The following is a 57,671-nucleotide window of genomic DNA, read 5'->3' on the forward strand; positions in this document are numbered from 1 at the left end:
TGTGATGTCCGGCCAGGTTGTCCAACCGGGTGATGGGTGGTTGGCCGCCGAGTGCTGAGTGGGGCCGATGGTGGTTGTACTGGTGGATCCATCCTGCCAGGGCCGCTCGGCGGGCGTTCTCGGATGTGTAGAGCTTCTTGTAGGCCCAGCCGTCGGCCATGGTGCGGTGGAGTCTCTCGATCTTCCCGTTGGTCTGCGGGCGACGGGGTCGAGTTCTCTTGTGTTTGATCTCGAGCTCTTGGCAGGTGTCGCGCCACAGGTGTGAGATGTAGGCCGAGCCGTTGTCCGACATGACCCGCTCTACGTTGACGCCTCGTTCGGCGAACCACGCGATCGCTCGGTAGAGGACTCCGACCGCGGTGACGGCCTTCTCGTCGTCGTGGCACTCGGCGTAGGCCAGGCGGGTGTAGTCGTCGATGACGGTGTGCACGAAGCAGGTCCCCATCGACACGTCGTAGCGGTGGGTCTTCTTCCCGGTCCGGTTCCGGGTCGAGCGACGGTTCACGTTGCCCCGGTTCACCCCGACGAAGCGCCAGCCGCCACCATCGGGGATGTTGCCGAACTTCGTGGTGTCGACATGGAGCAGCTCCCCGGGCCGGGACCGCTCGTAGCGTCGCGCTGGTTCACCGGTGGTCCGGTCGATGTAGGTGAGCCGGTTGAGCCGGCAGCGGACCAGGACCGCGTGCACGGTCGAGGCTGGCATGCCGAGCTTCGCGCCGATCTGGACCGGTCCGAGGCGTTGCTTCCACCGCAGGTGCACGATCTTGCGCACCACCGGCGGCGGTGTCTTGGCGTGCTGGGTGTGGCGGGCCGAGGACCGGTCGTTCATCCCGGCGATGCCCTCGTCACGGTAGCGGCTCGCCCACTTGTCCGCGGTGCGCCACGAGACGTTGAAGAACTCAGCCGCACGAGACGGTGGCCAACCGTCCTCAACGATCAACCTGGCCAGCCGCAGGCGGTGTCTGGGAGTCAGAGCAGCATTAACGTGGGACACGAAGGCCTCCTGGGTGGGAGCGGTTCCTAGATAGCTCCACTCCACACCGGGAGGCCTTCACCCATCTACGGGTTCGCCGTACCCGATCGCACAACGTGCCTGGGCATCACAACTAACCGGTCAGGCCGATCATCGAGACGCACGTTCATGCCGCGCGGACAGTGCGCTTCAGAAGTGCCGATGACCGGTCGACTCGAGCAGGATGACGCCGTTGCCCCCTACGGCGATGGCGTGTGATGTTCGAGCCCCGTCCCGCGCCATCGGCGACTTCGCGTTCGACCGCTATTGCGGTGGCGGCGGTAGACCTTGACATACGTCAGATGTACGTGCGGCACACGAGTGCGTCTCAAAGGGCACGAATAGTTTGGACTGCGACTTGCCCACGGTGTACTGGATGACGAAACCTGACGACTTCGTATCCTTATTGCCCGCCGCAATGTCTAGGACAAGCTCGTAGAAGCGACCGGTTCGGTTGCACGGCGTCGTGAGTTCGATACCGGGACTTGCAGTGAGACCGTTCTCCGAGAGGTCGCCCTGCGCGTCGCCGATCATGATTCCACCGGTTCGTTCTGGGTTCTCGCGGACAGCGAAAGCTGCGACATCGAGGTCGCCGTCCGTCGCGCTGACGTCGTCGACGACGACCGGGGTCGCGTCCGCTGGGCAGATAGGAATGGATCCTAAGAGCCAATGTGACCGCGGCGCGACACTGATAGCTTCCTCGAGCCCCGCCGAGAGCGGCCCGCCGGGAAGGACCAAGCCGGCTTTCGTAGAGCCAGTCGACTCGCTCGCTTCCGGATCAGAGCCGTTGAGCAGGGTTGCGGCCACAGCAAGGCCGAGCAGAGAAATTTGTGCCCTAACTGCTCGGTCGCGCCGGCCTTTCACTTCGTTCGCCGTGCGTCTACGCGGGACGACTGCAGAGGGGTCTCTCTACGCTTCTTGCGACCCAAGGGATTCTTCCCACTCTCCGAGTTGCTGAAGCCGAGATCGTTGCATATTCCCGACCGCAGGGACGTCGATTCAGACATCAGTGAAACGCACGCATCTGCCGCCGTAGCTTCGGCTCGAAGGACGCACCCTCAAACCGCTGATGGTGCGCGGTCATGCCGATGACAGGGCGCATCAGTCATCCTGGCGATGTGGACCTTTCGAAGTACTACCAGCGTCTGGTGCGAGACCTCGACGGATGGTCCTCGGCGTCACAACTGGCGCCGGGGCGTATTCGAGTGTCGGTCCCGCAAGCCGGTGGTGGGCGCCGAACGGTGGTGATCGTGATGACGCCAGCTGAATGGGAGAGCATGTTCAGCGTCGCGCACGGAAGTGTCGACTCGGCCTTCGACCGGGTGAAGCAGACCTTGCTTTCGATGAAGCCTCACGAGGGCTTTGCGGTCTACGCCGACTACGGCCTGGAGCCATCCACGACCGAGACTCTGCCGGAGCCTGACCTGCCCGAACCTGGAAGCGGGAAGTGGGTGGCATACGGCCGACACGGGGACGAGGCACGCGACAATGGCGACCGCTGACAGAGGTCATGCGAGCCGTGGCGTCTGGTGTCACAGAGACGTGCGCTCAAGCCGATGACCGGTGGTTCAGTCAAAGTGCAGCGACGTGGTTCCGCACCACAGCGCGCATCTCCCGCTCGACGGCATCGCGGTCGTCGGGCGTGGTCAGATGATCGCGCTGATCCAGCATGGTGACGAGGGCACGGTCGAGGGGACCTTGGTCGTCCCACGCGGGAATCCGAGCGTAGAACGGCCCCTCGAAGAAGTGGATTGCGAGGTTCCAGTAGCCGGACGCGCGCAGCAGGACCCGGTACTCCGAGTCTTCGTCTTGGGTGACCGGCACGTCGATGCGGTGTTCAGAGAGCATCGCCCGTACGAGCGGCTCAGAGTCGTTGCCCAGACTGTCGCGGCTCAAGGCTGCAACCTTCACCGTCGCCTCGCCCGTGAACCCCGACTCCACGAGGTCCTCTGCGACCGCTACTGGTTCGTCAACCCGAAGGCCAGTGGGAAGGATGAAGTCGACTGCCACGCGATGTAGGCGAGCATCGAGGTCGGGTCGAAGGGTCTCAGTCACCTGCCGGATCCGCTCACCAGAATCGCACTCATCTGCCGCTCTGGCGCGGTCAGTTGGCGGCTGCGTCCCCGCGAACGAATAGCACCCCGGCAGCGACAGCGAGCAACACGGCACCCGCGCCGCTCGCGACCCCCCACTTGAAGCGGGTCTCACCCGCATCGATGCACGCAGCCTCGACCTGGTCCGCATCCGGGGGCGGCTCGCCACCAGGCACATTGTCTGGTTCGTTGAGTGCAGTGTCGTAAGGCGCAGTGCACGTGTACATGCCCATGCTCACGCTTTTGACGCTGGGGTTGTGCAGCAGCAACCACATACCCGCGACGGCGAAGACCGCCGACAGGGCCCCAAGCAGGGCGAGAAGAAGGCGACGCGTCCGGTGCACCCGCGAACCCTATCGGCGACGTTCGGAGACGCACGCTCATGCCCAGATAGCGCGCGCTGCGGCCCTCCGGACATCCCGCGCGGCGTGCGCTCGAAGACGCACGCTTCTGCCGCTGACTGGTTCGATCGGACCTGCCGATGAGAAGTTGGTCCATGAGCCGGAGCCTCAGGTTTGAGCCCGCTGGCGCAGAATGGTCTCTACATTGACGGCGTGGCTCTTGACCCCTCCGCCGAGTACGAGCGCGTCAGTGAAAAGTATGCGTCTGTGCGAGCGTCGGATCTTGTTCTCTACATGGCCGCAGCCGCCGTCCTGAGCGGTGTCAGCCTCGTCCGCGAGGTCAGTTGGGTCTTCTTCGCGGGCATCGTGGCGGCGATCATCGCGTGGGAATCGACCAAGTTCAGGCTCCGTCGAAACGCGCGCTACTTCGCAGACAGCGGACGGTGAGCGCAGCCGTTCAGGACTGCGCCCAACGTCCGTGGCGTGAGCTCGGAGACGTACGCATCTGCCGCGTTCCGCTTCGTCGTGCCGAAGGATCCGGATCCTTCTCAGTCCAGCCATGTCCACCAATTTGAGCTCTGCTCGCGCCCTACGGGCAGTAGACGAGTCCAGGGTTGGATCCCAGTTCCCGCCTGATTCGACGCACAAGACGCGCGGCCTGTGCGTCGTGGGCAGGTTCCCCCGATTCGATCGGCCACGCACGAGCCCACGCCACGATGTCCGAGATCAGGTCAGGGCTTAGAAGTAGACCGAGCCCCTGCTCGAACTGCTCACGATTGCTGAACATGAGTCCATGCTCATCCCACAGAGGGACGTCCACTGAGTCCTCGCCCATGAATCGGATCATGGGTCCAGATTGCCCGATCCGGCAGCGCTGCCACGGACGCGGGCGAGCCGGCCGTGCTCCAGGTCGAAGCCCCGGTAGCGTCCTGGGGTGGCCAGTCCTCGTCGATCCGGTGCGCGTGGACGCCGCCAGACCCCGCGCCGCAGCGGGACCCGTCAGCCGCCGCGGCCCTTGCCCGTCGCCGGGCCGGGCGAGCGGCTGTGGGTGCTCGACGTCCCGTACGCGACGCAGGTCGACGGCGCCACCTGGCATCCGGCCGTCAGGACCCACCTGTACGTCGGGCGCGCGCTGCCCGAGCACCTCGTGCCCTACGCGCCGGGGCCGTACACACTAGGGCGGTTCATCGAGAGCACCCTCAACCCCGGACATCCGACGCCCAACCCCGAGCCGACCGACGAGCTCGAGCCCCGCAGGATCCAGTTCGAAGCGGCTGATGCGATAGCGGCACGCGCCGCGGCGGGCGGACGGCAGTTCCTGCTGGCCGACGAGCCCGGCGTCGGCAAGACGATCGCCGCGGTGCTCGGAGCGACGGCGGTGGGCGACCTGCGCGAGGCGCGGCGAGTGCTCGTCATCGCAGACCGGCCCGCCGCGATCACGATCGGCCACTGGTGCCGCACCATCGCGGCGCTGGGCGACGGCGGTCTCGAATGGGTCGTGATCACCTGGGACCGGCTGGAGAAGGTCAAGGACCACACGTGGGACGTGATCATCGCCGACGAGGCCCACGCCCTGCGACGTACGACGACGAAGCGCTGGAAGCACTGGGTGCGAATCTCGGGTCACGGACGGCCGCACGACAAGGCGCCGTTCGTCATCGCGACGACCGCGACCCCCGGCCACACACCGCTGGAGCTGCCCTACCTCGCCCCGGCCTATGCCCAGGTGCTCGGCGAGCCGATGCAGGAGTGGACCTCTGCGACGCAGCCCGGGGGCGCGTTCGCCACGGCCCTCGAGCGCCACGGCGTCGGGGTGGAGCAGGGACGCTACGGCGCGACGTGGACCGCCGATCCGGCTCGGCGGGCCGCGGACCTCAAGCTGGTCCGCGGCTGGCTCGACGAGGAGAGGCCGCCGGCCATGCTGCACCGCGCTGCCCCGTGGGGCCCGGTGCCGATCTCCGGCATGCCCGTGGCACTCACGCCGGCCGAGCGCACGGCGTACGAAGCGGAGTGGGGCGAGTTCTGCCGTGAGATGGACCTCGCCCGACGCGGCCGCAACATCGCGAAGGGCCGAGCCGCGCTGCTGCGCTTCCGGCAGAAGGCCGGTCTCATCCGCGTCGACTCGACGGTCGACTGGATTGCCCAGCAGGTCCAGGCGGAGCGGCAGGTGGCGTGCTCGGTCGAGTTCGTCGCGACCGCCGCCGACCCCATCGCCGATCGGCTGCGTGACTCCGGCATCGACGTGGCCACGATCTACGGCCGCGACCGGTTCGACCCCGAGGCTGAGCGGCTCCGGTTCCAGACCGGGCAGGCGAAGGTCTGCGTCTTCACCACGGTCGCCTCGATCAGCCTGCACGCCGGCGAGACCCTCACCGACGGCCGCCGCGCGAGCTCCGAACCTCGGGTCGGCGTCTTCCACCAGGCCCGCTTCTCCGGCATCGCCGGCCGGCAGGTGACCGGCCGCACCCACCGCGACCACCAGGTCTCGCCGTGGCACATCGCGTACGCCGAGGGCACCGTCGAGGAGCAGGTCGGCAGGGTCATGGTGGAGCGCATCGCCGCCGCATCCGACACGGTCGGATCCGACACCACCGGCCTCACCGCCCTCGCCGAGCTCCTCGGGGCCGACTGGCTGCCCGCCACGACCTTGACCGAGGACGTCGTCTGACCGCTCGGCTCGAGCGAGGCACACCGGCCACGTGAAGCAACCTGCGCAGCGGGCAGCTGCGCGGGTCCGACGGACGCCGGCCTACCTCGCTGCCGCCTCGCGCCCGACGACCTTGGCCAGCCGCTGGTCCAGTGCCTCGGCAGCGTCGAGTGACACGAGCAGCTTCGAGGCCCACTCGGGCGGCGGGTCCGGGATCGGGTGCCTGACCACGACCTTCTCGATCGCCCGGTAGCGCTCGAGCAGCTCCTTGATGATGTCGGCGAGGGTGGGTGCCTTGGTCAGGTAGATCGAGGCCCCACACCCGGTCGGCGAGTCGCCGTACTGCGGGTCGTCGTAGGAGTTCGGGTAGAAGTACGCGTCGGAGTAGTTGAACGCCTCGCGGGCGCTGACGCGCCCGTTGCCGTTGGCGTCCGGCTGGTGGGCGAGGCTCGCGCCGTACGCCGTCGAGCCGTGGACGGCCTCGAACCAGGTCTGAGCCCACTGGTCGAAGTGGGCGGCCCCGGCGCTCACCTTGTCGGCGGGTACGGCGCTCGCGAAGGAGGTGCGCGCGGCGCGGCTGTGGTCGAGCGTGGGCTGCAGGAAGGCGCCCGAGTAGCACTGCTCCATCGTCACCACGAGGGTGCCGAAGGCATCCATCCCGTCCAGCATCGTCGACCACTCCGACGGCGTGACGACGCCCGAGTTGTCGATGCACAGACCGCTCGTGGAGCCGTGGTTGTTGGTGTGCACGAAGAGCAGGCTGTCGTCGTCCATGCGGGCGTTGATCTCGGCGAGCGTCGACTCGAGGTTGGCCTGGGTGGCCGCGGCGTGGACCTGCATCTCGTACGCCGTGCCGTCGCCGACCCAGGTCGCCATGTCGGCGCCGGAGTAGTCCGTCGAGCCGATCGTCCCGTCGTAGCAGAGCACGTAGATGTTCGACGCCTTGAAGCCGAACCTGTGGCGCAGGATCCGGTAGGCGAACTCGGTGTCCTCGACGTGGCGGCGGTTGCTGATCTGGCTGGTCCACAGCAGCGCGAAGCGGTTGTCGTCCACGAGCCACGGGAAGTGGTGCAGCGATCCCCAGTCGATCCGGCCGTACACCGACGGCAGGGTGTCGGACTGCCGGAGCGGCTCGTGGAAGTAGTCGGGACGCAGCACCCGGTCGGAGACCTCGGGCGGGAACTCGGCGTGCGCCGTGCCGATCAGGGAGCCGTCCTCGGGCGAGTGGAAGAGGTAGCGGCACGGGTGGCCGAAGTTGGCGCCCGGCATCTGGTCCTCGAACACGACGATCGAGTCGTGCGGCACCACGATCTCCCGGTCGACCAGCCGGAGCACGTGACCGCGGGGCAGGGCGCGCGGCACCACTCCGAGGTGGTGCGCGGCGGCCCGCTCGGGCGTGATCGCGGCGAACGCCTCGGCGCGGGCGCGCTCGAAGACCCGCTTGTTGGGCTTCCTCAGGTACGTGGCCATGATCTGCTCCTAGGTGGGTTGGTGCGGTGCGAGGTCGGCGATCCCGTCGGGGTCGGCAGCCACCACCCAGGTGTCCGGCAGCCGGCCGAAGGCCGGCGGACGATCACTGGGGACGGTGCGCAGCAGCTCGCCCGAGTCGAGGTCGACCAGGGCGTAGGTGCACGGGTGCATCCAGTTCGCCCCGGGCATCTCGTCGCGGAAGACGAGCAGCGACGGACCGGTGACCCGGTGCGACTCAGCGCCGAGCGCGACCACTCCGGCCTCGCGAACGGCCCGGTCGACGTACACGACGGCGCCCCGACGTACGCCGAGCGCCTGCAGGGCTGCGGCCACGGCGGCGTCGCTGTCGACGAGCGTCATGGGCGTCGCCCCTGGATCCCGGTCTCCATGGTGGGAGGAGTCCGGGGACGTCGCTGTGGATACCGGTGGGCGTGCCCGGTCAGGGAGCCACGTAGGCGAGGTCGAGCGTGTCGGAGCTGTCGCCCCACCGCAGCGTCAGGTGCCAGCAGCCCGGCTCCGGCAGGTCGATGATCGAGGGGCCGGGACCGCCCTGGACCACCCGGGTGGCGCTCGCCGTACCGTCCCCCAGCGTCGCGCTGATGCGCAGCGACGAGGCCTGGTCGACGCGGGAGACCCACAGGATCTTGTTGCCCTGGCCGGGAGACGGCGGCGACGTCAGCGGTGCGGCGAAGAGGATCGCGGCGATGTGGCCGTCGTCGCCGAGCACGTACGGCATCCGTGGGCGCGGGTCGGAGAAGCCGGTGCGGGCCCAGCTCGGCAGCACGCGGGTGGGCACCGGATCGACGCACGAGGCTCCCGGCGCGGTCGTGGGCGAGCCCACCGGCGGGTCGGTGCGGTCCGGCCGCTCGGAGGTCAGGACCACCGGCACGGCCACCGCGACGGCGGCCACGGCCGTTGCCGTCGCCAGGCTCGTCGCGACCCAGCGGCGACGGCGCCGCCGGCCGCCGGCGGCGGCCAGCTCGCGTGCCGGCGCCGCTGGTACGCCGATGTCGTCGGTCGCTGCACGCAGCAGCTGGGCAACCTCACGTTCGTCGATCATCACTTCTCCTCGTGCGTGCGGGTGATGAGGTCACTGAGCGACGTGTCCTCCGACAGCGCGGCGATGGCGCGCGCGGCTCTGCTCTTGACCGTCCCGGGAGCAATCCCGAGGACGGAGGCGATCTGGGTCTCGGTGAGGTCGGCGAAGTAGCGGAGCACCAGCACCTGGCGCTGGTCGTGGCCCAGCCGCCCGAGCGAGGCCCGGATGCTCTGGCTCAGCGAGACCTCGGTGGCCGGATCGTCCGTGGGCGGTGGCTCGGGAAGGTCCTGGTACGGGATCTCTCCGCGCCACCGGCGGCGTCGGCTGCGCGAGATGCCGTTGACCAGCACCCGGTAGACGTAGGCGTCGCGGTCGTCCGCCGCGGAGACCCGGCCCCACGCGCCGTAGCAGCGCACGAGCGCCTCCTGGACCGCGTCCTCGGCGTCGTGCTCACCGCAGCCGAAGAGGACGGCCGCCCGGACCAGACGGGCGTAGCGCGCGTCCACGAACGCCCGGTAGTCGTCCTCGTCTGGCTTCACGATGATCCTTCGCTCGGTGGCCCTCTACCTATACGAGCACCTGGGGCACCGGGTCGGTTCCCGCACCGGTGCCGTACGGCGTGCACGCGGGCGGCTGAGCACGCTGCGTCGTCCGTTCGGCCAGCCTTTCGCAGTTCCCCGGCGCCGTCCGGCGGGGACGGGGTCTACTGCCGCCGGCACCCTCGTGCAGCACCCACTCGAGCAGGAGACGCGAACTCGTGACGAATCCACCGACCCCGGGCTGGTTCACGGACCCTCAGAGCCCGATGCAGCAGCGCTACTGGGACGGCTCCGTCTGGACCCAGCACACGCTGCCGCTCGGACGGCCGATCAGCCCCGGCGGCGTACCACCCACCGCGAGCGGAGCCACTACGTCGCTCGTCCTCGGCATCCTGTCGCTGCTCCTCTGCGGCCTCTTCACGGGCATCCCGGCGATCATCACCGCGCGACGGGCCACCCGTGAGATCGACAGGTCGCAGGGCCGGCTCGGGGGCCGCGGCCTGGCCACGGCCGGCTTCGTCACCGGGCTGATCGGCTCCCTCTGGTCGGGCTGCGCCGGCGGCGTGGTGGCCATCGTCTTCCTCATGGGTGGGGCGACGCAGGGCACGTTCGACACCACGGTCTGCGACAACGTCAGCCCGGACATGCCGAGTCAGTCCGACTGCCCCTAGTGAACACCGTCGCGTGTCGATGGATGTCGGTGCCGTGACATAGGTTGATCAGGTGATCGAACGATGAGCAAGACCGACGAGCTGCGCGCGATGCGCGAGGCCAAGTACGCACGATCGGCGGCCGCGCGCGCCGGTCAGCCCCAGGCCCGGCCCAAGCCCGAGACCTCCTCGGCGAGCAAGCCTGCGGCCAAGCCGGCCAAGCCGGCGAAGTCTGTGCCCGTGGAGTCGGCGGCCGAGGCGGAGACGGACGGCCTGTGCGGCCACCGCTCCATGAACGGGCGCACCTGCACCCGCGAGGCCGGCCACGCGGCCAAGAGCCACCGCTACTCCTGAGCGACGACGAGGCGCAGGATCCGGTCGAGCTCGGCCCGGTCGGAGTCGCTGAGCACCGACAGCCGCCGCTCGGTCGCCGTACGACGGGCCTCGTCCAGCAGCTCACGCAGCCGGGTGCCGGCCTCCGTCTGGACGACGCTGGTCGCGCGCCGGTCCGCCGGGTCGGGCTGGCGCGCCACGAGCGACCGCTCCTCGAGCGCGTCGACCACCTCGGTCGCCGAGCGGGCGGCGATCCGCAGACGCTCGGCCAGCACCGAGAGCCGCACCGGCTCCAGCTCGGCGACGACCCGGAGGGCGCGCGCCTGGCTGGGGGTCACGTCGTACTCGGCCATCACCTCGCCGAAGGAGCGCCGCATCGACCGGGCGGCCTGCATCAGCAGGTCGCTGGTCGAGTCACCGGGGGTCTGGTCCTGGTTCACGGGAACATCCTAGCCAATGCCGACGTTCCCTCATCATGAGGTAACCTCAGCATATGACCTCATCCCCATCCTGAGAGAGGTGAGCGCATGGCGGAGCCCATGAGCCGCGGCCGCGGAGGCCGCCCCGGAGCCAGCAGCAACCCCGAGACCCGAGCGGCCGACAGGGCCCAGCTCGCCGACGCCCCCGTGTCCCTGCGCCGGATCGGTCGCCTCTTCGCGCCGCACCGTGCGCGCCTGGCGCTCGTCGTCGTGCTGATCGTCGCCAGCTCGCTGATCGGCCTGGCCCAGCCCTTCCTGATCAAGCGCGTCATCGACGACGCGATCCCCCAGCAGGACGTCCCCCTGCTCCTGACCTGCGTGCTGCTCATGGTCGGCATCGCCGTCGCGTCGTCCACGATCGGCGTCGTCCAGACCTGGCAGTCCACCACCGTCGGCCAGCGCGTCATGCACCGACTGCGCTCCGACCTCTTCGGCCACCTGCAGCGCCAGTCCGTCGGCTTCTTCACCCGCACCCGTGGCGGCGAGATCCAGTCGCGCGTGGTCAACGACATCGGCAGCATGCAGTCAGTCGTCACGTCGACCGCCACGTCGATCGCCGCCAACCTGACCACCGTGGTCGGCACCGTGGTCGCGATGCTGCTGCTCAGCTGGCAGCTCGCGCTGGTGACCCTCGTCGTGCTCCCCCCGGCCATCATCCTGACCCGCCAGGTCGCCAAGATGCGCTACGCCGTGACGGCGGCCCGCCAGGCCAAGCTCGCCGACCTGCACGTGCAGGTCGAGGAGGGCCTGTCGATCAGCGGCATCCAGCTCACCAAGACCCTCGGCGCCGCGCCCACGCTGGCCCGCCGCTTCGAGCGGACCTCGGCCGAGCTCGTGGACCTCGAGGTCCGCTCGCAGCTCGCTGGCCGCTGGCGGATGGCGACCATGAACATCGTCTTCGCCGCCGTCCCCGCCGTCCTCTACCTGGCCGCCGGCCTGCCGGCGACGTCAGGCGGGATGACCATCGGCACCCTGGTCGCCTTCGTCGCCCTGCAGAGCGCGCTCTTCCGTCCGCTGATGGGCCTGCTCGGCGTCCAGGCCGACGTCACCGCGTCGCTGGCCCTCTTCAGCCGGATCTTCGAGTACCAGGACCTCCCGGTCGAGATCGACGACCCGGCCCACCCGGTGCGGCTCGGCCAGGTCCGCGGCGAGGTCCGCTTCGACCACGTCGACTTCGGGTACGGCGACGCGACCGTGCTCCACGACATCGACCTCGCCGTGCCGGCCGGCGGCTCGCTCGCCCTGGTGGGCGAGACCGGCAGCGGCAAGACCACGCTCGCGTCCCTCGTCGCGCGGCTGCACGACCCGAGCACCGGTGCGGTGCGCATCGACGGCGTCGACGTGCGCGACCTGACGCTCGACGACCTCGCCGCCACCGTCGGCGTCGTCACCCAGGAGACCTACCTGCTGCACGCCACGGTCAAGGACAACCTGCTCCATGCGAAGCCTGACGCCACCGACGCCGAGATCGAGGCCGCCGCCCGGGCCGCCCGCATCCACGACGTCATCACGGCACTCCCCCAGGGCTACGACACCATGGTCGGCTCCCGGGGCCACCGGTTCTCCGGTGGTGAGAAGCAGCGGCTGGCCATCGCCCGCACCCTGCTGCGCAACCCGCGGATCCTGGTGCTCGACGAGGCGACCAGCGCCCTGGACAACGAGACCGAGCGTGAGGTCCAGGCGGCGCTCGACGAGATGGCCGAGGGCCGGACGACGATCACCATCGCCCACCGGCTCTCCACCGTCCGCAACGCCGACCAGATCGCGGTGCTCTCGGCCGGCCACGTGGTCGAGCTCGGCACCCACGAGGAGCTGCTGCTGCGTGGCGGGCGCTACGCCGACCTGGTGCGCACCGGGCTCTCGACCGTCGCCGCCTGAGCCAGGGCCGGGGCGAGGCTCGGGTCGGCGTTGACGGCCGTGGCCCGGCACACCTCGTCCCACGGGGTCGGCGTCAGGCCGAGCTCGCGCTCGATCGCCGTGGAGTCCAGGACGTAGGGCCGCTCGAACTGGTAGGCGGTCTCCCGCATCTCGCGCAGGGCCGGCACCAGCATCCCGCCGATGCCGAGGACCGCCCTCGGCATGGCCTTGACCGACACCGGCTCCCGGCCGGCCGCCGCGCACACGTCGGCCAGGGCCTGCGCCTGGGTGACCGGTGCGTTGGTCGGTGCGTGCCAGACCCGACCCCAGGCCTGCGGTGCCGCGGCCACGGCCACCAGGGCGCGTGCCATGTCGCGCACGTCCGTGAATGAGTGCAGCACGTCGGGCCGGCCCATGACCCGCACGGTCTTGCCGGCCAGCGCCGCCGGCGCCACCCGGGCGATGTGCCCGGCCTCGACAGCGACGCCCGGACCCATGTAGTCGGACCCGCGCACCTCGACCGCCCGGATCCGACCGGCCTCGTGGCGTGCCTGCGCCTCGGCCCACATGCCCGCCCGGATCCGCGCCTTCTTGGTGGTCGCCGCGTCGGGCAGGTCCTCGACCATGGGAGCGTCGACGGGTCCGTAGCCGTAGAGGCAGGAGGCCGTCACGAGGACGGCGCCAGTGCGCTCCGCGGCGACCAGGAACGCCTCGGCCACCGGCGGCCAGAAGGTCGACCACACCGTGTAGTCGGCGGGGTTGACGCAGTTGTAGATCGCCACCGCCCCCGCGGCCAGCTCGGTCAGCCGGCCGGCGTCAGCGGCGTCCGCCGCCTCGCGGCGTACGCCGTCAAGGTCGGGGCCGCTGCCGGACCGGCTGACGAGGAGCACCTGATGGCCGGCCGCAGCCAGCTCGAGGGCGGTGGCGCGGCCGACGGGGCCGGCGCCGACGATGACGTGGAGATCGGACATGGTTCCTCCTGAAGCTCGAATGTGAGAGCACCGCTCTCTGTTTCACCAGACTGGCACGACCGGCCACCAAAAGCAAGAGCACCGCTCTCGTTTTGTGGCACCATGTGCTCATGCCTCCCTTGTCCCGCGCCGAGAACCGCGCCGAGCAGACCCGTGCGATCCTCGACCGTGCCCGCGCCCAGCTCGCCGAGGTCGGCCCGGCCGCCCTGTCGGTCCGGCAGATCGCGCGGGAGGTCGGCCTGGTCTCCTCCGCGGTCTACCGCTACTTCCCCAGCCGCGACGAGCTGCTCACCGCCCTGATCGTCGAGGCGTACGAGGAGCTCGCCGACGCGGTCGAGGAGGCCGAGGCCGGCGTACGGCGCCGCACGGCCCTCGACAAGCGCTTCCTCGCCGTGGCCCACGCGATCCGCGGCTGGGCGCTCGCCCACCCGCACCAGTACGCCCTGCTCTACGGCTCCCCCGTGCCCGGCTACGTCGCGCCTGACACGACCGTGAACTCGGCCGGCCGGATCAGCGGCGCGTTCCTGCGGCTGGCGCAGGAGTCCGAGGTCGCCGGCGACGAGCACGCCCCGGCCCTGCCCGTGGGCACCGCCGAGCACCGCGCGCTCGGCGGCATCCGCCCCGCGCTGGAGACCCCGGTCTCCGACCAGCGCACGGTCCGCTGGCTGATGGCCTGGTCCACCGTCTTCGGCCACGTGAGCCTGGAGCTCTTCGGCCACATGCACCGCGGCATCCTCGACTACGACGCGCACTTCAAGCAGGTCACCGGCCAGCTGGTGGCCGACCTCGGGCTGCGCCCGGCGAGGGGCTAGCCCGCGAACCGGCGGCGGTACTGCTGGGGGCTGAGGCCCCGCACCCGGGCGAAGTGGTGGCGCAGCGTCGCGGCGTTGCCGAACCCGACCTCGTCGGCGATCCAGTCGACGGAGTGGTCGGTGCGCTCGAGCAGCTCCTCGGCCGCCTGCACCCGCTGCCGGGTGACCCAGGAGTGCGGCGTCGTACCGGTCTCGGCGCGGAACCGCCGGGCGAACGTGCGCGCCGACATGTGGTTGCGCCGGGCCAGGGTGTCGACGCTGAGGTCCTCGCCGATGTTCTCGACGATCCACTGCAGCAGCGGGCCCAGGGTCTCGGCATCACAGTCGGGCACGGCGTTCGCGATGAACTGCGCCTGCCCGCCCTCACGGTGCGGGGGTACGACGATCCGCCGCGCCGTGGTCGCGGCGACCTTGGCCCCGAAGTGGTCGCGCATCAGGTGCAGGGACGCGTCGATCCCGGCAGCGGATCCGGCGCCGGTGAGGATGTTGCCGTCGTGGCAGTAGAGGACGTCGGGGCTCACCTTGGCCTCCGGGTAGGTCCGCGCCAGCAGGTCGGTGTAGCGCCAGTGCGTCGTGCACTCCCGCCCGTGAAGCAGGCCGGCCGCGCCGATCTCGAAGACGCCGGAGCAGTGGGCGTAGATCGTCGCGTTGCGGGCGTCGGCGGCGCGGAGGGCGTCGAGGACGGCCGGGTCGTGGGCGAGGAAGTCGAACTTCGGCGCCAGGCACACCAGGTCGGCGTCCTCGGTGGCCTCGAGCCCACGCTCCACGACGATGTCGTAGTCGGAGCGCCCGCGCAGCCGACCTGGGCGCGGCGTACAGACCTGGAAGTCGAAGACGGGGTTGTCGTCGTCGGGGTGGTAGGGCTCCCCCCACACCTCGACCAGCGAGCCGAGCCCGAACGGCTCGGCGCCCTCCTGCACGATGACGGCCACCTTCTTCACGAGGACAGCAAACACCGGTTGTGGCAGAAAATCAACGCACTATGGCTTTCCTGCCACTCGTGGCAGGATCTCGATTGGCGCAGTATTACTGCCATGACCTTCCTGATGATCCTGCTGCTAGTCGTGGTGGCGCTCAGCGTGGCGAGCGTCGCCCTGATCTTCCGTGACGGCCGGGGGCCCCAGCGCCCGCCGGTCTCGCACTTCGAGGACGCCCGCTTCGTGGCTCCTCTGGCGCGCTGAACCGCTTCTCCCCCAACGCACGAGGGCCCGGCCACCTGACGGTGACCGGGCCCTCGTGTGTTTCAGAGCTGTGCGGAGCTGATCAGCTCGCGCCGCCCGTCAGCTTCTCGCGCAGCGCCTGGAGCGCCTCGTCGGAAGCCAGCGAACCACCGGCGTCGACGTCCTCGTCCTCCTCCGCGGAGGAGGAGTACGACGTGGCCTCGCCGGCCTCGGCCTCGGCAACCTTCGCCTCGGCCTGCTGCTTGACGTGCTGCTCCCAGCGGGCGTGCGCCTTGGCGTACTGGTCCTCCCAGACCGCGCGCTGGTCGTCGAAGCCCTCGAGCCACTCGCCCGTCTCGGGGTCGAAGCCCTCGGGGTAGACGTAGTTGCCCTGCTCGTCGTACGTGGCCGTCATGCCGTAAAGGGTGGGGTCGAAGTCCTCGACGTCACCCGCGGCGGCGGTCTCGTTGGCCTGCTTGAGCGACAGCGAGATCCGGCGGCGCTCGAGGTCGATGTCGATGATCTTGACCATGACGTCGTCGTTGACCTGGACGACCTGCTCCGGGATCTCGACGTGACGCTCGGCGAGCTCGGAGATGTGCACCAGGCCCTCGATGCCCTCCTCGACGCGGACGAACGCACCGAACGGGACCAGCTTGGTGACCTTGCCGGGCACGATCTGGCCGATCTGGTGGGTCCGGGCGAAGTGCTGCCACGGGTCCTCCTGCGTCGCCTTCAGCGACAGGGAGACACGCTCGCGGTCCATGTCGACGTCGAGGACCTCGACGGTGACCTCGTCGCCCACGGCGACGACCTCGGACGGGTGGTCGATGTGCTTCCAGGACAGCTCCGAGACGTGGACGAGACCGTCGACGCCGCCGAGGTCCACGAACGCACCGAAGTTGACGATCGAGGAGACGACACCCTTGCGGATCTGACCCTTCTGGAGCTGGGTCAGGAAGCCGTGGCGCACCTCGGACTGGGTCTGCTCGAGCCACGCACGACGCGACAGCACGACGTTGTTGCGGTTCTTGTCGAGCTCGATGATCTTGGCCTCGAGCGTCTGACCGACGTAGGGCTGCAGGTCGCGCACGCGACGCATCTCGACGAGGGAGGCGGGCAGGAAGCCGCGCAGGCCGATGTCGAGGATGAGACCACCCTTGACGACCTCGATGACGGTGCCTTCGACGACGCCGTCCTCTTCCTTGACCTGCTCGATGGTGCCCCAGGCGCGCTCGTACTGTGCGCGCTTCTTGGACAGGATCAGGCGGCCTTCCTTGTCCTCCTTCTGGAGGACGAGGGCTTCGACCTTGTCGCCGACGGAGACGACCTCGTTGGGGTCGACGTCGTGCTTGATCGACAGCTCGCGCGAGGGGATGACGCCCTCGGTCTTGTAGCCGATGTCGAGGAGGACCTCGTCGCGGTCGACCTTGACGATGGTGCCTTCGACGATGTCGCCGTCGTTGAAGTACTTGATGGTCGCGTCGATAGCGGCGAGGAAGTCTTCTTCGGACCCGATGTCGTTGATCGCCACCTGGGGCGCGTCGTAGTCCGGAAGAATCGAGATGGTACTCGTCATAAGGAAGGTGTGTCCTTGGATGGATGGGATCGTGCGGGCACGTCGAAGGTCCTGTTTCACCACCCCGACCAGGGCCCGTTCGGCTGGCGATGAGGATGAGTGAGCGAGCGTCCGCTCCGTATGGGACCCGGGCAGACCTCCGGCGCACCCTCAAGACTACGCGCGGGGCGCGACGTACGTCCAACCGGCGAGGGCTACGCTCCCCTGCGTGGAGAACCATCCCCCCGTCCGGGTGGAACGACGTCCGGTCTCGGAGGCGGAGTCCCGACGGGCCAACGGCCCGGACTGGGACCGGTACGCCGACGAGTACCAGGCCACCCACGGCGAGTTCCTCGGTGACGCGGGCTTCGTGTGGGGCCCCGAGGGCCTGACCGAGGCCGAGGCCCGGTGCCTCGGTGACGTGACCGACCGCGACGTCCTCGAGGTCGGATCGGGCGCCGGCCAGTGCTCGCGCTGGGTGCGCAGCAACGGCGGCCGGGCCTACGGCCTCGACCTCTCCCACCGCCAGCTCCAGCACTCGCGCCGCATCGACGCCGAGAGCGGCATCCACGTGCCGTCGGTGCTCGGCACGGCGACCGCGCTGCCCTTCGCGGACGACTCCTTCGACGTCGTCTTCTCCTCCTTCGGGGCGCTGCAGTTCGTCAGCGAGATCGGCACCGCGATCGCCGAGACCGCCCGGGTGCTGCGCCCCGGCGGCCGCTACGCCTTCTCCATCACCCACCCCACCCGGTGGATGTTCCCCGACGACCCGGGCGAGGAGGGCCTGGTCGCGAGCCAGTCCTACTGGGACCGGACGCCGTACGTCGAGGTCGACGACGAGACCGGCGTCGTGGCGTACGTCGAGCACCACCGCACCCTGGGCGACTGGGTGACCCTGCTCGCCGGCCACGGGTTCGTGATCACCGACCTGCGCGAGCCGGAGTGGCCCGAGGGCCACGACCGGGTGTGGGGCGGCTGGTCGGGGGTCCGGGGGAAGTACACCCCCGGGACCGCGATCTTCGTGGCGCGCCTGGGCGCCTAAGCAGGCGCGACGTACTCGGCGACCACCAGGCCGTGGGCGGTGTAGGTCAGCCGGTCGTACGGCGTCCACCAGATCTGCTCGACCGGGACCTCGCGCCAGACGTTGCGGTTGTCCTCGCGCAGGAGCGCGCCGCGCAGGTCGAAGCCGAGCTCGCCGGTCTCGAACTGGCGGTCGAGGTCGAGGTTGTAGCCGATCGGCAGGGTCACCCACAGCTTGCCGCCGGGCTTCAGCAGCCGCTTGAGACCGGCGATCGCGCGGCCGGCCTTGGCCGAGTCGAGGACCTCCTCGTCCAGCCCGACGTGCTCGAGGGTGGACACCGCGAGGATCAGGTCGAACCTCTCGTCGAGGACCAGGTCGGCGACGTCGGCGTTGACCACCCCGGGAGCCTGCTCGTACTTGTCGACGACCAGGTGCTTCGTCGGCACGTAGTGCGCCGTCACGTAGCCGATCTCGAGGACGTCGCGGTCGGCGTACTGCTCGAGCACCTCCAGCGCCAGGGCGATCTCGACGCCTCGCTCGTTCATCCAGGTGTTGTTGTAGCGGTGGTGGAAGTAGGCGACCTGACGGCCGTCCCACCCGAAGCTCGAGGCCGACCTCCGGCCCGCGCCCGGCAGCCCGAGCAACCACTGCCAGACCCAGCGCACGCAGGAGGACAGGACGGACCAGGCGCCACGCTCCCGGGCGAAGGCGACCACGCGTGCCAGCACAGAGGCCGACCGGTTCAGGAGCGTCATGGGGGCAGACGGTAGCGGACCCGGAGCCCCGAAATGCGCCGCGGCGGGCCGCGTTGCCGCGACCCGCCGACGGCGAGAGCTGGTGGTGCCGCTCGGGCTAGACGGAGACCCTGGCCGCGGGCGGCGGGGCGTCGTCCTTCTTGCGGGCGCCGAGCATCAGCAGGGCGCCGGCCAGGAGTGCGAGAGCACCGCCGATGAAGCCGAAGATCGGGACCCAGTGCAGCAGCAGGTCGAGCTGCCGGATGTTGGCCTTCGAGTCGTCGGCGAAGTCCTTCTGCTGCTGCTCGGTGAACCCGACCTTGAGGTCGAGCACCTGGGTGCCGTCGTCGAGGTAGCGCTGCTGGTCCTGCGTCTGCTGCTGGATGGCGCCGGTCTTGGGCTCGACCCACACCTCGGTCACGTTGTCGTAGGTGCCGTTGGTGCCCTCGAGGATCTCGACGGGCGCGTCGACCGTCGTGATCTTGTAGACGTAGACCTTGACGCCCTTGATCTTGTCGGTGCGGTCGAAGACGGCGGGGACGCCCTTGTTGAGGGTGCTCTCCCAGTAGGTGTAGTCCTTCTTCTCCGAGTCGAAGGGCCACTTGTTCACCAGCCCCTCGTGCGGGACGGTGTCGGCCGGGAGGTTCTTGAAGTCCGGCACGGCCTCGGCCGTGACGCGGTCGGTGGCGAAGATGTCCTCGGTCGCGGAGACGAGGCGCGGGTCCTCGCCGTCGACGCAGTCGGGGGCGTCGCCGTCCTCGTTGACGACGACACAGGCGCCGGTCTGCCAGAACGCCACGTCGTCGGTCGACTTCTTGGTGTTCGTCTGGCTGATGCTCAGGACGTTGATCGGAGACGGGGCGGACAGTTCGCCGGTCGTCGCGTCGAGGCGTCGTACCTCACCGGAGAGGTGCGTCGTCTGGTTGACGTCGAGCGGCGTCTTCTTCACCGCACCTGGCAGCCAGGTGACGGCGAGCACCGCTACGACAAGGAGGAAGGCGCCGAGTCCTATCAGGATCGGGCCGAAGACCTTACGCACGAATTTACCTCCCCATCAGGACGGCCTCGTTGGCAGTCACCGCGCCGCAGAGTAACGCATGTCACTCCGTATGTGACGCGTCAGTAGGTAAACCGTGACCAGATTTTTAGAACAAGTTCCCATTTTGGATGTGGACGTCGCACGACCCACCTCTCGGCTCCCGACGGCGTGCGATAGTCACGCCATGGCCAGCAACCAGACGCCGACGCTGCCGGCGTTGGACTCGATGCGCGCGGTCGCCGCGCTCGCGGTGCTGATCACGCACGTGTCCTTCTGGAGCGGCGCTTACGCACGCTCGCTGACCGGCCCCGCGCTCGCGCGGCTCGACATCGGAGTCGCGATCTTCTTCGTGCTCTCGGGCTTCCTGCTGTCCCGGCCGTGGCTGTCGCGGTGGTCGCGCCGCCAGCAGGCACCCACGACGGGGCGCTACCTGTGGAAGCGGGCCCTGCGGATCTTCCCCGTGTACGTGCTTGCCGTGGTGGCGGCGCTGACGCTGCTCCCGGAGAACGACGGCGCGTCGCCCGCCACGTGGGTGAAGACCCTGCTGCTCGGCAACATCTACCTCGACAACCGGCTGCCCGCCGGCCTGACCCAGATGTGGAGCCTCGCGACAGAGGTCGCGTTCTACGTCGTGCTCCCGGCGCTCATGTGGCTGGTGCTCCCGCGCCGCCCGTCGAGCGGGTCACCGAGGAACCGGATCGCGGTGACGGTCGCGGCGCTCGTCGCCCTCAACGTCGCCTGGGTGCTGGTCCTCGCCCCTGCCCTGGACACCGACCACTCCAACCCGGCGCTCTGGCTGCCGTCGTTCCTGACCTGGTTCGCGGTGGGCATCGTCATCGCGGCGTGCTCCGTCGACGTGCACCGCGGGGAGCAGGACCACGCGGTCGGCATCGGGAGGGTGACCTTCGCCGTCCGACAGCTGGGGCTCAGCCCCGGCATCTGCTGGACGGCGGCGCTGGCGCTCTTCGCCATCTCCGCCACTCCCCTGGCCGGCCCCATCTCGCTGACCAGCCCCACGCTCGGCGAGGCGCTGGTCAAGAACCTGCTGTACGCCGGCGCGGCCGGGCTGATGATCCTGCCCGGGGTGTTCGCGCCGCCGACCAGCGCCTTCGTGCGGGCGATGTCCTGGCCGCTGCTGCGACACCTCGGGCACGTCTCGTACGGCGTCTTCTGCGTGCACGTCATCATCATCGAGCTGGTCGCCAGGTGGCTCGACCTGCCGCTCTTCGAGGGCCACTGGCTCGAGCTGTTCGCGCTCACCCTGGTGCTCAGCCTGGCCGTCGCGGAGGCGCTCTACTGGCTGGTCGAGCGGCCGATGATGCGCTTCAAGGACCTCGACATCGGTCCCGGGTCGAGGTCGACGGCGAGCAGCACCCCCAAGGCCGCCGCGACCAGGAGCTGAGGCGCGACCAGCACGCCTGCCCAGCCGTCGGGAGAGCCCAGCGGCCGCAGCCAGTAGACGGCGCCCGCGAGGGCGACAAGCAGCCCGGACGCCCACGACATCCAGTCGGGGTCGAGCCACCGGCGCGTCGCGACGACGACGGCGACCCCCGCGGCGCCGCACAGCAGCGCCCCCGAGCCGGCCATCACGCCAAGAGCGACCAGTCCGGTGCCTGCGAGGAGCACCGGGCTGAGCCGTCGGGGACCCACCGGGGGCGAGTCGCTGGCCCAGGTGCGGCGTACCGCCGCCAGCACGAGGAGCAGCACCAGCAGGAGGCCGCCGACGCCGAGCGCCCACCGGTAGAGGCGGTCGGGAGTGAAGGTGAGGTCCAGGCGCTCGACCGGGCCGGTGAGGACCCAGCCCTGCTGCCAGCCGTCGATGGTGACGGGCGACGCGCTCCCCGAGCCGGGCACCGAGGCCTCCCAGCCGCTGTTCTGGTTCTCCCGCACGGCCGCCACCGTGGGCGTCGTGCCGGACGGCACGGTCAGCACGCGTGACACGGGCGAGTCGTCGCTCAGGTCGGCGGGGGTGACCACGGCGGCCGGCACGTCACGGTCCTTCATCACCACCCGGACTCCCCGGAACGCCGGCGCCGGTGCGAGCACCACCCGGGTGTCCCCAGCCGCAACGTCGATCCGCTCCGGACCGCACACCCGGGCCGGCAGGATGCCACCGTCGAAGAGCTCACGCGGCGACGCCGTCACCGACGTCGGGTAGAGCGCGCTGCCGACCCGGAGCGCGGGACCGAAGCTGCAGCCGAGGTCGACCGGCTGCGTCGAGAGCGTGATCGGCAGCAGGCCGAGCCCGCCGAGCCGCAGCTCGCTGACACCCACGCCGAGCGGCTCGCGGGTCCCGTCCGGCGCCAGGTCCTGGGTCTTCTGCACCTTCACGAAGCGGACCGCGACCCTGCTGGCCCGGAACGGCCTGACCCGGGCGTGGCCGGTCGCATCGAGCCGCACGGTCTGCCGACCGCCGGCGTACTCGAGGACGACGCGGGTGGGCCGGGCGCCCGGTGCCTGCCGGTCGAGGCTCGCGGTGATCGAGCTGACCGTCCGCTCGGCCAGCCAGGAGACGGTCAACCGGGGGTCGTCGTCGTCGGGGTCGGCCGTCCAGGTCGTCCCGGGGTCGCCGTCGATCGCGGCGACCGCCGAGGCCCGGGCGTCCCGCACCGCGGCGGAGCTGGCCGCCACGTTGACCAGCTGCTTGCTCTGGATGAGCCCCTGCAGCGCGCTGCCGTCGGTGGTGGTCACGGCCGCGGTCACGCCGTACGACGCCCCGACGCCGAGGCGGAGCGTGCGGTCCAGCGCCCCGGGCTCCTCGCCCGACGAGCCCTTGCCGGCGCCGCACCGGACGTCGTCGTCGACCGTCACGCAGGCCTCGCGCCAGCCCGGGGTGGACGACAGCAGCACGGAGTCCGGCGCACCCCAGGTCGCGGGCACCTTCGGCAGCACGAGAGTGCGGTCGACGTCGAGCCCGGGGACGGTCACCTCGGCGACCACGAAGGGCTCCGCCGACGACCCCATCCGCCGCACCCGCAGCTGCGAGGTGGTGCCGGGCGGGACCTTGATCGTGACCGGGCTGCCGGGCAGGGCTCGGACCTCCGCGCTGTGGCCACGGTCGGTCTCGACGCGCAGCCGTACGGCGTCGCTGGCACCGGAGTCCGCCAGCACCACCCGGACCTCGGGGACCACCCGCGGCGCGGTCAGCGTGACCCCGACCCACGGCTCGCCGATCGGTGACACGTCGCCGGAGTCCCACGCGGTGTCCGTGTAGCCGTCGAAGGCAGCGAACGGCAGGGCCCCCGGGTCGACCGGTCCCTGCGTGTCCGCGAAGGCCCGCGACGAGGAGGCGTCCACGGAGCGGGCGCCGAGGATCTCGGCCGTCGTCTCCCACCTGGTGGACCCGAGCGTGTAGTCCAGGGCCGGGGCCCCGCGCCGACCGACCTCGTCGCTCGCCAGAGTCGCGGACCTCCCCTCGTGGATGCGCGAGAAGTTCGCCTCGCGTCGACGGAGCCCGTCGGTCAGGACCAGGTTGTCGATCGCCGTGCCCGTCGGCACGTCGGTCGCCAGCACCGACGGCTCGTCGCCGAGCAGCCCGACCTCGTTGAGCTCGAGCAGGCTCTCCGGCCCGCCGACCACGTAGCGGCTCCCCGTGGAGACGACGGCCTGCTCGGCGCCGGTGACGGCGTAGATCTCGACGGCCCGGTAGCGGTCCACCCAGCCGTCGTCGACGACGATCGGCTCGCCGTCGTCGTTGATGCGCGCCCGGCCGCCCACCTTCGGCCCGAAGTCGGTGACCCGCTCGAGCCCTGGTGACCCGTCCAGCGCCTGGTGCACCAGCACCGGCGCAGGCTGGTCGGAGGTGCGTAGGTCGTTGCGGACGACCAGGTGCCCGATCCCCGCGCGGCGCAGGTAGGCAGCCAGGCCGGGCGACGGCCGACCCGACGACAGCTGGTCCTCGATGGTGTCGAGCATCCGGATGTTGCCCGGAGGCGCGAGAGGTACGGCGTCGCGCACGGCCCACGGCGTCGACGCGAGGGGCTGCATCGGCTCGTCGTCAGGGTCTCCCCAGATGTAGAACCCGAAGCTCGAGCCCGGCACCAGCAGCGCCGTGGTGTCGTCGGAGTTCTGGTCGAGCCAGGTCGCGGTCTCCTGCCAGTAGTCCGGGATGGCGACGAACCCGTTGGCCTGCCCGAGCTTGCCGACCAGCGCGGGGCCGGCGGCGCCCGTGATCGCGACGGCGCAGAGCATCAGCACCCCCACGGCGGCCAACCGCTCCCCCACGGCACCGTCCGAGCGAGCCCGGCGCTCCCGGACCCGGGTGAGCGCGGGGGCGCTCTGCTCGGCCATCACGGCGATCAGGTGCGCCAGGCCCAGCACCATCGGCACCCGGATGATCGGGTCGAACTTGTGCACGTTGCGCAGCGGCGCCAGCGCGTGGTCGAGGGCGTCGCGGACGGAGGCGCCGAACCATCCCTCGACCGGTCCCGTGTGGCCGGCGGTGACCATCAGCATCCCGACGAAGAGCGAGATCAGCAGCCACTGGCGGTGGGGATTCCTGCGCAGGGTCATGCCGACGATGCCGAGCACGAGCAGGACGACGCTGTTGAGGACGATGTAGCTGGTGGAGACGATGTCGTTGCCGGCCTGCCACGTCGGCTCGACGTACGGCACCCAGTGCGACGTGCCCCTCAGCGAGTCGAAGAGGGTCGTCGGCACCGTGGTGACCGCCGACGTCTCGATGTAGTCGAGGAACGGCGGGCTGTAGCGGCCGAGCAGCAGCAGCGGGACCAGCCACCACGCCGTGCCCAGGGCCACGAACGCCGGCCACCAGATCATCATCGACCGCCGTCGGGGGCCGGGCTCGCGAGTCAGCAGCCAGAGGGCTCCGAGCGGGATGACGGCGAAGGTCGCGGCCGCGTTGACGCCGCCGACCACGGCCACGGCGAGGGCGGACAGCAGCGCGGCGCGCCGCGGCGACCCCCTGCTGGCGCCGAGCACGAGCGGCACCAGGACCCACGGCGCGAGGGCGCTCGGCCACGCCTCGACCGAGATCGGCCCTATGACGGTCAGGATCCGTGGCGACAGGGCGTACGCGAAGCCTGCGACCAGCCGGCTGGTCGGCGAGCCGAGGCCGAGCGCGCCGGCGAGCTTGACGATGCCGAGGAAGGCGACGACCAGCAGGAGCGACCACCACAGCCGCTGCACGACCCACCCGGGCATCGACAGCAGGTCGCCCAGCCAGAAGAAGGGGCCCATCGGGAAGAGGTAGCCGTAGGCCTGGTTCTGGACCTGGCCGAAGCCCCCCTGGGGGTCCCACAGGTGGAGGGACCGGGCCAGCAGACCGGCCGGGTTGACGACCAGGTCGAGCTTGGTGTCGCCCACCAGCTGACCCGGTCGCTGCGAGAACGCGACCGCCACCAGCACCAGCGAGCAGGCTCCGAGGCGGTAGCGCCAGGTGAGACGGTCCGCCGCTGACGCCGACGCCATCATCGCCTCTGGAGCACGATCACCAAGTTCCAGGTGGCGAGCTCGCGGACGACCGGCACCCGGGTCAGCCAGTACGCGAACCGGGGGTTGTATCGCGGCAGCACGTCGAGGACTTCGGCGTCGGTCTGGCGCTGCGCCCAGTCCAGCCCGGCCTTCACCGTCACGGGGAAGAGGGACTCGCCGTACTTGTTCTTGGGCTCGTGGCCGTGCTTGCGGCGGTAGCGCCGCCGGGCCCGGCTGCCACCGAGGAAGTGCCAGGGTGCCGTCTCGTGACCACCCCAGGGGCCGTACCAGACGGTGTAGGAGATGAACGTGATGCCGCCGGGCTTGGTGACGCGCACCATCTCCTCGGCCATCCGCCACGGATCGGAGACGTGCTCCAGGACGTTGGAGGAGTAGCAGAGATCGACGGACCCGTCCGCGAACGGCAGCTGCATGCCGCTGCCGATCACCGTCCCCGACGCGATCTCACCGAGACCGGACAGCTCGCCGACGTCGGCGTCCAGGGAGAAGTAGCGGGATCCGCGGTCCTGGAAGGCGTTGCGGAAGTAGCCCGGGCCGCCGCCAACGTCGAGCATGGTCAGGCCGTCGAGGTCGACGTAGTGCGCGAGCTGGTCGGCGGAGTCCGTGGCGAGCGCCTGGTAGAAGACCGCCGGCTCCGTCTGCTCCTTGCGGAAGGCCTGGAACAGCGTGACCGATCGACGCAGATCAGCGGTCCACCGCGTTGTACGGAGCTGGCGGTCGCGAAACACGCGCCGACCCTATACTGCGGCCATGTCAGCCAGCACCCAAGTGTCCTTGGATGACACGTCACCTCGCGCCTCGATGTCACGACGCGAGGAGCAGGTCGCGGCGCTGACCGGGCTTCGCGGGTTCGCCGCTCTCATGGTCGTCCTCGTACACTCCACCGTTCGGACCCAGTACCCGTGGCTGGGATTGCCGTCGTACGGGCCGGTCGCCCTCTTCGTGCTCTCGGGATTTCTGCTCTACCGTCCCTGGGCTCGGTGGACGCTGCGGCTCGGCTCCTCCCCCGACGTCTTCGTGTACTCGCGGAGACGCCTGTCGCGCATCTTCCCCGCCTACCTCGTAATGCTCTTCATCGTCGCCCTGGTCTACCCTCCGGCCCGTCCGGTGGGCGCGGACGGCTGGTTCTACAGCGTGACGCTGACCTGGATCTACGTTCGCGGACACTTCCCCGACGTGTTAGCACACACCTGGAGCCTCGCCACTGAGGTCTCGTGGTACGTCGCGCTGCCCATGATGGCGGGGGTGAGCGGGCTGATTGCACGCCGGTTCGCCGCACGGACTGCGCTGCGCATCACCACCGGCTTGATCGCCCTGTCATTGCCGGTCACCATCGGCTGGGAGTACTGGATCTACGCGAACCACCTGGCTATCTACTTCACCTACTCGTTCTGGCTTCCGGCGTTTCTAGTGTGTTTCGCAGGGGGCGCGCTCGTGGCGCTGTACATGGAGGCGTACGCGGCTGGGATCACGTCGTTGCCACGCCTGCGACGTCTAACGGCAGACCGCTGGGCGGTACCGCTCTTTGTCGTAGGGATCGCGCTGCTCGGCACGTCCGTTCTCGGTGGTTCCGACGGCTACGTTCCGCATACCTTCGGCGAGGACCAGGTGCGCTTCGCGAGCGTCACCACCATTGCACTCTCTCTGCTGACCGCGGTGGTGTTCGGCCCCGCGAACGCCCCGGTCGCTCGACTGATGAGCAGTACGGTGCTCGCGACCGCCGGGCGGTGGTCCTACGGCATCTACCTCTGGCACCTGCCGGTGATCGTGATCCTCGATCAGCGGCTCACCTATCCCGACGGCGCGGTCGCGAATCTCGTCATGAGACTGGTTTGGGTGCTGGGAATCTCCGTGCCACTTGCCGCCGCCACCTATGCCTGGGTCGAAAAGCCCGCCATCGACTGGTCGCGCCGCCCCATGGCGTTTCGCGCCGCCGACTCACGTCACCGCAGCTTGCCGGGCCGCCGGAACGCGGAGAACACCGACGCCACGCCCAGTACTGAGAGCAATACCGCCACCACGGCCCAGCCGACCGACGCCGCCAACACCGTCCGAGAGAGATCGCTACCGGACGAGTAACGCACGGAGACCTTCCCGGACCCGGCCGGCACCTCCCAGCCCTGGGCCCAGCCATCGATCGTGACTCGATCTAGCGGCTTCCCATCGATGGTCGCGCGCCAGCCGGCACTCGCCGTAAGCGGCAGCACGAGTGTGCGCACACGTTCGTCGGCTCCCAGGTCCAGTCCGACGGGGTCGGCGTAGCGGCCGACGCTTAGCACGTCGAGGCTGACCGCCGCTGGCCCTGGGTCCGAGTAGGCCGTCGTGGCGTCGTCGAAGAGGTCAGCACCGGCGGCCGCCAGCAGCAGGCCACGAGGCTGCCAGACCAAGGTCGAGGGCAAGACCACGTCGTTGTCGCCCTCGTCGAGCTCGGGCCGACCGCACACCGTTGCGAGCACCGAGGAACCGTTGACGATCTGGCGGGAGGTGACGTCGAGCGACAAGGCGGACTCGACGCCATCGATCGTCACGGTCGGGCCGTCCTCGCAGTCGACGTGCTTGCTGCGGGCGGTGTCGTAGGACACGACCGGGCCCCCCTCGAGTTCGACCTCACCGACAGCCACAGGCATCGGCTTGACGCTGCCGGTCGTCGAGTCGAACGAGGGAACGTCGGTGTCGTCGAGGATCGTGATTGTGAGTTTGCGGGTGTGGACGCGCGGCAGGTCGATCATGCCATCGGCGGCCACGTCTATCTCGACGGCGAGATCGGGGCCCGGTAGCCCGGTGCGGCGGCCAGTCACCTTTGCGCTCACCCGGACTCGGGTCGGGCGTGACCCCTCGTCGCCATCTGGGGGGACGAGCCGGATGCCGGTCACGTCGGCGAAGCCTGTCCACGCGAGTGTCAGCTCGGGCTCTTGAACGAGCGTCGACGGACGCCATGCCGTGCTCAGGTCGCCATCGGCCGCAGCCTGAGGTCGAGTGCGTAGGTCAACGCTTCCCGCACTGCCGCTTGATGCGACCACGCTCGGCCGGCCGATACGGTCCGCGAGCGCGGCTGCCTCCTTGGTGGCCATGGCGACCGCCCAAACCCGACCGACCACGGGGGTCCGTTCCGGAGCAGTCACGACCCGGCGGAGGGGGCTGGCGTCCGGTCCGCTCACGAAGAGTCCGTCGCTGCAGGCCGTGCCCGGCCCTGCCTCGTCGTCCGTGCCGCGCGGCACGGTGGGGACACACCGGGCGCTGCTCCCAGGGCGCAGCGCCATCAACCAACCAGAGGTGGGGGTGTCGTCGAGCAGCACCGGGTTGCTGACCCCGATGCCAGGGAGGGCAACCTCCACGATGCCGACACTGTCGCTGGGGCTCAGGTTGCCGGTGATCGACGTGACGGTGAAGCGCAGGCGTCGGACCGTGCCGACCTCTCCCACCGTAAACATTCCGTCGTCATCGACGGAATAGGCCGTGTCGCGTCCGTCGGCCGAGACCCGGACCTGGTCAGGGGAGACCTGCGTGAACGCATTCCGGAGCATGCGCACCTCGGTGCCTGCGACTGGTGTGGGCTCGGCGAACTCGACCTGCCACCACTGGCCGACGCCCGCTCCCGGAGCCGAGCGCCAGGAGGTGAATCCGTTGCCGTCGATCGCCGCACTCGGGGCTGTGCCGGGGTCGCGTCCGAACCCGCTCACGTCGGCGCCTGTGGAGGAGGCGCTTACCGCCTCCGCTCCCTTCAGGCGGGTGACAGCGCTCGTCACGGGTGCCGCGTCGTCAGGTACGAGCAACCTGGGCTCTTCGGCCGCAAGGTCAGGGCCGTAGGGGTCGGTCGCTACACGCTGGTCGATGTCGCGCCGACGGGCGCTGTCAGAGACCACGACGGCCTTGTCGTCGGAACCCGGACGTAGCCGAATCGCACGGTCGTGGAGCGCCCCAGCATCCGCCAGGTCACTCACCGTTCCTGCATCGCCCACCACACCGATCGGGCTGCCCGAGTAGACCCACCCGTCGGCAGTTGCCGGGGGGGCCCAGACCTCGATCTGCGGCGTGGCCGTGCGAACACCGAAGTCCACCAAAGGATCAGAGCTCGCGGCGACCGCGTCGGTGGCCCGGAGAACGGCGATGCGCTCGGCACCGAGAGCATCGAGCGCCGAGCGGACCAGGCCGGTGGGACGTTGGAGGTCCTCGATAACAGATCCCCCGAGGCGGACGAGTACGTAGGACACGCCCAGTCGACGCAGCGCGCTTGCCGTGCCCGGTCCAGCGTCTCCACGACCAAGTCGCGCGACCACGTCATCGATTGCGATCGTGCCACCGACTCCCGAAGTGGGCACGGCATCCCTCCCGAGCCACGGGCGAGTGCCGAGTGCGGTGCCGATAGCGGTGAGATGGGTGCTTCCCGAGTCGACCGGCAGCACCAGTGCCCGTCCGGGCGGCGCGTCGGCAGACCATTCGGCGACCGCGTCGAGCAGTTGCTCCTCGTCGGCTGGGATCGGCGGGGGCTCGGCGATGGTGGCGGCCATGCCGGCGAACACTGTCGTGGCGAGTAGCAGCGCGGCGACCAGGGCAGCGACCTCGTGTTTGCTCTCAGGACGTCGCCGCTCCCGCATCGGTGCGAGTCGCTCACACAGGTCGGACAACCAAGGGCACCAGGCGACGAGGCCTGCTAGAGCGACGAGGCCCAGGAGCGGTGCGGCCCAGCCCGCGGCCGTGTCGCCCGCAACCGGCAATGACACCGGCAGCAGGCCGTCGCCAAACCAACTGAGGAGCGCGGCGATCGTCACCGCCGACATCAGCACGACAATGAAGAGCCGCTCTAGGTGTGGGCTACGCATCACGAGCGCACCGAGCGCGACGACGAACGGCGAACCGACCACGGCGACGAGCACGAGGAGCCCGAGGTCGGGGCGGTCGAACGACGTGGCCGCCTCGGCCCGCAACGTGCCCGCGGAGAGTGCGGACACGTCGACGACGTTGCGTGCCTCCCAGGCGAGGAGCACGACCCACCAGGCGGATGCCGCTGCCGCAAACATCAGCCATCGGAGCGTGCCACGCAAGCCGCCGCCGTGACGTGGCAATGCGGCCGCGAAGCCGGCGACGAACGCCGCGACCGCCCAGCCGGCGGCGCCGAAGCCGGCGACACCGACCCACGTCGCGGATAGCGCGGCAGACCGCCACCCGTGGTCCCGCAGCAGAAGGGGTGCGACGACCCACGGCAAGGTAGCCGCCGCGAGACCGTCAACGGGCGACCTGACGATCGTCGCGAGCACCACGGTGCCGGCCGCGAAGAAGAGGGCCCCGGCCCACGGCGCCCAGGATTGCTGGGGACCGTCATCCGCCACCAACGTCGGCGCAAGGCCCCGACCCAACTGGACCGCCCCCAGGACCGCGAGGACGACTACAAGGATTCGCCAGCAAGTCTCCACCGCGTGCGCCGACAATCCAGCGTCGGTGCCCAGCGCCACAGCCAGCGCGTACGGCAGCTCTCGGATCCCCTCCACGGTTCCGCCGCCAAGAGTGCCGGCGAACGTCCACCCGTCGCCTGCCGAACGTACCGCCTCCCACGGATCCTCCGCGATACGAGCCGTGACCGCAGACACTGGTTGCGACAGTGACCAGCGCAGGACCATGAGGGCGGCGAAGAGCGCGACCAGTGCCGTCCGGGTGCGCGCGATCATGCCGACTCCTCGTCAGCGTGGTCGTCGCCGAAGATCACGCGCCCGGCTACCAGCCCCACCACCACGGCGGTGAGGACGTTGGCGGCGGTCGGCGGGATCACCACGCCACCGACCTCGACCAGCGCCGCGACCGCCGCTACCAGGAGGCACGCCGTGCAGAGCGCGCTGAATGGGAGCAGCCCCATGCGTCGCGTGGCGTGCCCCACCAGCGCACCCCCTGCCAACGGGAGCGAGACCAGTGCGAGTGCTCCGGCACCCAACGCAACGACGAGCCGGTTCGGCCCGAACGCGCCGGCACCCGGACCTGAGCGCGGGGCCGTCGCGATCCCCGCATCTCGACGACGCCGCCGGCCCGGGAGAACGAGCAGGACCAGAGCGGCCACGTTCAGAAAAGCGGCCAGGCCTAGCCCGGCGACGATCCCTGCCTGGAAGGTCTGCTGCGGAGTGAAAATGAGCGAGACCTCGCCGGCGGAACCCGCCGGCAGCCGCCAGCCCTGCCTCCACCCGTCGACCACAACCGGGTCCAGGCGATCGCCGTCGAGCCGCGCTTCCCACCCGACGTTCTCGCTCTCCGAGACGCTCAGGATCGCGTCGCGCTCGGTCTTGACCTCGACGGTCCGATCTGTCGGCGACCAGGTGACAACCCGGGCCAGGGAGTCTCGGTCCGCGGGAGGGGTGGATGCCGGCACTACGTCTGTTGCCGGCTTCAACCACAGCCGCGAAACGGAGAAGCCGGCCGCGTTCATCACACGGACCTGTTGCGTACCGGCCCCGATCCCGAGGGGCGCGTCGTCACACGGCACGACCGCGAGCTCGGCGCCGGTGACAATGTCGGAGAGATTGCCGAGGACCTTCGTTTGCACGGTGCGTCCGTCCACCTCGATCGTCGGGCCGAAGCCGCAAACCACACCGGTTGCGGCCGTTGGGTCCCAGGAATAGCGCAGATCCATCAGCCCGGTGATCTGCAACTCGCCGATCCCGACCGGTACGTTCCGCCCGACCGGCAGCGCCGTGATCCGCAACTTGGTGGTCCGGACCGGCTTCATGACTCCGGCGCCATCGCCCGAGGTCCGCACGATCTGCGGGTCGCTGCCGGGCACCATCGGGTCTACGACCAGTTCTTCAGGAAGCTTGCCAGGCTGATCGGCGCCCAGTGTCGCGGTCACCGACCGAATCGTGCGTGGCTGCTGCCACGAGAGTTGGAGTCCAGGGGCAGGATCGAGCGGTGCCGAGTACCAGCTCGTCTCCTCGCGACCATCGAAGGCATTCGCACCGATGACTGCTGGGTCGCCGGCGTAGTAGGAGGTCGCCTCGACGTCGACCTGCTCCTCACTGAGCGGCGCGAAGAGTCGCTCGAGGGCCCGACCGTCGGTCGCGACGGCACGCCCGTGCAGCCGCCACCTCCCGGCTTCGGCCATGTCGACGGTCCGGGCGAAGCCAGCTGTCTCGGGAGTTTCTCGCTGCCAGGCGATCGAGCACTCGACCCGGTTGTCCGGCAGGAGGCAGGCGCGCCGACTGGACTCGCTTCGGAAGAACATCGACGTGTCGGCGGAAACCTCGCCCGGTATGCGGAGACTGCGGCGTATCTCGATCCCCTCGATCGCGACATTCGCCAATCGCACCTGCAACAGGCCGTTCCTCACCGCCAGTACCGTGATCCGAACCTTTGAGGTCGCCCCGTCGGGCAACTCGACGCCGCTGACCGTGCCGTTCGTGCCGACCGCCGCATCCACGGACCCGGTGTCGGTCGTCAACCGAACACGCGAGACATCGGCGCCGTTGGCACTGTCGAACAGCAGGCTGACCGGTCCGGGTTCGATCGGCTCTGGGAAGCGGGCCTCGATCCATTGGCCCACCGGCAGGGTGAGAGGTGCAGTCGTCCAAGCGGTGAAGGGGGATGCGTCGAAGGCGGCATAGGGGTGCATCTCCTGATGGATCGGACCGAGGACGTTCGCGTACCCGCCGGAGGTCGAGGCAACGATCTCGCTGGCGCCGTCGTACTGGGCCACGGTGGTGGCCGCCGGCACCGTTCCCCCCGTGTAGTCGTGGAACGGCCGCCGGAGCCGGAAATCGTCGCCGGCGGTCATCACGCCGGAGACGGCATCAGTGATGCGCGCGAACGTTCGCTCGACGCGTTGGTTGGTGTCGGTGGCAATGTCGACGCCGTCCTCGCCAGACTCCCCTCCGGCCAGAACGACCGGCGCTTCGTCCGAGATCAATCCGACCTGCGTGAGGTCGTTGATGGCCTCGGGGCCGCCCCGCACCACTTGTCGGGCGCCCCAGTCGGAGATCGAGACCCGCGGATCCGAGTCAATACCCCGGACGGCGAGCACCTCGACCTCGGGAAAGCCCTCGTCGGTCTCCCCAAAGTCAGCGACAGGTACCAGCCCCGTAGGCCCGCGAAGAGCCGCCATTGCCACGGCCGGCGGAGTAGTGGTCGCCCGGACGGATTCGAGGTCGTTGCGAAGGACGACGTGCGTGATCCCCATTCGGCGCAAGGTGCTGCTCAGCCCTGTGATCGGCCGTCCGGTGTTGATCTGGACCTCGATCGCGTCGAGAGCACGTAGCGTGGCGGGCGGATAGACGTTCTGCGCCGCTCGTCCAACCCACGCGGGGCTGTCGAGCACCTGGATGGGCTCGTCAATGGTGCGACCCCACGACTGGACGGCGGAACCGGCACCGGGCAGGACGAGCACACGAACCGGACCGGGCCTCTGGTCCAGGTAGGCCACCGCGGACCGCCAGGAACCGGAGATGTCAGTCATCCCACCCTCGGTACGGAGCAGACCCGACGCCGCCGGCTGAGCAGCGGCAGTGACGAGCAGGACGATCGCAGCGGTGGCCGCAACTTGCGCCCAGCGGAGGTGTTGCCGGGAGCGTCCCAGGTGCTTGAGCAGCGCGGGGACAACGCTCGTCACGAACGCACCCACACCGAGGCTGAGCGGAAGGCGAACGAGGGGGTCGAACTTGTGCACGTTGCGGAGTGGAGCCAATGTCGTGTCGAGCGCATCCAGCCAGTCCTCGGCCAGGACCGACCCGGCCCCGCCGCCGTTGCCCAGGGTCAACACCGTGAGGCCAACGAGTACCGCCACAACCAGCGTGGTACGCGACCACAGCCCGCGCACCGACAACCCGAGCAAGCCGATCCCGGCGACGAGAACCGTTGTGACGAGGAGGACCGCCGAGGACGTGAGTGTGTAGCCGCCAACCCAGCCCATGGCTCCGCCGGGAAGGAAGGCTACCCAGTGACTGGTCCCGCGAAGGGCGGCGAGCCACCCGACCTCAGCAGCCGTGTTGCGGGAGGACTCGATGAAGTCCAGGAACGGTGGGGCGTAGCCGCCCATCAGCACGAGCGGTACCAACCACCAGAGGCACGCGACGAGGGCGCCGGCGCTCCAGCCGGTCACATCCACCAAGCGGCGGCGCCAGGACCGTCCCTCGGCCAGTAAGAGCAGCAGCCCCGGGAAGATCAGGCAGGCGAGCACCACAGTCGCGTTCGATCCACCCATCCACGGGACCGTGGCCGCCGAAAGGACGAACGCCCGCAGCGCGGTCGACCTCCCAAGCAGGTAGCCGACCAGCGGCAAGACCGTCCAGGGCAGGATCGCCGCAGGCAGCGTCTCGCCGCTGATCACGCCGACCTCGGTCAGGACCCGCGGCGCCAGCATGTACGTCAGCCCCGCCACCACCGCCCCCCAAGGACCGATGCCAGGCCATCGGCTCGCAAGCCGACGGGCTCCGAAGAAGGCCAGCAGCATGACCGTGGCGGACCAAAGCCGTTCCCACACCCACATCGGGACGCCCAGAACGTCGCCCAGCCAGAAAGCCGGGGCCATCGGCATCAGATATCCCGAGGCCTGATTCTGCAGCCCGCCGATCGCTGAGTCAGCGTTCCAGAGGTCGAGACTTCGGGCGATGAAACCCGCAGCGTCAAACTGAAGGTCGAGCTTAGTGTCCCAAGTGACGAGTCGGGGCTGCTGGACGAGGTTCAGCACCAGCGTTGCGAGGGTGACGATGACCGAAACGCACCAGCCCGGCCGCGTCATTGCGCCGCCCCCGCGGCGAAGCGCAGCAGAGACGCCTCCCAACAAAGCGCCTCCCCTGTTCGTCGACATGCGGCCCGGAGTCTATATGGTGCTCGACAAAGTTTCCGGCCCCTCTCCCAAGTCAAGGAATCACCCATGCCTGACCAGATCAGCCCACAGTTCGCGGATGCGTGGGAGTTCGCCTCAGGGGTGTCCGGGTGGCTCACGGAGGCGCAGGGCGAGCTGCTCTGGACGAGCACCGAGCGGCTCCCGGAGGACGCCCTGGTGGTCGAGATCGGCAGCCACCAGGGCCGGTCGACCACGGTCCTGGCCGCAGCGGTCCAGGCCAGCGGCGGCCAGGTCGTAGCGGTCGACCCGTTCGTCGACGGGCGGCTCTTCGGCGGTCGCAAGACCAGGGACATCTTCGAGGCGAACCTCGCCGCTGCCCAGCTCACGGACACGGTCGAGTTGCTGCCGGAGTACAGCACCGTCGCCCGCAAGAGCTGGTCGCGCCCGATCGACTACCTCTACATCGACGGCAAGCACGACTACTGGACCCTGTCCGACGACCTGAAGTGGTCCGAGCACCTGCCCGAGGGCGCCCCCGTCCTGATCCACGACTGCTACTCCTCGATCGGCGTGACCTTGGGGATCCTCGCGCACGTGCTGCCGTCGCGACGGCTCCGGTACGAGCGGAGGGCCGGGTCGCTGGCCCTGTTCCGGGTCGGCAAGCCATCCGTGGCCGACCGCCTGCGCATCGTCGGCGAGATCCCCTGGTGGCTGCGCAACGTGGTCGTCAAGGTCCTGCTCCGGTTGCGTCTGGGCGTCGTCGCCAAGGCGCTGTTCGGGCACCGCGGGCCGTACGACCCCTACTGAGCCGGGCTGAGCGCCGGCCAGGAGCCGGTCGGACCGCGCGCACGTTCGTGTAACAGGGAAGCGACTGCCGAGTAACATCCGTGGCATGGCGGTGAACGACGCGGCATCCGTGCAGGGCAAGCACGTGGTGATCTTCAGCTGGCGCGACACCGCCAACCCCGAGGGCGGCGGCGCCGAGCTCTACATCGAGACGATCGCCCACGGCCTGGTGGCGCGCGGCGCGCGGGTCACCCTCTTCTGCGCCTCGCACGACTCCGCTCCGTCGGACGAGACCATCGGCGGCGTGCGCTACGTACGCCGCGGCAACCACGTGACCGTCTACCTGTGGGGACTGATCGGCCTGGCGCTGCGCCGGCTCGGCCGAGTCGACATCGTCGTCGACGTCCAGAACGGGCTGCCGTTCTTCACCCGCCTCGCGACCCGCAAGCCGGTGGTCGTGCTGGTCCACCACGTGCACCGCGAGCAGTGGCCGGTCGTCTACCCGGGTCGCATCGGCAAGGTCGGGTGGTGGATCGAGCGCCGGCTCGCTCCCCTGGTCTACCGAGGGTGCCAGTACATCGCCGTGTCGCGGGCGACCCGGGCCGAGCTGGCCGACCTCGGCGTCGACAAGGCGCACATCGCCGTCGTGCACAACGGGACGACCCCGCCCCCGGAGGTCACCGCGACCAGGAGCCCCGACCCCACGATCGCCGTGGTCGGGCGGCTGGTGCCGCACAAGCAGGTCGAGCACGCCGTCGATGCGGTCCTCGCGCTGCGCGAGGAGTTCCCGCGCCTGCGGCTCGTGATCGTGGGCGACGGATGGTGGGCCGATGACCTGCAGAAGTACGTCGCGCAGGCGGGCGCCGGCGACCTCGTGACGTTTGAGGGCCACGTGCCCGAGCAGCGCAAGCACGAGATCCTCGCGACCGCCTGGCTGCTCGCCCTGCCGTCGCTCAAGGAGGGGTGGGGCATCGTCATCGGCGAGGCCGGCGGGCACCGGGTCCCGGCCGTCGCCTACTCATCGGCCGGCGGGACCCGCGAGTCGATCGCGCACGACCGCTCCGGGATCCTGGTCGACGACCAGGACGGCTTCGCGGCCGCGGTGCGGGACCTGCTCAGCGACGCGGCGGCCCGGGAGCGCCTCGGCGACGGGGCCTACGACATGTCGCACGAGTTCGCGTGGCGGCACTCGCAGGACTCGTTCGCGCGCGTCCTGACCGAGGTGCTCGCCGGTCGACGCGTGTGCCTGGAGGACCCCGACGCGCCGTGACACCCGGGCCGGTGCCCGGCCACGCAGCAAACGACACGAAGAGCGGGCCCGGCGTACGCCGGACCCGCTCTTCGGTGGTGCGAAGCTACTGGTTGGAGCCGTACTGGAGGACGGAGGTTTCCTTCGGCTGGAACGAGCCCGAGCTTGCCGTGTGGACCACACCGAATGCGGTTGCGGTCGCGAGGCCGGTGCCCACCAACAGGGACACACCACCGATGATCAATGCTTGCACGTCAACTCCACTCCTGAGGCGTGGCGAAAACATACCACTGAGTCACCCGGAACGTGGCAATCGCCACAAAGTTCGCACTCGACGGGTGGCGGCGAGGCCCAGGCTCCCCAGGACGACGCCGCCGGCGAGGAGCCACGCGACCCAGATCCCGGCCCGGGTCGTCGCACTCGGCTCCGACTCGACCGTCCGCGGCACCTCCCACACCACCAGGTCACTGCCGGCGTGCACCACCGGCAGCCCCGTCAGGTCGGCCGAGGGCGCCGCGTCGCCGACCATGGCCGCGGCCTCCTTGTCCAGGACGACCCACCCGATGCCCTCCTCCCCCAGCCGCTCGGCCAGCTCCGGCGCGCTGAGGTCGGAGTCGAGGAGCTTCTCGACGCGGGCAGCGCGGGCGTCCTCGCCCGCGATGCGGGTCCCCGAGACGTAGAGCGTGTCGCTCGCCAGGTAGTCGGGCGTCATGAACCTGCCGGTCGGGTCGAGCGTGCGACGTCCGTCGTTCCAGCTCGGCAGTCGATAGCTGTTGAACGGCAGCAGGAGCAGGTCGCCGTACCCGCGCTCCTGCAGTCGCGCATCGATCGCGCCGCGCGCCACGGCGTACTCGGTCGGGAAGGCGACGGGGCGGAGCCGGCCGGCGAGCCCCAGCCCTAGGTCCGGCATCAGCGCCACCGGCATCAGGACGAGGCAGGTCACCACGGCCCCGCGGACGCCGTACTTGCGCACCAGGCCGCCGAGCGTGCTCACCCCGAGGCCGAAGAGGCAGGCCTCGAGCGGCGCCAGCAGCGCGAGGAAGCGGGTGCCGTCGCGCAGCAGTCCCCCGCCGGGGACGTTCGCGGCGAGCCACGCCAACGCGTCGGGCACGACGGTGCCGGCTACCGCGACGACGAGTCCGATGCCGCCCGCCACGACCAGCGCACGGCGGTCGCGCCGCTCGACGACGGGCCGCCAGCGCCAGGCGCCCAGGGCAGCCACCGCCACGGTCAGGACCAATGCGACCACCGCCGCCCAGCTCTCGCGGGAGGCGGGGACGACCTCGGCGTTCCAGATGCCGCCCAGCCCGAGGACGGTGAGGGACAGCGGCAGGACGCCCTCGGCCCGGGCCGCGAAGGCCTCGACCCCGCGCGGGTCGCTGAGCGCACCCGAGCCGTGGAGCGCGCCGGCCACGATCCACGGCGCGTTGACGGCGGCCGCGCCGAGCCCCACCAGCGCCGTACGACGCCAGGCCTCGCGGCCACGACCCACCACGCAGGTCAGCGCGAAGACTGCGGCGATGACGCCTCCGGCGGCACTCAGTGCCGCGAGCGCCAGCCACAGCCAGATCGCGGGAAGCGTCCGCGCACCGGATCGGGCCCGCCGGGCCGCGTCGTAGATCCACGGCAGCGCGGCGTAGGCGAGCAGCAGCGGCCAGTGCCCGATCCCGAGGCGCTCGGCGACGAAGGGGTTCCAGACGTAGCAGGTGGTGGCCGCCACCTGGGCGGTCAGGTTCGTGCTCGGGACCAGCCGTCGGGCCCCGAGCCCGGCGAGCACGAGCGCACCGAGCAGCAGGATCTTCTGCAGCACGTCACCGGGCACGACCTCGTCGAGGACGGAGACGACCGCGTCCGACGGCACCGCCCGCGGCAGCCCCGATCCCAGCCCGAGGAAGTCCGAGCGGAACGCGAGGTCGGGGACGAAGACCATGTCGTACGAGAGCACGAATCCGGGCCACAGCACCGGCAGCAGGATGACCAGGCCGAGCACCCACGGCCACGCCCGAGCGACGAGGAGCTTGGAGCCGCTCACCACTCATCTCCTCCTCGGACCTGACCAGCCGCCGAAGTGTAGCCGTGCTGGATACACCGTGACGCCCATCGCATACGCTTCCCTGCCGTGACCCGATCGAGCCGGCTGAGCGCCTTCCTGAGCGGCAGCGGGTCCATCGCGGTGTCGATGGCGGTCATGAACGTCGCGACGTACGGCTTCACGATCATCGCGGCGCGGATGCTCGGACCGAAGTCGTACGGCGCGCTCGCCAGCCTGATGGCCACCCTGCTGGTCGTCACCGTGCTCCAGCTCGGTCTCCAGGCCACCGCAGCGCGGCGGATCGCGGCGGAGCCGGGCCACGTCGCCCAGATCGAACGCACGATCCTCGGTGTCACCTACCGCGCCGCGGTCGGGCTCGGTGCGCTGCTGCTGGTACTGGCCCCTCTGCTCAACGTCGTGCTCCGCCTCGAGAGCCTGCCGACCGCGGCGCTGCTCGCACTCGTGTCCATCCCGTTCACGATCATGGGTGGCCAGGCCGGGATCCTCCAGGGCGAGCGTCGCTGGGGAGCACTCTCCGTCCTCTACCTGCTCAGCGGCGTCCCGCGCCTGATCATCGGCACCGCCCTGATCGCCTGGCAGCCCAGCGAGCTGACGGCGCTGGCCGCCACCGGGATCGGCGCCTGCTTCCCCGTCATCGCCGGGTGGCGCTACCTGCGTCGCCCGCGCGCCGCCGGCGTGCACACCGAGGAGCACGGCTTCCGTCAGGTGATGCAGGAGACCTTCCACAACTCGCAGGTCCTGCTCGCCTTCTTCGCCCTCTCCAACGTCGACATCGTGCTCGCCCGCAACGTCCTCGACGAGCACGACGCGGGCCTGTACGCCGGCGGGCTGATCCTGACCAAGGCGGTGCTCTTCCTGCCGCAGTTCATCGTCGTGATCGCCTTCCCGTCGATGGCGACCCAGACCGGACGTCGCCGCGCCCTGACGGCGAGCCTGTCGCTGATCGCGCTGCTCGGGGCGATGGTGACGATCGGCGCCGCCGTGGTGCCCGACCTGGCGCTGATCTTCGTCGGCGGCAGCGACTACGACGAGATCGCGGCGCACCTGTGGATCTTCGCGATCCTCGGCACCTTCCTCGCCATGCTGCAGCTGCTCGTCTACTCGGTCCTCGCCCGTCAGGGCCAGCGGTCGGTCTACCTGGTGTGGATCGCGCTGGCGACGATCATCGGCGTCGGCCTCACGACCTCGACCCTGCGCGGGCTGCTGACGGTGGTCATCACCACCGACGCCATACTGCTGGCGGCCCTGCTGTGCATCAGTCTGGTCGTCATCCGACGTCCGGCCGCCCCTACGCCGGAGCCGGTCCCGGCTCAGTGAGCCGCTTCGTGCCAGCTGCGGCCGAAGCCGACCGACACGTCGAGCGGGACGGCGAGGTCCGCGGCGCCACCCATCTGCTGGCGCACCAGCGCCTCCAGCGCCTCGTGCTCGCCGGGCGCCACGTCGAACACGAGCTCGTCGTGGACCTGGAGCAGCATCCGGGACCGTAGCCCGGTCGCCACCAGCTCGCGCTGGACGTCGAGCATCGCGACCTTGATCAGGTCGGCGGCCGACCCCTGGATCGGGGCGTTGAGCGCCATCCGCTCGGCCATCTCGCGACGCTGCCGGTTGTCGCTGGTCAGGTCGGGCAGGTAGCGCCGGCGGCCCATGATGGTCTCGGTGAAGCCGGTACGCCGCGCCTCCTCGACCACCCCGGCCAGGTAGTCGCGGATGCCGCCGAACGTCTGGAAGTACTCGTCCATCAGGCCGCGGGCCTCCCCCGGCTCGATGCCGAGCTGCTGGCCGAGGCCGAAGGCGGAGAGGCCGTAGGCGAGGCCGTAGTTCATCGCCTTGATCTTGGCGCGCATCTCGCTGGTGACCTCGTCGGCGGGGACGTCGAAGACCCGCGCCGCGGTGATCGAGTGGAAGTCGCGGCCCGACCTGAACGCCTCGATCAGCAGGGCGTCCTCGGAGAGGTGCGCCATGATCCGCATCTCGATCTGGCTGTAGTCGGCGGTCATCAGCGACTCGAAGCCGGGGCCGACCACGAACCCCTCACGGATCCGACGCCCCTCCTCGGTGCGCACCGGGATGTTCTGCAGGTTGGGGTCGGTGCTCGAGAGCCGCCCGGTCGCGGCGATCGTCTGGTTGAAGGTCGTGTGGATCCGGCCGTCGGTCGAGACCGTCTTGAGCAGGCCCTCGATCGTCTGCCGCAGCCGCGCCACGTCGCGGTGACGCAGCAGGTGGAGCAGGAACGGGTGCTCGGTCTTCACGTAGAGCGCCTGCAGCGCGTCGGCGTCGGTCGTGTAGCCGGTCTTGGTGCGCTTGGTCTTCGGCATGTCGAGCTCGTCGAAGAGCACCACCTGCAGCTGCTTCGGCGAGCCCAGGTTGATCTCCTTGCCGATGACCGAGTAGGCGTCCTCGGCCGCCGTACGCACCTCGGCGGCGAAGTGGCTCTCCAGGCTCTCGAGGTGCTCGACGTCGACCGCGATGCCGGTCTGCTCGAGCTGGGCGAGCAGGTCCACCAGCGGGAGCTCGACGTCGTTGAGCAGCGCCGTGCCGCCGCGCTCCTCCAGCTCCTCGTCGAGGGCGGCCGCCAGGTCGAGCACCGCCCGCGCGTGCAGCATCTCGACCTCGCCGGCCGACTCGTCCTCGAGGCCGAGGCTCAGCTGGCCGTCGTCCGTGGCGCCCTGCTTGAGCTCGCGCTTGAGGTAGCGGACCGTGAGGTCGGCCAGGTCGTAGGAGCGCTGGTCGGGACGGGCGAGGTACGCCGACAGCGCGGTGTCGCGGGCCAGGCCGGCCAGCGGCAGGCCCCACGCCGCGAGCGCGAGCATCGGCCCCTTCGCATCGTGCAGCACCTTGGGCAGCTCGGTGTCGGCCAGCCAGCCCGCGAGCACGGTCTGGTCGTCCGGCCCGAGGTCGTCGACCGCGGTCCAGGCGGCGGTGCCGTCGACGGTCGCGAGCGCCAACGAGGCGACCTCGCCGGTGCCGGCGCCCCAGCGACCGGAGACGTGGACCCCGACCCGCTCGCCCGAGGTCGCGTGCTGGGTCAGCCAGCCGGCGAGCTCGCCGCTGCCGAGGACCGTGGTCGTGAGGTCGAAGCCGGACTCGTCGATCTCCTCCTCCGAGGTCAGCGTCTCGAACAGCCGGTCCCGGAGCACCCGGAACTCCAGCCCGTCGAAGAGCGTGTGCACCTCGTGGCGGTCCCACGGCTGCACGGCGAGCTCGGCCGGGCGCAGGTCGAGGTCGAGGTCACGGACCAGCGCGTTGAGGTGCCGGTTGCGGATCACGTCGCCGAGGTGCTCGCGCAGCGCCTCACCCTTCTTGCCGGTGATCTCGTCGGCGTGGGCGATGACGTTGTCGAGGCCGTCGTACTGGTTGATCCACCGGGCGGCGAAGCCCGGCCCGACGCCGGGGACGCCGGGGAGGTTGTCGGAGGTCTCCCCTACGATCGCGGCCAGCTCGGGATAGCGCGCGGGCGGTACGTCGTACTTCGCCTCGACGGCGGCGGGCGTCATCCGGGCGAGGTCGGAGACCCCACGCATGGGGTAGAGGACCGTCGACCGGTCGGTGACCAGCTGGAGGGAGTCGCGGTCGCCGGTGAGGATCAGGACCTCCATCTCCTCGTCCTCGAGCGCCTGGGTGACCAGGGTGGCGATGATGTCGTCGGCCTCGTAGCCGTCCTTCTTCAGGAACGGGATGCGCAGCGCGTTGAGCACCTCCTCGATCAGCGGCAGCTGGCTGCTGAACTCCCCCGGCGTCTTGTTGCGCTTCGCCTTGTACTCGGCGTACTCCGCGAGCCGGAAGGTCTGGCGCGACACGTCGAAGGCGACGCCGACGTGGGTCGGCTGCTCGTCGCGCAGCACGTTGATCAGCATCGAGGTGAAGCCGTAGACGGCATTGGTGTGCTGTCCGGTCGTGGTCGAGAAGTTCTCCACCGGGAGCGCGAAGAACGCGCGGTAGGCGAGCGAGTGACCGTCGAGGAGCAGGAGGCGAGGCACCCCGCGAGCCTAGCGGCGCCCGCCGACAGGCAGGATGGCGCCATGAGCACTTCGGGCAAGGACGAGCTGAGCGTCGAGGACTACATCGCCGCCATGCCGCAGGGCATGGGAGGACTCAACGAGAAGATGGGCATCCAGCTCCTCGAGATCTCGGCCGAGCGCGTCGTCGGCACCATGCCGGTCGACGGCAACACCCAGCCCTACGGCCTCCTGCACGGCGGGGCGTCGGTGGTGCTGGCCGAGACCCTCGGCTCGGTCGGCTCCGCGGCGCACGCCTACCCCGACAAGGTGGCGGTCGGCACCGAGATCAATGCGACGCACCACCGCTCCGCCACCTCCGGCACGGTGACCGGCGTCGCGACCGCCATCCACCTGGGGCGCACGATGGCGACCTACGAGGTCGTCATCACCGACGAGCGCGGCAAGCGGGTCTGCACCTCGCGGATCAGCTGCGCACTGCTGCCCAGCGACCGCTTCGCAGGCTGAGGTCGGGGCTCGACCTCGCTGGGTCCGGACCCGCCGGTCGGGTCCCCGCTAACCCTCGGCGCCGGCCCGGCTCCTGCGCAGCGACCGGCGGGCGGCGAGCACCTGGGTGAGCTGACGGCCGTTGCCGGCGCCGGCCGGTCGCCGGTGAGCGCTCAGCCGGCTGCGGACCGAGTGGGTCGTGGCGACCCGGAGGACGGCGTACGGGCCGAGCGCGATGCGCGCCATGAACCGGTTGGCGTCGCGCGACCCGGCGACCGCCGCCGTGGCGACGTGCGAGATCCCGAGCTCCTCGGCCCAGGTCACCGCGGACTCCATGAGCGCGGTGCCGATGCCGTGGCGCCGGTACGGCGCGAGCACGTGCGGGGAGAGCGCGCGCACGACGGGCTCGGTGTTGATCGCCGACATGGTCGTGTGCTCCAGATGGACGGCTCCGGCGAACTTGCCGTCGTACTCGGCGACGACGATGCGCTGGCTGTCGGAGGCCAGCACGGCGACGATCACGGCCTCCATGTCGGCCGCCTGGTCCTCGGGTCCGACCCGACGGATCACGTCGGTCCAGACCTCCGCCAGATGCGTCGAGTCCTCGAGGGTCACCGAGCGGAGCATCACCAGGGAGCGATTCATCGCACCATGCCTATTCGACCTTCCGGAGAACTGCCGCGCGTCCGTATCCCCCGAACGCGGCTCCAGCAGTAGAGACTACGCTCGGCCTCCCCGTCCTGTCAGAGGAGTCCCTTGATCCCCGGTCTCGGCACCGTCGTCAACGTCGCCGCTGTGCTGATCGGCAGCCTGATCGGTGTGCTCCTCGGCAACCGGCTGCCGATCCGCACCCGCGACCTGGTCACCGACTCCCTCGGCCTGGTCACGTTGCTGATCGCCGGCACGTCCGCGATGGCGGTGCTCGACGACGACCTGTCCGACACCGTCGGCGACAGCGCCCCGATGCTGATCGTGCTCGGCGCGCTGCTCATCGGCGGGATCGTCGGCTCGCTGCTGCGGCTGGAGTCGCGCGTCGAGTCGCTGGGCGGCTGGCTGCAGCGCCGGCTCGCCGGTGCCGCCGACTCCGCCGACCGGCACCGGTTCATCGAGGGCTTCGTGGTGTCCTCGCTGATCTTCTGCACCGGCCCGCTCACGATCCTCGGCTCGCTGAACGACGGGCTCGGCAACGGCGCGGATCAGCTCTTCCTCAAGTCCGCGCTCGACGGCTTCGCGGCGATCGCGTTCGCGGCGTCGTTCGGCTGGGGCGTCGCGGCCAGCGCGGTCACGATCATCGCGGTGCAGGGCAGCCTGACGCTCCTGGGCCTCGCCCTGGGCGACGTCCTGCCCGACGCTCAGCTCATCGCCATCACCGCGACCGGCGGACTGCTGCTCGTCGGCGTCGCGCTGCGGCTCCTCCGGGTCCGGGAGATCCCGGTCGCGGACCTGCTCCCCGCGCTGCTCGTCGCGCCGGTACTGGTGACCGTCGTGGGCGCGCTTCATTGACGTAACGGTTCGCTAACGACAGGGTGCCGTACGACACCGCACCCTCTGGCCAGTCCTACGGTGGCATGGCTATGCCCAACCTTTCGGGAGGGCGGGCGCGGTGTAGTGCCTCAACGCGACAGAAAGGTTCACCCCGTGAATCGATCCACAACCGCCACCTGGGTACGGCTGATGGCGGGCACAGCCGTCCTCGGCCTTGCCCTCACAGCCTGTGGCAGCGACTCCGACGACAGCGCGGAGCCGAAGGCAAGCGACAGCGCATCTAAGTCGGCTCCGGCAGCCGACAAGTTCACCAACGACAAGTGCGCTGCCAACCAGACCAGCGCCGACGCTCTCCGCGTCGGCGGCATCCTGCCGCTCACCGGCAACCTCGCGTTCCTCGGGCCCCCCGAGATCGCGGGCGTCGGTCTTGCGGTCTCGGACATCAACGCGGCCGGAGGCGTCAAGGGCGCCAAGGCCTGCCACGACGTCCAGGACTCCGGTGACTCGACCGACATGTCGGTCTCCACCGCATCCGCGGGCACGCTCATCGCCAGCAAGCCGTCCGTCGTGGTCGGTGCCGCGTCGTCCAGCGTCTCGCTGAACGTCGTCGACACCTTCGCGGACAACAAGATCACCGAGGTCTCGCCGGCCAACACCGCCGTCGACCTCAGTGGCTACTCTCCGTTCTACTTCCGGACGGCTCCGCCGGACGGCGTCCAGGGCAACGCGCTGGGCACCCTGATCACCACCGACGGCTACACGAAGGTCGGCTTCCTGGTGTTCAACGACACCTACGGCACCGGTCTGCGCAACGTCGTCGAGGAGACGGTGAAGGCCGCTGGTGGCTCCTGCACCTACGGTTGCAAGGGCGACGGCGACGAGTTCCCCGCCGGCCAGACCACGTTCTCGGCCGAGGTCAGCGGTGTGCTCGCCTCCAAGCCGGACGCGATCGTGGTGCTCGCCTTCGACGAGACGAAGTCGATCATTCCCGAGCTGAAGTCGCAGGGCTGGGACATGTCGAAGGTCTACCTGACCGACGGCAACACGTCCGACTTCAGCGCCGACTTCGCCAAGGGCACCCTCGAGGGCGCTCAGGGCACCATCCCCGGTGCCGACCCGGACGCCAGCTTCAAGGACCGGCTCAGCGGCTGGGCCGAGGTCGGCGAGGGCGCTCCGCTGAAGGACTTCTCCTACGGCGCTGAGTCCTACGACGCGACGATCCTGGCCGCGCTCGCTGCCTACAAGGGCGGCGCGACCGACTCGGTGACGGTGCAGAAGAACTACGCCGCCGTCTCCGGTTCCACCGACGGCGAGGAGTGCAAGTCGTACGCCGACTGCACCAAGCTCCTCGACGACGGCAAGGAGATCAAGTACACGGGTCCCTCGGGCATCGGTCCGATCGACAAGGAGAACGACCCGTCGTCGGCGTTCGTCGGCATCTACAAGTACGACGCTGACAACAAGAACATCCTCTCGACCACGGTCGAGGGCTCCAAGTGATTCCCGGGTGATCGTCTGACGATCACCCACCCGCACCACGCGAAGGGCCCCGGACCTCACGGTCCGGGGCCCTTCGTCATGCTCAGACCCGGACGGCAGCAGGGCCGCCGTCGCCGACCTTCTAGGACGCTCCTCCGCGAGCAGCGCGAGCCCAGGCATCGGCATCCCGGCTGTACCGGACGAGATACCGGGCGAAGTCGGCTTGCTCGTCGGGGCTCCATGCTTCGGTGATCTGCTGGAACACGGCGGCCTGTTCGTCGGCCAGGCGGCGGCGCTCGGCGTGGCCGGCGTCGGTCAGCTGCAGGACGCTGCGTCGACCGTCATCCTGGGATGCCTCCCGACGGAGCAGGCCGGCGGTGATGCAGCCGGCGACGCTCCGGCTCGCGACCGGCTGCGACACCCCCAGCTCGGCCGCCATCCGGCCCACCGTCGTCTCCCCGGGGAAGTCCGCGACGATGTTGAGGATCAGGTTGCGCGCGAGGTCGCGCCGAGCACCCGAGGTGCGGCGACGCATCCGCGACAGGGCAAGCCCGACGTCGCCCAGCACCGCGTCGTCAGCAGAGGTCTCGTCCTGCGCTTCAGGGGTCACGACCCGATCATACGCAGACGGCGACCGCCGCACATATAGATGTCGATTGCGATGTGCATACCTTGTGCTATAGATTACGGTCGTCCGCACGTAGAACAGACAGGGGAATCCCATGACGACCACCATCGTCGGCGCACAGGTGTTCGATGGCACGGCAGTGCTCGGCATCCAGAACATCTCCATCGAGGACGGGAAGATCGTCCAGGTGGGAGGTGATGTCCCCGCCGGGTCGCAGGTCGTCGACGCCTCGGGCTCGACCCTCCTCCCTGGCCTGATCGATGCCCACGTGCACACCAACCGCGACTCGCTGGCCCTGGCGCTGCAGTTCGGCGTGACCACGGAGCTGGAGATGCAGGGCACGAACACGCGCGACAACCGCGCGGCGATCAGTGCGGACGACACGGTCGCCGACGTCCGCTCGGCCGGCTTCGGCATCACGCCTCCCGGCGGCCACCCCAGCGAGCTGTTCCCGGAAGGCTTCCGACCGGGCCCGCCTCCGGGCGCGCAGCCGCCGCCCGGGCTGCCTCCCCTCATGCCGTTCTCGACCACGCCGGAGCAGGCGGTGGCCTTCATCCCACAGCTGATCGAGCGTGGCTCGGACTACATCAAGTTCATGGTCGACGACGGCAGCGTCGAAGGACATCCCGGACTGCCGATGCTCGACCAGGCGACCCTCAACGCCGGTGTCGCCGAAGCCAAGAGGCACGGCATGCTCACCATCGCCCACGCCCTCACCGTGGACGCGACCCGCATGGCGATCGAGGCGGGCATCGACGGCCTCGCCCACCTGTTCATGGACGGTCCCCACACCACAGAGATCATCGACCTCGCCGTGGACGCGGGTGTCTTCTTCGTCCCCTGCATCGTCCTGGACGCCTCGATGATGGGGATCACCGGACGTGATCTGGCCGATGACGACCGGGTGGCCACCAGGCTCGACGCCGACTGGGACACCACACTGCGATCGAGCTTCAACCACTACCCCCAGGGAAGCCTCGACGACGTGCTGGCGAGTGCGAAGGCGCTCCATGACGCGGGCATCGACCTGCTGGTCGGCACCGACGCCTCAGTCGCACTGCCCTTCATGGGCGGGCTCGCACACGGCGCCAGCGTCCACCACGAGCTGCAGTACCTGGTGCGCGCGGGGCTCAGCCCCGCTGAGGCTCTCCGCGCCGCGACCTCGACCACCGCGCGGCGCTTCGGGCTCGACGACCGAGGCCGCATCGCGGAGGGACTGCGTGCCGATCTTCTTCTCGTCGACGGTGACCCACTGACGACCATCGGCGACACGCTGAACGTCCGCGGCGTCTGGCGACGCGGCCAGCTCCTGTCGACGAGCTGAGCACGGCCATGACCGCGCACCGGATCGACGTCCATGCCCACTTCCCGGTCGACCTGCGCCACGGCCCGGATCCTCGCCGGGCACCGTGGGCCCGGTGGGACACCGACCACGCCCTGCGACAGCTCGACCGGCTGAGGATCCGACGGCAGTACCTGTCGCTCCCCGCGCTTCCCGTGCACCGAGCACCTGACGACCAGCCATCCCCGGGGACCGTGGCGCGAGCGGTGAACGACAAGTTCGCCGAGATCATCACTGACGCACCGGAGCGCTTCGGCGCCTTCGCCACCGTCCCGGGCGACGACATCGACGCCGCCGTCGCAGAGGCACGTCGCGCGCTCGACGATCTGGGTCTGCACGGCATCGCACTGGGCAGCAACGCAGCAGGCCGCTACCTCGGCGACCCCTGGTACGAGCCACTGTTCGCCGAAGCAGCGGCTCGCGACGTGCCCGTGTTCGTTCACCCCGCACAGAACCCGCTCGCAGGACCGCTGGCGCTCGACCGACCCCCGTTCCTGGTCGAGTTCCCGCTGGACACCTTCCGCTCCGTCGTCGACGCGGTCTACGCCGGCGTGTTCTCACGGCATCCCGAGCTCCGCGTCGTCGTCGCCCACTGTGGCGGGGCACTCCCCGCCCTGGCATGGCGGGTGAGCAGCCTGGCCGGACTCGTCGCACCACGGGACGAGCATCCCGGTGCCACTCCGGCAGAGGTCGCCGCGAGCCTTTCCGGGCTCTACCTCGACACCGCACTCTCGGGCTCGCCAGGCGTCCTCAGCGCCGCGATCGACCTCGTGGGCGCCGATCACATCCTCTACGGCACGGACAGCGGAGCGGCACCTCACGACGTCATCGTCACCAACACAGACGGCCTCGCGCAGGCCGGACTCACGCGCGCGGAGCTCGCCGGCATCGAGCACGACAACGCAGCCGCACTCTTCAGCCACGCCCCGGGTGCGTGACCGACGCACGCTGCGTCGCCTCAGTCGAGCCGAAGGTCAGCCACACCCAGGCGCAGGCACCAGGTCTCTGCAGGCCCCGGCAGGCCTCGGCGAAGACTCCGATGTCGCGGTGCAGGTCGGTCAGTGCTGCTCGCGCTCGCTGTCGACGTCCTCGGCCAGCGTGCCCAGGTAGAGCGCGATGACCTTGGGGTCGTTCGCGAGGTCACGACCGGTGCCGGTGTGGGCGTCCTTGCCCTGGTCGAGCACGTAGCCGCGGTCGCAGATCTGCAGGCACCGGCGGGCGTTCTGCTCCACCATCACCACGCAGACGCCGGTCTTGTTGATGCGGCGGGTGCGCAGGAAGGTCTCGTCCTGGCGCACCGGCGACAGACCCGCGGACGGCTCGTCGAGGAGCAGCACCGACGGCTCCATCATCAGGGCCCTGGCCATGGCCAGGGACTGACGCTCGCCGCCGGACAGCGCGCCCGCGCTCTGGTTGCGGCGGTCGTGGAGGACCGGGAAGAGGTCCCACATCGCGTCGAGACGCTCGCGGGTCTTCTTGGGCCGCAGGAAGAGGCCCATCCGGAGGTTCTCCTCGATGCTCAGCGAGGGGAAGACGTTGTTGGTCTGCGGCACGAAGCCGACACCCATCTCGACGAGCTGGTTGGTGCGCAGGTTGGTGATGTCCCGGTCCCCCAGGGTCACCGAGCCGGAGTGCACCTTGACCAGGCCGAACATCGCCTTGAGCAACGTCGACTTGCCGGCGCCGTTCGGGCCGATGATGCCGATCATCTCGCCGGGGTAGGCGACCAGGCTGCAGCCGTTGAGGATGTTGACCCCGGGGATGTAGCCGGCGACGACGTCCTTGGCCTCGACGACGGCCTTGCGCGTCTCGGTGGCGGTGCCGCCACTCTGCTGCTGGGTCATTTCGGTCCCTCCGCCTCTTCTTCGGCCTGACGTACTGCATCCTCGGCCGCCACCTCTTCGGCGAGCTCCTCGAGCGCCTCGTCGGTGAGCAGCGCGTCGTCACCGAGGTCGGTGTCGTGGTGCGCCCCGAGGTAGGCGTCGATCACGGCCGGGTCCGACATGACGGTGTCGGCCGATCCCTCGGCGACCAGTCGGCCCTCGGCCATCACCGCGACCCAGTCGGAGATGTGGCGTACGACGTGCATGTCGTGCTCGACGAACAGCACGGTCATGCCCTCGTCGCGCAGGTTCTGGATGTGACCGAGCAGCGACTGGGTCAACGCCGGGTTCACGCCGGCCATCGGCTCGTCGAGCATGATCATCTTGGGGTCGCTCATCAGCGCCCGGGCCATCTCGAGGAGCTTGCGCTGGCCGCCCGAGAGGCTGCCCGCGTAGTCGTGCTTCTTCTCGAGGAGCTTGAAGCGGGCCAGGAGCTCGTCGGCCTTGGCCTCGTTCTCCTTCTCCTGCTTGCCCCAGGTGCCGCGGAACATCGACTTGAAGAGGTTCTCGCCGGCCTGGTCCTGGGCGCCGAGCATCATGTTGTCGATGACCGTCATGGCGCTGAGCGCCTTGGTGAGCTGGAAGGTGCGGACCATGCCGGACCGCGCGACGCTGGAGGCCGACGTCTTGTCGATCGTCCTGCCGTCGAACTCCCAGTGGGCGCCCTTGCCGGCCGTGGTCGGCTTGTCGAAGCCGGTGATCAGGTTGAAGAACGTCGTCTTGCCGGCACCGTTCGGGCCGATCAGCGCCGTGATGAGGCCGCGCTGCACCTCGAGGTGCTGCACGTCGACGGCCGTCATGCCGCCGAACTGCCGGACGATGTTGTCCACCCGCAGGATCGCGTCGGGCTTGGTCGCGCCCGGCGTGGCCTCGAAGCCGGACGTCAGCGCCAGCCGGGCCGCCGGGTCGGCCATCGCGCCGACGGCGGGTTGGGTCATGTGGTCAGACATTGAATCGCAGCTCCCTCTTGTTACCCAGGATGCCTTGTGGTCGGAAGATCACGATCAACATCAGCGCGACACCGACGACGATGTAGGAGAACTGCTCCGTCTGCTGGTTGTTCATGATGCTGTCGGGGACGTACGCCGCGGCGGTGTACTTGATGCCGATGCGGGCCGCGAAGAACAGCACCGAGCCGAGGACCGGTCCGAAGATGGTCGCGGCACCGCCGAGCAGCAGCGCGGTGTAGCAGAAGAACGTCAGCGAGCGACCCATCGAGTCGGGCTGCACGCTGGCCGGCAGCACGTACACGATGCCGCCGAGGGCGCCGAAGAGTCCACCGATGATGAGCGCCTGCATCTTGATCGAGAAGACGTTCTTGCCCAGCGAGCGGACCGCGTCCTCGTCCTCCCGGATGCCGCGGAGCAGACGCCCCCACGGGCTGCGGACCAGCAGGTAGACGACCAGCGTGCTGACGGCCACCAGGATCCAGGCGACGAAGCGCACCCACCAGCCGTTGACGCCGGTGCTCTGCTGGGGCACCGGGAAGAGGAAGAAGAGCAGCAGCAGGCCGAAGACCAGCAGGCCGACCATGCCGGCCGCCTGGGCGATCCCGCGGAAGGCGCCACCGCTGCGGAAGCGCAGCACGATCAGCACGATCACGGCGATGGCCACGAGCCAGCCGATGATCCGGACCCAGGCCGCGCCGTCGGCGACGTCGGTGTAGTTGAACGGGATCAGCGTGAACTGGCCGCTCCCGAAGAACGACAGGTTCGCGAACGGCGTGCGGTACTGGCTGCCGGGGATGCCCTGGGCCGAGCCGGTGAAGTCGACCAGGAGGGCCGACCTGCCGACGTACCGGATGATCTCGGCCGCCGAGATCGTGACGATGGCGAGGTAGTCACCGCGCAGCTTCAGGGTGGGTGCACCGAGCACCAGCGCGAAGATGAACGCCGCACCGAAGCCGAACAGGACGCCGACGATCATCGGCAGGCCGTGCCAGATCGAGATCGCGAACCCGTAGGCGCCGAGCAGCATGAAGCCCGACTGGCCCATGTTGAGCAGGCCGGTGAAGCCGAAGTGGATGTTGAGGCCGATGACGGCGATCGCGACCGCCGCGGTCTGCGGCGAGAGCGCCTCGCGCATCATGCCGTTGAGGATGAACTGGATGGTGTCCATGGTCTGTCAGTCCTCCCCTTAACCGATCCGCTGCGGCTTGCCGAGCAGACCCTGGGGTCGCACGAGCAGGAGCAGGATCAGGATCAGCAGCGCGGTCGCGTACTTGAAGTCGCCGGGCATGCCCAGGACCGGTGAGAGCTCCACGACCAGGCCGATGACGATGGCACCGACGAGGGCGCCGAACGCCGTACCGAGGCCACCGAGCGTCACCGCCGCGAAGAGCAGCAGCAGGATCTGGAGGCCGGAGTCCCACTTGATGCCGTTGGTCACCAGCGCGTAGAGCAGGCCGGAGAGTCCCGCGAGCCCCATCGCGACGATCCACACCAGGCGGATCACCCGGTCGGTGTCGATGCCGGACGCGGAGGCGAGAGCAGGGTTGTCGGAGACCGCGCGGGTGGCGCGGCCGATCCGGGTGCGCAGCAGGGCGTAGCCGACCGCGGCGAGCACGATCACCGAGATCACCATCGCCACGATCGACTGGTTGGTGATCGTGACCGGGCCGATCGAGCGCACGGACGGGTTGTCCTGCACGACGCGGACCGTGCGGGCGCCGACCGTGTACTGGTACACGTACTGCAGCGCGAGCGAGAGCCCGATCGTCACGATCATCATCTGGGTCAGACCCAGGCCCCGGCGCCGGAGCGGTTGCCACAGGACCCGGTCCTGGAACCACCCGGTGAAGGCACACAGCAGCACCACCACCAGGCCACCGAACCAGAGCCCGAGGCCGTGCTGGTTGATCAGGAAGTAGCCCAGGATGCCGCCCAGGGTGACCTGCTCGGCGTGGGCGAAGTTGGAGAGCCCGGTGGTGCCGTAGATCAGGGAGAGGCCGACCGAGGCGAGCGCGAGGAGCAGGCCGAGGCGCAGGCCGTTGACCGTGCTCTGGACCAGCTCGTCGGCCTTGCTGGTCGAGTCGCTGTAGTTGGCCGTCCGGATCGTCAGGAGGCCCGGCTTGGTGACGCCGAACTTCGTCACGACCGTCACCGTGCCGGTGGCGACGTCCAGGTCCTTGGGCAGCGAGGACTCGTCGACCTTGACGACGTACGTGCCCTCGGTGTCGGCCTGGAAGTTCCACTTGCCGGTGTCGCTCGTGGTGACCTCGGTGGCGGTGCCGGCCTCGTCGGTGATGGTCAGCTTCACATCGGCGAGCGGGCCGTCCTCCGTGCGGATGGTGCCCGCGATGCAGCCCTTGTCAGGGCTGGGCAGGCACAGCGTATCGACGGCGTTGGCCGCCCCCGAGGAAATCATCGCGAGGACCGGCGCCAGCAGGAGGGCGAGGATGAGACCCGCTACCCCCCTGGCTACCGACCGCTCGCGGACGACGTGTCGAGACTTCAACTCGGTCCTCCCAATTCCAGAACCCGGCCGGGTTCGGTCGGCAGTCTAAGGGTGAACGGTGAGCGAAGCGCCACTACGTCGCTGTTGTACGGCGGGTCGCAGCCAGGCTTTACCGAAGCGTGATCTGACGGAGACGTCGGCTCAGCGTGCGAGGCCCGGGCCGTGGGCGATGACCCCGTCGGCGACCTGCCGCATGGAGAGGCGCAGATCCATGGCCGTCTTCTGGATCCAGCGGAACGCATCGGGCTCGGAGAGCTTGAGCTGCTCCTGCAGGACGTTCTTGGCGCGCTCGACGGCCTTGCGGGTCTCGAGGCGCTCGGTGAGGTCGGCGACCTCGGCCTCGAGCATCGACAGCTCGGCGAAGCGGCTGACCGCCATCTCGATCGCCGGCACCAGGTCGGTCTGGCTGAAGGGCTTGACCAGGTAGGCCATCGCGCCGGCGTCGCGGGCCCGCTCCACCAGGTCACGTTGGGAGAACGCCGTCAGGATGACGACGGGGGCGATCCGCTGGCTCGCGATCCGCTCGGCCGCGGCGATGCCGTCGAGGACGGGCATCTTCACGTCGAGGATCACCAGGTCGGGCCGCAGCTCCTCAGCGAGCTCGATGGCCCTGGCGCCGTCACCGGCCTGGCCGACGACGTCGTACCCCTCATCGGAGAGCATCTCCGCGAGGTCCATCCGGATGAGGACCTCGTCCTCCGCGATGACGACCCGGCGGGCCACCGGGCCCGGGGTCGGTTGGTCGATCGGCTGCGTCACGGCAGCAGGCTATCGGCCCGGGCGACGTCGTACGCCGTCCGCCCGTCACGCTGGACGCGGCGCCGCCCGCCCGATGGGCGCTGCGGAGGTCTCGCGACTGCGCAGGAACAGCTCGACGTCCTCGCGCTCCACGCGGGTGCGGCTGCAGATGGTGGTGGCGGTCCGGGCGTTGCCGATCGCCCGCTCGTTGCTCGCGCGCGCCCATCCGCTGACCTGCTGCCACGGCATCCACATGTCGACCTCCCCTGCCCGAGCATCCTCGCCGCTCAAACTGTAGTATTTCAATCGACTTCAGCCAAGGACGTCTCGCCGCCGATGCTTCGATAGGGTTCTCGCGGCTTGCCGGCCCCGGTAGCCCAACGGCAGAGGCAGTGGTCTCAAACACCATCCAGTGTGGGTTCGAATCCCACCCGGGGCACCGCTCCTCCACCGATGTCGGCGCTGCGACCGACGATCGACATGGGTACGACGACCAGGTGCGGGAGCGAGCCCTCGAGCTCCTGAGGCACGGCTCCCTGTCCCAGCTCTGCCGAGCGGGCGACGGCGCGTCCCGGCCGCCTGCCCTCGATGCACGCCCACCGAGCTCGACCGCTCGGCGTACGCCGCTCTGCTCGCCTCTACCTCGGCGACGGACACCTCTCCGCCGCGCGCCGTTGCTTCACCCTGCGAGTGTCGCGCGACGCGGCGTACGGGTGCGATCGTCGACGACGTCCGGCCGCGTCCCTGCGCGGCCTGTTCCACTCGGACGGCTGCCGGGTGCGGAACTGGGCGACATGAATGGTCGCCGGCGAGAAGAAGCGCTACGACTACCCCCGGTGGCAGTTTCCGAGCCTCAGGCCGAGCCTGCGAGGCCTGAGGCGCTGCGAGGAGATTGAGGAGCGTCGGCATGCCTCGGAGCGAAGCGACGAGGGATGCGACGCGTCTCGAAATCCAGTCGTGAGGTGACCAGGAGCGCGGCGACGCCGACGATCAGCGCGGCTGGCGCCGGTACGCCGGAGCGACCTCGTTGATCGCGTCACCCATCCGGTGGATCCGCAGCGCGTTGGTGGACCCCGGGATCCCGGGAGGCGCGCCGGCGATGATCACCACGAGGTCGCCCTCGGTGACCCGACCGATCTGCAGCAGCTGGTCGTCGACCTGCCGGACCATCTCGTCGGTGTGCTCGACCATCTGCGTCAGGAACGTCTCCACGCCCCAGCTCAGCGCGAGCTGGGAGCGCACGGCGGGGACGGGCGTGAAGGCGAGCACCGGGACGGACCCGCGCAACCGCGACATCCGGCGAGCGGAGTCACCGCTGGTGGTGAAGGCGACGACGTACTTGGCCTCGACCCGCTCGGCGACCTCCTCGGCCGCCTTGGCGATGACGCCGGAACGGGTGTGCGGGTCCCAGTCGATCTTGGCGAAGACGCCGGCACCGTCGCCCGACGCGATCGCGTGCTCCTCGGTCGAGGTGATGATCCGGGCCATCGTCTCGACGGTGTGCACGGGGTACTCCCCCACGCTCGTCTCGCCGGAGAGCATGACCGCGTCGGCGCCGTCGAGCACGGCGTTGGCGACGTCGGAGGCCTCGGCGCGAGTCGGCGCCGGACTGCTGATCATCGACTCGAGCATCTGCGTCGCGACGATGACCGGCTTGGCGTGCAGGCGGGCCTTGCGCACGATCTGCTTCTGCAGGAACGGCACGTCCTCGAGCGGGCACTCCACGGCGAGGTCACCACGAGCGACCATGAAGCCGTCGAAGGCGTCGATGACCTCATCGAGGTTCTCGATCGCCTGGGGCTTCTCGATCTTGGCGATGATCGGGACGTGGATGTTCTCCTCGTCCATGATCTTGCGGACGTCGTCGGCGTCCTTGGCGTCACGCACGAAGCTCAACGCGATGAAGTCGACGGTGAGGTGCAGCGCGAAGCGCAGGTCCTCGATGTCCTTCTCGGACAGCGCGGGCACCGACACCGCGACCCCGGGCAGGTTGATGCCCTTGTTGTTGGAGACCTTGCCGCCGACGAGGACCTCGGTGTGCACGTCGGTCCCGTCGACGACGCCGGTGACCCGGAGCCGGATCTTGCCGTCGTCGATCAGCAGCGGGTCGCCGACGTTGACGTCGCCGGGCAGTCCCTTGTACGTCGTGCCGCAGATCGTGTCGTCGCCCGCGACGTCGCGGGTCGTGATGATCCACTCCTGGCCCCGGCGCAGCTGGACCGGTCCGTCGGGGAACGTCTCGAGCCGGATCTTGGGGCCCTGGAGGTCGGCGAAGATGCCGACCCCGTGCCCGCTGGCGTCGGAGGCCTCGCGCACGAGGCGGTAGGCCTCCGCGTGGTCCTCGTGGGAGCCGTGGCTCATGTTCAGCCGGGCGACGTCCATCCCGGCGTACACGAGCTCACGGATACGACGCGGCGACGAGGTCGCGGGGCCGAGGGTGCAGACGATCTTGGCTCTACGCACGTGCCTCACCCTACCGCGACTTTGATCGTTCAAAGACCTAACTACCTGTGTACTCCGAGAGAAAATGCCGAGCCGGCGCGCCGTGCCCCCGCCCGTGTCTCCGGACCAGGGTCACTCCGCGCCGACTCGTGGGTCAAGCGGCACCGGCTCGGCGTGCCTCAGACGACCAGCGGGCGCTCGGTCGGCTTGATCGGCGCGGGCAGCGTCGTCGAGCCGGTGAGGAACGTGTCGACCGCGGCGGCCGCGGCGCGTCCCTCGGCGATCGCCCACACGATCAGCGACTGGCCACGGCCCGCGTCGCCGGCGACGAAGACGCCGGACACCGAGGACTCGTAGGTCAGGTTGCGCTTCACGTTGCCGCGCTCGTCGAGGTCGACGCCGAGCTGCTCGATCAGGCCCGGCTTCTCCGGACCGAGGAAGCCCATCGCGAACAGCACCAGCTCGGCCGGGATGTCGCGCTCGGTGCCCTCGATCTCGGTCAGCCTGCCGCCCTCGAACACGACGTCGACCAGGCGCAGCGCTCGGACGTTGCCGTCCTCGTCGCCGAGGAACTCCTTGGTGGAGACGGCGTACACCCGCTCCCCCGCCTCCTCGTGCGCCGAGGAGACCTTGAAGGTCATCGGGTACGTCGGCCAGGGCTGGCCGGCCGGCCGCGACTCGGGCGGCTCGGGCATGATCTCGAGCTGCGTGATGGACGCCGC

The 57,671-nt window shown here is 69.9% G+C and carries 47 protein-coding genes, 1 tRNA gene and 1 pseudogene (1 of these 49 running past the window's edge); 20 read left to right on the forward strand and 29 right to left on the reverse strand.

What is annotated here, in order from left to right; translation table 11 throughout:
* Positions 1–994, reverse strand: a 994-nt coding sequence (locus N542_RS0121115; RefSeq protein WP_036507609.1) for an IS481 family transposase, incomplete at its 3' end; no start/stop codon positions are given.
* Between the two features lie 1,136 nt (positions 995–2,130).
* Between N542_RS0121115 and N542_RS0121120 the strand changes: the two genes are divergently transcribed.
* Positions 2,131–2,514: a hypothetical protein gene (locus N542_RS0121120; RefSeq protein ID WP_155993277.1), complete on the forward strand. Its 384-nt coding sequence runs from the start codon at positions 2,131–2,133 to the stop codon at positions 2,512–2,514.
* A 70-nt stretch (positions 2,515–2,584) separates the two neighbouring features.
* Here N542_RS0121120 and N542_RS0121125 read toward each other — a convergent pair whose 3' ends face one another.
* Complete coding sequence (locus N542_RS0121125; protein WP_028645621.1) at positions 2,585–3,022, reverse strand: hypothetical protein; 438 nt, start codon at positions 3,020–3,022, stop codon at positions 2,585–2,587.
* A 94-nt stretch (positions 3,023–3,116) separates the two neighbouring features.
* Complete coding sequence (locus N542_RS0121130; protein WP_028645622.1) at positions 3,117–3,449, reverse strand: hypothetical protein; 333 nt, start codon at positions 3,447–3,449, stop codon at positions 3,117–3,119.
* A 210-nt stretch (positions 3,450–3,659) separates the two neighbouring features.
* Here N542_RS0121130 and N542_RS0121135 point away from each other — a divergent pair, with 210 nt between their 5' ends.
* Together N542_RS0121135 and N542_RS0121140 are read left to right on the forward strand one after the other, a co-directional pair.
* Positions 3,660–3,893, forward strand: a complete 234-nt coding sequence (locus N542_RS0121135; protein ID WP_155993279.1) for a hypothetical protein — start codon at positions 3,660–3,662, stop codon at positions 3,891–3,893.
* A 487-nt stretch (positions 3,894–4,380) separates the two neighbouring features.
* A complete protein-coding gene (locus N542_RS0121140) occupies positions 4,381–6,114 on the forward strand; it encodes a DEAD/DEAH box helicase family protein (RefSeq protein ID WP_028645624.1) in 1,734 nt (577 codons plus the stop codon).
* An 81-nt stretch (positions 6,115–6,195) separates the two neighbouring features.
* Here N542_RS0121140 and N542_RS25980 read toward each other — a convergent pair whose 3' ends face one another.
* From N542_RS25980 to N542_RS0121160, 4 genes are all read right to left on the reverse strand, one after another.
* On the reverse strand, positions 6,196–7,563 hold the full coding sequence (locus N542_RS25980) for a C13 family peptidase (RefSeq protein ID WP_036509328.1): 1,368 nt from the start codon (positions 7,561–7,563) through the stop codon (positions 6,196–6,198).
* Positions 7,564–7,572: 9 nt separating this feature from the next.
* A complete protein-coding gene (locus N542_RS0121150) occupies positions 7,573–7,923 on the reverse strand; it encodes a hypothetical protein (protein WP_028645625.1) in 351 nt (116 codons plus the stop codon).
* A 79-nt stretch (positions 7,924–8,002) separates the two neighbouring features.
* The gene (locus tag N542_RS26880; protein WP_051552210.1) at positions 8,003–8,623 is read right to left on the reverse strand and encodes a hypothetical protein; all 621 of its coding nucleotides are present in this window, start codon (positions 8,621–8,623) and stop codon (positions 8,003–8,005) included.
* Positions 8,623–9,141 (reverse strand): SigE family RNA polymerase sigma factor, encoded by a 519-nt coding sequence (locus N542_RS0121160; RefSeq protein ID WP_051552212.1) that lies wholly within the window; start codon positions 9,139–9,141, stop codon positions 8,623–8,625. Before N542_RS0121160 ends, N542_RS26880 begins: the two co-directional genes overlap by 1 nt.
* A gap of 218 nt (positions 9,142–9,359) precedes the next feature.
* Here N542_RS0121160 and N542_RS26885 point away from each other — a divergent pair, with 218 nt between their 5' ends.
* Together N542_RS26885 and N542_RS0121170 are read left to right on the forward strand one after the other, a co-directional pair.
* Positions 9,360–9,812: a DUF4190 domain-containing protein gene (locus N542_RS26885; RefSeq protein WP_155993281.1), complete on the forward strand. Its 453-nt coding sequence runs from the start codon at positions 9,360–9,362 to the stop codon at positions 9,810–9,812.
* Positions 9,813–9,875: 63 nt separating this feature from the next.
* Complete coding sequence (locus N542_RS0121170; RefSeq protein ID WP_028645628.1) at positions 9,876–10,145, forward strand: hypothetical protein; 270 nt, start codon at positions 9,876–9,878, stop codon at positions 10,143–10,145.
* Here the strand turns inward: N542_RS0121170 and N542_RS0121175 are convergent.
* A complete protein-coding gene (locus tag N542_RS0121175; RefSeq protein WP_028645629.1) occupies positions 10,136–10,564 on the reverse strand; it encodes a MarR family winged helix-turn-helix transcriptional regulator in 429 nt (142 codons plus the stop codon). The genes N542_RS0121170 and N542_RS0121175 overlap by 10 nt on opposite strands.
* A gap of 87 nt (positions 10,565–10,651) precedes the next feature.
* On the opposite strand from N542_RS0121175, the gene N542_RS0121180 reads away from it, so the two are divergent.
* Positions 10,652–12,481, forward strand: a complete 1,830-nt coding sequence (locus N542_RS0121180) for an ABC transporter ATP-binding protein (protein ID WP_028645630.1) — start codon at positions 10,652–10,654, stop codon at positions 12,479–12,481.
* Here the strand turns inward: N542_RS0121180 and N542_RS0121185 are convergent.
* Positions 12,436–13,431, reverse strand: a complete 996-nt coding sequence (locus N542_RS0121185; RefSeq protein WP_028645631.1) for an NAD-dependent epimerase/dehydratase family protein — start codon at positions 13,429–13,431, stop codon at positions 12,436–12,438. The two genes, N542_RS0121180 and N542_RS0121185, sit on opposite strands and share 46 nt — an antisense overlap.
* Before the next feature lie 110 nt (positions 13,432–13,541).
* On the opposite strand from N542_RS0121185, the gene N542_RS0121190 reads away from it, so the two are divergent.
* The gene (locus N542_RS0121190; protein ID WP_028645632.1) at positions 13,542–14,243 is read left to right on the forward strand and encodes a TetR/AcrR family transcriptional regulator; all 702 of its coding nucleotides are present in this window, start codon (positions 13,542–13,544) and stop codon (positions 14,241–14,243) included.
* Here the strand turns inward: N542_RS0121190 and N542_RS0121195 are convergent.
* The gene (locus tag N542_RS0121195; RefSeq protein WP_028645633.1) at positions 14,240–15,184 is read right to left on the reverse strand and encodes a GlxA family transcriptional regulator; all 945 of its coding nucleotides are present in this window, start codon (positions 15,182–15,184) and stop codon (positions 14,240–14,242) included. The genes N542_RS0121190 and N542_RS0121195 overlap by 4 nt on opposite strands.
* 93 nt (positions 15,185–15,277) lie before the next feature.
* Here N542_RS0121195 and N542_RS27695 point away from each other — a divergent pair, with 93 nt between their 5' ends.
* Positions 15,278–15,424: a hypothetical protein gene (locus N542_RS27695; RefSeq protein WP_155993283.1), complete on the forward strand. Its 147-nt coding sequence runs from the start codon at positions 15,278–15,280 to the stop codon at positions 15,422–15,424.
* Between the two features lie 82 nt (positions 15,425–15,506).
* Here the strand turns inward: N542_RS27695 and rpsA are convergent, their stop codons facing one another.
* Positions 15,507–16,982: a 30S ribosomal protein S1 gene (gene rpsA / locus N542_RS0121205; RefSeq protein WP_028645634.1), complete on the reverse strand. Its 1,476-nt coding sequence runs from the start codon at positions 16,980–16,982 to the stop codon at positions 15,507–15,509.
* 208 nt (positions 16,983–17,190) lie between these two features.
* On the opposite strand from rpsA, the gene N542_RS0121210 reads away from it, so the two are divergent.
* Complete coding sequence (locus N542_RS0121210) at positions 17,191–18,003, forward strand: class I SAM-dependent methyltransferase (RefSeq protein ID WP_028645635.1); 813 nt, start codon at positions 17,191–17,193, stop codon at positions 18,001–18,003.
* Here N542_RS0121210 and N542_RS0121215 read toward each other — a convergent pair.
* Positions 18,000–18,737, reverse strand: a complete 738-nt coding sequence (locus tag N542_RS0121215; RefSeq protein WP_028645636.1) for a methyltransferase domain-containing protein — start codon at positions 18,735–18,737, stop codon at positions 18,000–18,002. The two genes, N542_RS0121210 and N542_RS0121215, sit on opposite strands and share 4 nt — an antisense overlap.
* Before the next feature lie 97 nt (positions 18,738–18,834).
* Complete coding sequence (locus tag N542_RS0121220) at positions 18,835–19,755, reverse strand: DUF3068 domain-containing protein (protein ID WP_081795448.1); 921 nt, start codon at positions 19,753–19,755, stop codon at positions 18,835–18,837.
* Positions 19,756–19,939: 184 nt separating this feature from the next.
* Between N542_RS0121220 and N542_RS27270 the strand changes: the two genes are divergently transcribed.
* A complete protein-coding gene (locus tag N542_RS27270; protein ID WP_028645638.1) occupies positions 19,940–21,157 on the forward strand; it encodes an acyltransferase family protein in 1,218 nt (405 codons plus the stop codon).
* On the opposite strand, the gene N542_RS25990 is transcribed toward N542_RS27270, so the two are convergent.
* The gene (locus N542_RS25990; RefSeq protein ID WP_051552218.1) at positions 21,049–25,185 is read right to left on the reverse strand and encodes an alpha-(1->3)-arabinofuranosyltransferase; all 4,137 of its coding nucleotides are present in this window, start codon (positions 25,183–25,185) and stop codon (positions 21,049–21,051) included. The two genes, N542_RS27270 and N542_RS25990, sit on opposite strands and share 109 nt — an antisense overlap.
* Positions 25,185–25,937, reverse strand: coding sequence for a class I SAM-dependent methyltransferase (locus tag N542_RS0121235; RefSeq protein ID WP_081795452.1), 753 nt, complete (start codon positions 25,935–25,937; stop codon positions 25,185–25,187). The genes N542_RS25990 and N542_RS0121235 overlap by 1 nt, the downstream gene beginning before the upstream one ends.
* 22 nt (positions 25,938–25,959) lie before the next feature.
* Here N542_RS0121235 and N542_RS28195 point away from each other — a divergent pair, with 22 nt between their 5' ends.
* Positions 25,960–27,288 (forward strand): acyltransferase family protein, encoded by a 1,329-nt coding sequence (locus N542_RS28195; protein WP_081795454.1) that lies wholly within the window; start codon positions 25,960–25,962, stop codon positions 27,286–27,288.
* Positions 27,289–27,812: 524 nt separating this feature from the next.
* Here N542_RS28195 and N542_RS28465 read toward each other — a convergent pair.
* Positions 27,813–30,872 (reverse strand): annotated as a pseudogene (locus N542_RS28465) (alpha-(1->3)-arabinofuranosyltransferase domain-containing protein); the annotation flags it as partial.
* The gene (locus N542_RS0121245; protein WP_081795456.1) at positions 30,869–34,987 is read right to left on the reverse strand and encodes an alpha-(1->3)-arabinofuranosyltransferase domain-containing protein; all 4,119 of its coding nucleotides are present in this window, start codon (positions 34,985–34,987) and stop codon (positions 30,869–30,871) included. The gene N542_RS0121245 and the pseudogene N542_RS28465, both read right to left, overlap by 4 nt.
* Positions 34,988–35,053: 66 nt before the next feature.
* Between N542_RS0121245 and N542_RS0121250 the strand changes: the two genes are divergently transcribed.
* Positions 35,054–35,773, forward strand: a complete 720-nt coding sequence (locus N542_RS0121250; RefSeq protein ID WP_051552219.1) for a class I SAM-dependent methyltransferase — start codon at positions 35,054–35,056, stop codon at positions 35,771–35,773.
* A gap of 85 nt (positions 35,774–35,858) precedes the next feature.
* Positions 35,859–37,022, forward strand: a complete 1,164-nt coding sequence (locus N542_RS0121255; RefSeq protein WP_036509338.1) for a glycosyltransferase family 4 protein — start codon at positions 35,859–35,861, stop codon at positions 37,020–37,022.
* A gap of 274 nt (positions 37,023–37,296) precedes the next feature.
* Here N542_RS0121255 and N542_RS0121265 read toward each other — a convergent pair whose 3' ends face one another.
* Positions 37,297–39,033, reverse strand: coding sequence for a hypothetical protein (locus N542_RS0121265; RefSeq protein WP_155993285.1), 1,737 nt, complete (start codon positions 39,031–39,033; stop codon positions 37,297–37,299).
* An 87-nt stretch (positions 39,034–39,120) separates the two neighbouring features.
* On the opposite strand from N542_RS0121265, the gene N542_RS0121270 reads away from it, so the two are divergent.
* Positions 39,121–40,371 carry a lipopolysaccharide biosynthesis protein gene (locus N542_RS0121270; RefSeq protein WP_231482809.1) on the forward strand — a complete coding sequence of 417 codons (1,251 nt, stop codon included), beginning with the start codon at positions 39,121–39,123 and terminating at the stop codon, positions 40,369–40,371.
* Here the strand turns inward: N542_RS0121270 and polA are convergent.
* Positions 40,365–43,031 carry a DNA polymerase I gene (gene polA, locus N542_RS0121275; protein WP_028645646.1) on the reverse strand — a complete coding sequence of 889 codons (2,667 nt, stop codon included), beginning with the start codon at positions 43,029–43,031 and terminating at the stop codon, positions 40,365–40,367. The two genes, N542_RS0121270 and polA, sit on opposite strands and share 7 nt — an antisense overlap.
* 42 nt (positions 43,032–43,073) lie before the next feature.
* Between polA and N542_RS0121280 the strand changes: the two genes are divergently transcribed.
* A complete protein-coding gene (locus tag N542_RS0121280; RefSeq protein ID WP_028645647.1) occupies positions 43,074–43,517 on the forward strand; it encodes a hotdog fold thioesterase in 444 nt (147 codons plus the stop codon).
* Positions 43,518–43,565: 48 nt separating this feature from the next.
* On the opposite strand, the gene N542_RS0121285 is transcribed toward N542_RS0121280, so the two are convergent.
* Positions 43,566–44,141: a GNAT family N-acetyltransferase gene (locus tag N542_RS0121285; RefSeq protein WP_036509342.1), complete on the reverse strand. Its 576-nt coding sequence runs from the start codon at positions 44,139–44,141 to the stop codon at positions 43,566–43,568.
* 111 nt (positions 44,142–44,252) lie between these two features.
* On the opposite strand from N542_RS0121285, the gene N542_RS0121290 reads away from it, so the two are divergent.
* Positions 44,253–44,999, forward strand: coding sequence for a DUF554 domain-containing protein (locus tag N542_RS0121290; protein ID WP_028645649.1), 747 nt, complete (start codon positions 44,253–44,255; stop codon positions 44,997–44,999).
* 135 nt (positions 45,000–45,134) lie between these two features.
* The gene (locus N542_RS0121295) at positions 45,135–46,481 is read left to right on the forward strand and encodes an ABC transporter substrate-binding protein (protein WP_028645650.1); all 1,347 of its coding nucleotides are present in this window, start codon (positions 45,135–45,137) and stop codon (positions 46,479–46,481) included.
* 121 nt (positions 46,482–46,602) lie between these two features.
* On the opposite strand, the gene N542_RS0121300 is transcribed toward N542_RS0121295, so the two are convergent.
* Positions 46,603–47,070, reverse strand: coding sequence for a MarR family winged helix-turn-helix transcriptional regulator (locus N542_RS0121300; protein ID WP_028645651.1), 468 nt, complete (start codon positions 47,068–47,070; stop codon positions 46,603–46,605).
* A 112-nt stretch (positions 47,071–47,182) separates the two neighbouring features.
* Here N542_RS0121300 and N542_RS0121305 point away from each other — a divergent pair, with 112 nt between their 5' ends.
* Positions 47,183–48,412, forward strand: coding sequence for an amidohydrolase family protein (locus N542_RS0121305; protein WP_028645652.1), 1,230 nt, complete (start codon positions 47,183–47,185; stop codon positions 48,410–48,412).
* Positions 48,413–48,420: 8 nt separating this feature from the next.
* The gene (locus tag N542_RS25995) at positions 48,421–49,368 is read left to right on the forward strand and encodes an amidohydrolase family protein (RefSeq protein WP_036509347.1); all 948 of its coding nucleotides are present in this window, start codon (positions 48,421–48,423) and stop codon (positions 49,366–49,368) included.
* Positions 49,369–49,488: 120 nt separating this feature from the next.
* On the opposite strand, the gene N542_RS0121315 is transcribed toward N542_RS25995, so the two are convergent.
* The 6 genes from N542_RS0121315 to N542_RS0121340 form a co-directional block, all read right to left on the reverse strand.
* Complete coding sequence (locus N542_RS0121315; RefSeq protein WP_028645653.1) at positions 49,489–50,274, reverse strand: ABC transporter ATP-binding protein; 786 nt, start codon at positions 50,272–50,274, stop codon at positions 49,489–49,491.
* Complete coding sequence (locus N542_RS0121320) at positions 50,271–51,251, reverse strand: ABC transporter ATP-binding protein (protein WP_231482810.1); 981 nt, start codon at positions 51,249–51,251, stop codon at positions 50,271–50,273. Before N542_RS0121320 ends, N542_RS0121315 begins: the two co-directional genes overlap by 4 nt.
* 4 nt (positions 51,252–51,255) lie before the next feature.
* Positions 51,256–52,431 (reverse strand): branched-chain amino acid ABC transporter permease, encoded by a 1,176-nt coding sequence (locus N542_RS0121325; RefSeq protein WP_028645655.1) that lies wholly within the window; start codon positions 52,429–52,431, stop codon positions 51,256–51,258.
* Positions 52,432–52,449: 18 nt separating this feature from the next.
* A complete protein-coding gene (locus N542_RS0121330) occupies positions 52,450–53,679 on the reverse strand; it encodes a branched-chain amino acid ABC transporter permease (RefSeq protein WP_081795460.1) in 1,230 nt (409 codons plus the stop codon).
* A 231-nt stretch (positions 53,680–53,910) separates the two neighbouring features.
* Positions 53,911–54,528 (reverse strand): ANTAR domain-containing response regulator, encoded by a 618-nt coding sequence (locus N542_RS0121335; protein ID WP_028645657.1) that lies wholly within the window; start codon positions 54,526–54,528, stop codon positions 53,911–53,913.
* A gap of 45 nt (positions 54,529–54,573) precedes the next feature.
* On the reverse strand, positions 54,574–54,762 hold the full coding sequence (locus N542_RS0121340) for a hypothetical protein (RefSeq protein ID WP_028645658.1): 189 nt from the start codon (positions 54,760–54,762) through the stop codon (positions 54,574–54,576).
* Between the two features lie 111 nt (positions 54,763–54,873).
* Between N542_RS0121340 and N542_RS0121345 the strand changes: the two genes are divergently transcribed.
* Positions 54,874–54,946, forward strand: a tRNA-Leu gene (locus N542_RS0121345).
* Between the two features lie 551 nt (positions 54,947–55,497).
* Here the strand turns inward: N542_RS0121345 and pyk are convergent.
* Both pyk and N542_RS0121355 read right to left on the reverse strand, forming a co-directional pair.
* The gene (gene pyk / locus N542_RS0121350; RefSeq protein WP_028645659.1) at positions 55,498–56,970 is read right to left on the reverse strand and encodes a pyruvate kinase; all 1,473 of its coding nucleotides are present in this window, start codon (positions 56,968–56,970) and stop codon (positions 55,498–55,500) included.
* Positions 56,971–57,128: 158 nt separating this feature from the next.
* A protein-coding gene (locus tag N542_RS0121355) for a glutamate synthase subunit beta (RefSeq protein WP_028645660.1) crosses the window boundary here: on the reverse strand, positions 57,129–57,671 show its 3' portion. It continues 924 nt past the right edge of the window; the window shows 543 of its 1,467 coding nt (coding positions 925–1,467); its start codon lies off the right edge, out of view — the gene reads right to left on this strand; it ends in the stop codon at positions 57,129–57,131.

It is taken from the genome of Nocardioides sp. URHA0020 (assembly GCF_000620705.1).
Taxonomy (GTDB): Bacteria; Actinomycetota; Actinomycetes; order Propionibacteriales; family Nocardioidaceae; genus Nocardioides.

What these genes read in the sequence shown, in the direction of transcription:
- N542_RS26880 (WP_051552210.1), bottom strand. Translation starts at nt 8,623, where the DNA reads ATGATCGACGAACGTGAGGTTGCCCAGCTGCTGCGTGCAGCGACCGAC.
- N542_RS0121255 (WP_036509338.1), top strand. Translation starts at nt 35,859, where the DNA reads ATGGCGGTGAACGACGCGGCATCCGTGCAGGGCAAGCACGTGGTGATC.
- N542_RS27695 (WP_155993283.1), top strand. Translation starts at nt 15,278, where the DNA reads ATGACCTTCCTGATGATCCTGCTGCTAGTCGTGGTGGCGCTCAGCGTG.
- N542_RS0121340 (WP_028645658.1), bottom strand. Translation starts at nt 54,762, where the DNA reads ATGTGGATGCCGTGGCAGCAGGTCAGCGGATGGGCGCGCGCGAGCAAC.
- N542_RS0121170 (WP_028645628.1), top strand. Translation starts at nt 9,876, where the DNA reads ATGAGCAAGACCGACGAGCTGCGCGCGATGCGCGAGGCCAAGTACGCA.
- N542_RS0121215 (WP_028645636.1), bottom strand. Translation starts at nt 18,737, where the DNA reads ATGACGCTCCTGAACCGGTCGGCCTCTGTGCTGGCACGCGTGGTCGCC.
- N542_RS0121330 (WP_081795460.1), bottom strand. Translation starts at nt 53,679, where the DNA reads ATGATTTCCTCGGGGGCGGCCAACGCCGTCGATACGCTGTGCCTGCCC.
- N542_RS25995 (WP_036509347.1), top strand. Translation starts at nt 48,421, where the DNA reads ATGACCGCGCACCGGATCGACGTCCATGCCCACTTCCCGGTCGACCTG.
- N542_RS27270 (WP_028645638.1), top strand. Translation starts at nt 19,940, where the DNA reads ATGGCCAGCAACCAGACGCCGACGCTGCCGGCGTTGGACTCGATGCGC.
- N542_RS0121185 (WP_028645631.1), bottom strand. Translation starts at nt 13,431, where the DNA reads ATGTCCGATCTCCACGTCATCGTCGGCGCCGGCCCCGTCGGCCGCGCC.
- N542_RS0121180 (WP_028645630.1), top strand. Translation starts at nt 10,652, where the DNA reads ATGGCGGAGCCCATGAGCCGCGGCCGCGGAGGCCGCCCCGGAGCCAGC.
- N542_RS28195 (WP_081795454.1), top strand. Translation starts at nt 25,960, where the DNA reads ATGTCAGCCAGCACCCAAGTGTCCTTGGATGACACGTCACCTCGCGCC.
- N542_RS0121280 (WP_028645647.1), top strand. Translation starts at nt 43,074, where the DNA reads ATGAGCACTTCGGGCAAGGACGAGCTGAGCGTCGAGGACTACATCGCC.
- N542_RS0121250 (WP_051552219.1), top strand. Translation starts at nt 35,054, where the DNA reads ATGCCTGACCAGATCAGCCCACAGTTCGCGGATGCGTGGGAGTTCGCC.
- N542_RS0121320 (WP_231482810.1), bottom strand. Translation starts at nt 51,251, where the DNA reads ATGACCCAACCCGCCGTCGGCGCGATGGCCGACCCGGCGGCCCGGCTG.
- N542_RS0121150 (WP_028645625.1), bottom strand. Translation starts at nt 7,923, where the DNA reads ATGACGCTCGTCGACAGCGACGCCGCCGTGGCCGCAGCCCTGCAGGCG.
- N542_RS0121190 (WP_028645632.1), top strand. Translation starts at nt 13,542, where the DNA reads ATGCCTCCCTTGTCCCGCGCCGAGAACCGCGCCGAGCAGACCCGTGCG.
- N542_RS0121315 (WP_028645653.1), bottom strand. Translation starts at nt 50,274, where the DNA reads ATGACCCAGCAGCAGAGTGGCGGCACCGCCACCGAGACGCGCAAGGCC.
- rpsA (WP_028645634.1), bottom strand. Translation starts at nt 16,982, where the DNA reads ATGACGAGTACCATCTCGATTCTTCCGGACTACGACGCGCCCCAGGTG.
- N542_RS0121285 (WP_036509342.1), bottom strand. Translation starts at nt 44,141, where the DNA reads ATGAATCGCTCCCTGGTGATGCTCCGCTCGGTGACCCTCGAGGACTCG.
- N542_RS0121325 (WP_028645655.1), bottom strand. Translation starts at nt 52,431, where the DNA reads ATGGACACCATCCAGTTCATCCTCAACGGCATGATGCGCGAGGCGCTC.
- N542_RS0121305 (WP_028645652.1), top strand. Translation starts at nt 47,183, where the DNA reads ATGACGACCACCATCGTCGGCGCACAGGTGTTCGATGGCACGGCAGTG.
- N542_RS25980 (WP_036509328.1), bottom strand. Translation starts at nt 7,563, where the DNA reads ATGGCCACGTACCTGAGGAAGCCCAACAAGCGGGTCTTCGAGCGCGCC.
- N542_RS0121245 (WP_081795456.1), bottom strand. Translation starts at nt 34,987, where the DNA reads ATGTCGACGAACAGGGGAGGCGCTTTGTTGGGAGGCGTCTCTGCTGCG.
- N542_RS25990 (WP_051552218.1), bottom strand. Translation starts at nt 25,185, where the DNA reads ATGGCGTCGGCGTCAGCGGCGGACCGTCTCACCTGGCGCTACCGCCTC.